Annotated in this window: 42 protein-coding genes and 1 pseudogene; 27 read left to right on the forward strand and 16 right to left on the reverse strand. The window is 65.2% G+C overall.

Going from position 1 to position 49994, the window contains the following annotated elements; translation table 11 throughout:
- Window positions 1–151: 151 nt before the first annotated feature.
- The 5 genes from prsR (at window position 152) to H7A13_11800 (ending at window position 5418) form a co-directional block, all read left to right on the forward strand.
- Window positions 152–1522, forward strand: a complete 1371-nt coding sequence (gene prsR / locus H7A13_11780) for a PEP-CTERM-box response regulator transcription factor (protein MCP5334015.1) — start codon at window positions 152–154, stop codon at window positions 1520–1522.
- Between the two features lie 84 nt (window positions 1523–1606).
- Window positions 1607–1996, forward strand: a complete 390-nt coding sequence (locus H7A13_11785) for a hypothetical protein (GenBank protein ID MCP5334016.1) — start codon at window positions 1607–1609, stop codon at window positions 1994–1996.
- Window positions 1993–2607, forward strand: coding sequence for an adenylyl-sulfate kinase (cysC, locus tag H7A13_11790; protein MCP5334017.1), 615 nt, complete (start codon window positions 1993–1995; stop codon window positions 2605–2607). The genes H7A13_11785 and cysC overlap by 4 nt, the downstream gene beginning before the upstream one ends.
- Before the next feature lie 42 nt (window positions 2608–2649).
- A complete protein-coding gene (locus H7A13_11795; protein ID MCP5334018.1) occupies window positions 2650–4080 on the forward strand; it encodes a mannose-1-phosphate guanylyltransferase/mannose-6-phosphate isomerase in 1431 nt (476 codons plus the stop codon).
- A 33-nt stretch (window positions 4081–4113) separates the two neighbouring features.
- Window positions 4114–5418, forward strand: coding sequence for a UDP-glucose/GDP-mannose dehydrogenase family protein (locus H7A13_11800; protein MCP5334019.1), 1305 nt, complete (start codon window positions 4114–4116; stop codon window positions 5416–5418).
- Window positions 5419–5472: 54 nt separating this feature from the next.
- On the opposite strand, the gene cysN is transcribed toward H7A13_11800, so the two are convergent.
- The 5 genes from cysN to metG all read right to left on the reverse strand — a co-directional run bounded on the left by cysN (window position 5473) and on the right by metG (window position 13938).
- Entirely contained in the window at window positions 5473–7128 is a 1656-nt protein-coding gene (cysN, locus tag H7A13_11805) for a sulfate adenylyltransferase subunit CysN (protein MCP5334020.1), read from the reverse strand.
- Window positions 7129–7175: 47 nt separating this feature from the next.
- The gene (gene cysD, locus H7A13_11810; protein MCP5334021.1) at window positions 7176–8084 is read right to left on the reverse strand and encodes a sulfate adenylyltransferase subunit CysD; all 909 of its coding nucleotides are present in this window, start codon (window positions 8082–8084) and stop codon (window positions 7176–7178) included.
- A 98-nt stretch (window positions 8085–8182) separates the two neighbouring features.
- Window positions 8183–11128, reverse strand: a complete 2946-nt coding sequence (locus H7A13_11815) for an insulinase family protein (protein ID MCP5334022.1) — start codon at window positions 11126–11128, stop codon at window positions 8183–8185.
- An 82-nt stretch (window positions 11129–11210) separates the two neighbouring features.
- Window positions 11211–11891, reverse strand: coding sequence for an electron transport complex subunit RsxB (gene rsxB / locus H7A13_11820; GenBank protein MCP5334023.1), 681 nt, complete (start codon window positions 11889–11891; stop codon window positions 11211–11213).
- A 10-nt stretch (window positions 11892–11901) separates the two neighbouring features.
- The gene (metG, locus tag H7A13_11825) at window positions 11902–13938 is read right to left on the reverse strand and encodes a methionine--tRNA ligase (GenBank protein MCP5334024.1); all 2037 of its coding nucleotides are present in this window, start codon (window positions 13936–13938) and stop codon (window positions 11902–11904) included.
- Between the two features lie 296 nt (window positions 13939–14234).
- On the opposite strand from metG, the gene H7A13_11830 reads away from it, so the two are divergent.
- Window positions 14235–15488 (forward strand): HD-GYP domain-containing protein, encoded by a 1254-nt coding sequence (locus H7A13_11830; protein ID MCP5334025.1) that lies wholly within the window; start codon window positions 14235–14237, stop codon window positions 15486–15488.
- A 255-nt stretch (window positions 15489–15743) separates the two neighbouring features.
- On the opposite strand, the gene H7A13_11835 is transcribed toward H7A13_11830, so the two are convergent.
- Window positions 15744–16049 carry a hypothetical protein gene (locus H7A13_11835; GenBank protein ID MCP5334026.1) on the reverse strand — a complete coding sequence of 102 codons (306 nt, stop codon included), beginning with the start codon at window positions 16047–16049 and terminating at the stop codon, window positions 15744–15746.
- A gap of 112 nt (window positions 16050–16161) precedes the next feature.
- Here H7A13_11835 and H7A13_11840 point away from each other — a divergent pair, with 112 nt between their 5' ends.
- Genes H7A13_11840 through H7A13_11850 form a run of 3 tightly spaced genes read left to right on the forward strand, consistent with a single transcriptional unit; the run spans window position 16162 to window position 17591 of the window.
- Entirely contained in the window at window positions 16162–16422 is a 261-nt protein-coding gene (locus tag H7A13_11840) for an energy transducer TonB (GenBank protein MCP5334027.1), read from the forward strand.
- 17 nt (window positions 16423–16439) lie between these two features.
- Entirely contained in the window at window positions 16440–17150 is a 711-nt protein-coding gene (locus H7A13_11845; protein MCP5334028.1) for a MotA/TolQ/ExbB proton channel family protein, read from the forward strand.
- A gap of 3 nt (window positions 17151–17153) precedes the next feature.
- Window positions 17154–17591, forward strand: a complete 438-nt coding sequence (locus H7A13_11850) for a biopolymer transporter ExbD (GenBank protein ID MCP5334029.1) — start codon at window positions 17154–17156, stop codon at window positions 17589–17591.
- 15 nt (window positions 17592–17606) lie between these two features.
- Here the strand turns inward: H7A13_11850 and H7A13_11855 are convergent, their stop codons facing one another.
- From H7A13_11855 to H7A13_11875, 5 genes are all read right to left on the reverse strand, one after another.
- Window positions 17607–18851 (reverse strand): hypothetical protein, encoded by a 1245-nt coding sequence (locus tag H7A13_11855; GenBank protein ID MCP5334030.1) that lies wholly within the window; start codon window positions 18849–18851, stop codon window positions 17607–17609.
- Entirely contained in the window at window positions 18833–20986 is a 2154-nt protein-coding gene (locus H7A13_11860) for a TonB-dependent receptor (protein ID MCP5334031.1), read from the reverse strand. Before H7A13_11860 ends, H7A13_11855 begins: the two co-directional genes overlap by 19 nt.
- Before the next feature lie 91 nt (window positions 20987–21077).
- Complete coding sequence (locus H7A13_11865; GenBank protein MCP5334032.1) at window positions 21078–23435, reverse strand: TonB-dependent receptor; 2358 nt, start codon at window positions 23433–23435, stop codon at window positions 21078–21080.
- A 296-nt stretch (window positions 23436–23731) separates the two neighbouring features.
- Window positions 23732–24769, reverse strand: coding sequence for an agmatine deiminase family protein (locus H7A13_11870; protein MCP5334033.1), 1038 nt, complete (start codon window positions 24767–24769; stop codon window positions 23732–23734).
- 42 nt (window positions 24770–24811) lie between these two features.
- A complete protein-coding gene (locus H7A13_11875; GenBank protein MCP5334034.1) occupies window positions 24812–25450 on the reverse strand; it encodes a PilZ domain-containing protein in 639 nt (212 codons plus the stop codon).
- A gap of 113 nt (window positions 25451–25563) precedes the next feature.
- Here H7A13_11875 and H7A13_11880 point away from each other — a divergent pair, with 113 nt between their 5' ends.
- Together H7A13_11880 and H7A13_11885 are read left to right on the forward strand one after the other, a co-directional pair.
- Window positions 25564–26808 (forward strand): lipoprotein-releasing ABC transporter permease subunit, encoded by a 1245-nt coding sequence (locus tag H7A13_11880; GenBank protein MCP5334035.1) that lies wholly within the window; start codon window positions 25564–25566, stop codon window positions 26806–26808.
- Window positions 26801–27496 (forward strand): ABC transporter ATP-binding protein, encoded by a 696-nt coding sequence (locus H7A13_11885; GenBank protein MCP5334036.1) that lies wholly within the window; start codon window positions 26801–26803, stop codon window positions 27494–27496. Before H7A13_11880 ends, H7A13_11885 begins: the two co-directional genes overlap by 8 nt.
- Here H7A13_11885 and H7A13_11890 read toward each other — a convergent pair.
- Complete coding sequence (locus H7A13_11890; GenBank protein ID MCP5334037.1) at window positions 27417–28013, reverse strand: DUF2062 domain-containing protein; 597 nt, start codon at window positions 28011–28013, stop codon at window positions 27417–27419. The two genes, H7A13_11885 and H7A13_11890, sit on opposite strands and share 80 nt — an antisense overlap.
- A 76-nt stretch (window positions 28014–28089) precedes the next feature.
- Here H7A13_11890 and H7A13_11895 point away from each other — a divergent pair, with 76 nt between their 5' ends.
- The 16 genes from H7A13_11895 (at window position 28090) to H7A13_11970 (ending at window position 46546) form a co-directional block, all read left to right on the forward strand.
- Window positions 28090–30507 carry a DNA internalization-related competence protein ComEC/Rec2 gene (locus tag H7A13_11895; protein MCP5334038.1) on the forward strand — a complete coding sequence of 806 codons (2418 nt, stop codon included), beginning with the start codon at window positions 28090–28092 and terminating at the stop codon, window positions 30505–30507.
- Window positions 30508–30510: 3 nt separating this feature from the next.
- Entirely contained in the window at window positions 30511–31125 is a 615-nt protein-coding gene (locus H7A13_11900) for a MotA/TolQ/ExbB proton channel family protein (protein ID MCP5334039.1), read from the forward strand.
- A 54-nt stretch (window positions 31126–31179) separates the two neighbouring features.
- Window positions 31180–31605, forward strand: a complete 426-nt coding sequence (locus H7A13_11905) for a biopolymer transporter ExbD (protein MCP5334040.1) — start codon at window positions 31180–31182, stop codon at window positions 31603–31605.
- Between the two features lie 78 nt (window positions 31606–31683).
- Window positions 31684–33468, forward strand: coding sequence for a lipid A export permease/ATP-binding protein MsbA (gene msbA, locus H7A13_11910; protein ID MCP5334041.1), 1785 nt, complete (start codon window positions 31684–31686; stop codon window positions 33466–33468).
- The gene (locus H7A13_11915; GenBank protein ID MCP5334042.1) at window positions 33465–34502 is read left to right on the forward strand and encodes a tetraacyldisaccharide 4'-kinase; all 1038 of its coding nucleotides are present in this window, start codon (window positions 33465–33467) and stop codon (window positions 34500–34502) included. The genes msbA and H7A13_11915 overlap by 4 nt, the downstream gene beginning before the upstream one ends.
- Before the next feature lie 3 nt (window positions 34503–34505).
- Window positions 34506–35273 carry a 3-deoxy-manno-octulosonate cytidylyltransferase gene (kdsB, locus tag H7A13_11920; GenBank protein ID MCP5334043.1) on the forward strand — a complete coding sequence of 256 codons (768 nt, stop codon included), beginning with the start codon at window positions 34506–34508 and terminating at the stop codon, window positions 35271–35273.
- A 131-nt stretch (window positions 35274–35404) separates the two neighbouring features.
- Window positions 35405–36907, forward strand: coding sequence for a sigma-54-dependent Fis family transcriptional regulator (locus H7A13_11925; protein MCP5334044.1), 1503 nt, complete (start codon window positions 35405–35407; stop codon window positions 36905–36907).
- A 151-nt stretch (window positions 36908–37058) separates the two neighbouring features.
- On the forward strand, window positions 37059–38243 hold the full coding sequence (locus H7A13_11930; protein MCP5334045.1) for a PAS domain-containing protein: 1185 nt from the start codon (window positions 37059–37061) through the stop codon (window positions 38241–38243).
- Window positions 38244–38287: 44 nt separating this feature from the next.
- The gene (locus H7A13_11935) at window positions 38288–39649 is read left to right on the forward strand and encodes a sigma-54-dependent Fis family transcriptional regulator (protein MCP5334046.1); all 1362 of its coding nucleotides are present in this window, start codon (window positions 38288–38290) and stop codon (window positions 39647–39649) included.
- Between the two features lie 299 nt (window positions 39650–39948).
- Window positions 39949–40311, forward strand: a complete 363-nt coding sequence (gene fliE, locus H7A13_11940; protein MCP5334047.1) for a flagellar hook-basal body complex protein FliE — start codon at window positions 39949–39951, stop codon at window positions 40309–40311.
- Window positions 40312–40417: 106 nt separating this feature from the next.
- Window positions 40418–42136 (forward strand): flagellar M-ring protein FliF, encoded by a 1719-nt coding sequence (gene fliF, locus H7A13_11945; protein MCP5334048.1) that lies wholly within the window; start codon window positions 40418–40420, stop codon window positions 42134–42136.
- A complete protein-coding gene (gene fliG, locus H7A13_11950) occupies window positions 42129–43142 on the forward strand; it encodes a flagellar motor switch protein FliG (GenBank protein MCP5334049.1) in 1014 nt (337 codons plus the stop codon). Before fliF ends, fliG begins: the two co-directional genes overlap by 8 nt.
- Window positions 43142–43825, forward strand: a complete 684-nt coding sequence (locus tag H7A13_11955) for a hypothetical protein (protein ID MCP5334050.1) — start codon at window positions 43142–43144, stop codon at window positions 43823–43825. Before fliG ends, H7A13_11955 begins: the two co-directional genes overlap by 1 nt.
- A complete protein-coding gene (fliI, locus tag H7A13_11960; protein MCP5334051.1) occupies window positions 43822–45171 on the forward strand; it encodes a flagellar protein export ATPase FliI in 1350 nt (449 codons plus the stop codon). The genes H7A13_11955 and fliI overlap by 4 nt, the downstream gene beginning before the upstream one ends.
- Window positions 45168–45617 (forward strand): flagellar export protein FliJ, encoded by a 450-nt coding sequence (gene fliJ / locus H7A13_11965; protein ID MCP5334052.1) that lies wholly within the window; start codon window positions 45168–45170, stop codon window positions 45615–45617. The genes fliI and fliJ overlap by 4 nt, the downstream gene beginning before the upstream one ends.
- A gap of 23 nt (window positions 45618–45640) precedes the next feature.
- A complete protein-coding gene (locus H7A13_11970) occupies window positions 45641–46546 on the forward strand; it encodes an alpha/beta hydrolase (GenBank protein MCP5334053.1) in 906 nt (301 codons plus the stop codon).
- Between the two features lie 42 nt (window positions 46547–46588).
- Here H7A13_11970 and H7A13_11975 read toward each other — a convergent pair whose 3' ends face one another.
- From H7A13_11975 to H7A13_11990, 4 genes and pseudogenes are all read right to left on the reverse strand, one after another.
- Complete coding sequence (locus tag H7A13_11975) at window positions 46589–48013, reverse strand: SAM-dependent DNA methyltransferase (GenBank protein MCP5334054.1); 1425 nt, start codon at window positions 48011–48013, stop codon at window positions 46589–46591.
- Window positions 48014–48180: 167 nt separating this feature from the next.
- Window positions 48181–48641: pseudogene (locus H7A13_11980) on the reverse strand (DNA-binding protein).
- Window positions 48638–49219, reverse strand: coding sequence for a MarR family transcriptional regulator (locus H7A13_11985; protein MCP5334055.1), 582 nt, complete (start codon window positions 49217–49219; stop codon window positions 48638–48640). The pseudogene H7A13_11980 and the gene H7A13_11985 overlap by 4 nt, the downstream one beginning before the upstream one ends.
- Before the next feature lie 217 nt (window positions 49220–49436).
- Window positions 49437–49973, reverse strand: a complete 537-nt coding sequence (locus H7A13_11990) for a transposase (protein ID MCP5334056.1) — start codon at window positions 49971–49973, stop codon at window positions 49437–49439.
- Window positions 49974–49994: the final 21 nt, after the last annotated feature.

A 49994-nucleotide genomic window follows, 5' to 3' on the forward strand; every position in this document is an offset into this window, starting at 1 on the left:
GGTGGGCGGGTCGAGGTGCAGAGTGAACCCGGCCTGGGCACCCGGTTCGTGCTGACGATGCCGTTGATGCATTGAGTCGTTTTGGCAAAGGGTGCTGTGTTGCAGCTCCTTAAAATTCAAAGAGATTGGTAAATCAGGCATGTCCAGTTCAATGGAACTGAAAAAAATATTGGTGGTCGAGGATGATCCGGGTCTGCAGAAGCAGCTCAAATGGTCGTTCGATGACTATGAGGTGGTGGTTGCGGGCGATCGGGAAGAGGCGATCGCCGCGCTGCGCCGCCATGAGCCGGCAGTGATCACGCTGGACCTCGGTCTGCCACCCGATCCGGCCAATGCCAGCGAGGGGCTGGCGACACTGGCCGAGATTCTGCAGCTGCTGCCCAGTGCCAAGGTGATCGTGGTGACCGGCAACGATGAGCGTGACAACGCGGTCAAGGCGATCGGCATGGGCGCCTATGACTACTACCAGAAGCCGATCGATCCGCAGGTGCTGGGGCTGATCATTCAGCGGGCCTTTCATCTGCATGCGCTGGAGGAGGAGAACCGGCGGCTGCAACGCGGGGGTGACCGGTCATTGACACCACTGGCCGGGGTGATTGCCACCAGTCCGCAGATGGTCAAACTCTGCCGCACGGTCGAAAAACTGGCGCCGACCGATGTCACGGCCCTGTTGCTGGGCGAGAGCGGCACCGGCAAGGAGGTGCTGGCGCGCGCCCTGCATACCCTCAGCCGGCGCCAGCGCAAACCCTTCGTGGCGGTCAACTGCGCCGCGATTCCGGAGAACCTGCTGGAGAGTGAGCTGTTCGGCTATGAGCGAGGCGCCTTCACCGGTGCGAACAAGCAGACCAAGGGCAAGATCGAATATGCCCAGGGCGGTACCTTTTTTCTCGATGAACTCGGTGACTTGCCGCAGTCGTTGCAGGCCAAGCTGCTGCGTTTCTTGCAAGAGAGAACCATCGAGCGCATCGGCGGACGCGAGCTGATTCCGGTGGATGTCCGGGTGGTCTGCGCCACCAACAAGGATCTCAAGCGACAGGTCGAAGCAGGACAATTCCGTGAAGATCTCTACTACCGGGTCAGTGAAGTGACCATTGACATTCCTCCGTTGCGTGAGCGTGAAGGTGATGCGGTGGTGATTGCGCGCCTGCTGCTCGACCGTTTTGCCGAACAGAACAGCCGCGCCCTGAAGGGCTTCACCGAGGAGGCATTGAGCGCCATTGCCGGTCACGACTGGCCAGGCAACATCCGCGAACTGGAGAACCGCATCAAGCGGGCGGTGATCATGGCCGATGGCAAATGGATCACCGCCGATGATCTGGAGCTGGAGAGCCAAAACCGCGAGCAACCGAAGTTGCTCAACCTGCGCGAGGCGCGTGAGCGGGCCGAGACCGAAGCCATCCGCCAGGCCCTCAATGCCGTCGAGGGCAATGTCAGCAGGGCGGCCGACACCCTGGGTGTGGCGCGTCCCACCCTCTATCACATGATGGAAAAGTATGGAATCACCGGAACTTTTGCCGAGTGAGACGCCTTTCGATCGGACTGCCAGCACCCCTTGGCAACCCGGTGGATGGCCGCCAGGACCATGAAACGCCTGCTTCAGAAGTGGCTGAAGCGCCGACAGCCACCGTCCGCACCCAGTGACCAGAGCGGGCGCGGCTGGATTGGTGTCGACCTCGATGGCACGCTGGCCCACTATGATGAGTGGCTGGGTCCGCACCACATCGGTGATCCGATCGAGCCGATGGTGGCGCGAATCCGCGCCTGGCAGGCCAGCGGTGTCGAGGTACGCATCTTCACCGCCCGCGCCAGCGATTACCGCCACCGGCGTTTTGTCGAGCTGTGGCTGGAGCGGCACGAGCTCTGCGGCCTCAAGGTCACCAACCAGAAGGATTACGGCATGATCGAGCTGTGGGACGATCGCTGCGTGCAGATTCGCACCAACAGTGGCGAGCCGGTGTCATCTTTTTTTCATCAGCAGGAGCAAACCTCGTCATGAGTGATTCCCCGGTCAGCAGCAACGTCGTTTGGCACAAGTCGGCGGTGACCCGCGACCTGCGTCAGCAGCAGAACCAGCACCGCAGCATGGTGCTGTGGTTCACCGGTCTTTCCGGCTCCGGCAAGTCGACGCTGTCGCATGCGGTGGAGCAGCGGCTGTACGAGCGCGGCTGTCGCACCTATGTACTCGATGGCGACAATGTGCGCCACGGGCTTTGCGGCGACCTCGGTTTCAATGAGGCCGATCGGGTCGAGAACATCCGGCGGGTCGGGGAGGTCTCCAAGCTCTTCCTCGAGGCCGGTGTGATCGTGCTGACTGCATTCATCTCGCCGTTTCGCAGCGACCGCCAGCGGGTGCGCAGCATCCTGCCGCATGGTGATTTCATCGAGATCTACTGTGCCTGTCCGCTGGAGATCTGCGAACAGCGCGATGTGAAGGGACTCTACCGGCGTGCCCGGGCTGGGGAGATCAAGGATTTCACCGGCATTTCCTCGCCCTACGAAGCGCCGGAAAAACCAGGGCTGGTGGTCGACACCGGCCACGTTTCGCTCGATGCGTGCGCACAGCAGGTCGTCGACTACATCCAACCGCGTCTGACCGCTGTGGTCTGACCCTCTTTTTCATCTCAAGAGCAGTCATCGATGACATCATCCATGCCGAAGGCGCCGGTGCTGGTGCCAGTGATTCTGTCGGGCGGGGCGGGCACACGACTGTGGCCGTTGTCGCGCGAACTCCATCCCAAACAGTTGCTGCCGGTGGTCAACGAGACCACGCTGCTGCAGGACACCGCGCAGCGGCTGCGTGGACTGGCCGGCAGCCATCCGCCGATCGTCATCTGCAATGACGAACACCGCTTCATGGTGGCGGAGCAGTTGCGCATGAGCGGTGTCGGCATCTCGGCCATCCTGCTCGAACCCTGTGGCCGCAACACCGCCCCGGCCGTGGCGATGGCTGCCTTCGAAGCGCTGCAGCAGTGGCCCAACGAAAATCCGCTGCTGCTGGTGCTGCCGGCCGACCATGTGGTCAGGCAGCCCGACCGTTTCGTGCAGGCCGTCGCCGACGGCATTGCGTTTGCGGCCAGTGAGCTGCTGGTCACCTTCGGCATCGTGCCCCATGCACCGGAGACCGGTTACGGTTACATCAAGGCCGGTGCCGACCTTGGCAGCGGCACGGCCTGCCGCATCGAGCGTTTCGTCGAGAAACCCGACCGCGAAACGGCGCTCGGCTACCTGGCCGAAGGCAGCTACTACTGGAACAGCGGCATGTTCCTGTTCTCGGCACGCAGTTTTCTGGAGGAGCTGGAACGGGCGGCACCGCTGATCTTTCAGAGCTGTGCCGCCGCGCATCAGGCGGTCGAGCGCGATCTCGACTTCAGCCGCATCGACCGCGACATCTTTGCCGCCTGCCCCAGTGATTCGATCGACTATGCGGTGATGGAGAAGACCGAGCGCGGTGTGGTGATCCCGCTCGATGCCGGCTGGAGTGATGTCGGCTCCTGGTCGTCACTGTGGGAGATCAGTGAGGGCGATGCCGACGGCAATGTGATTCTGGGTGATGTGCTGACCAGCGACACCCGCAACTGCTATCTGCGCTCCGAAGACCGGCTGATCGCCACCATTGGCCTGGAGGATTGCATCGTGGTCGACACCGCCGATGCGGTGCTGGTGGCGCACCGTGATCGGGTGCAGGAGGTCAAGGGCATCGTCAGCCGCATCAAGGCCGACAACCGCTCCGAGGCGCTGTTGCACCGGCAGGTGGTCCGTCCATGGGGCAGCTACGAGGGCATCGAGCAGTCCGAGCGTTATCAGGTCAAGCGCATCACGGTCAATCCGGGCGCGACCCTGTCGTTGCAGATGCACTATCACCGTGCCGAGCACTGGATCGTGGTCAAGGGCACTGCCGAGGTGACGCGGGGCGACGAGGTGTTCCTGCTCACCGAAAACCAGTCCACCTTCATTCCGCTGGGAGAGCGCCATCGGCTCGCCAACCCGGGCAAGGTGCCGCTCGAAATCATCGAGGTGCAGTCCGGGCCCTACCTGGGCGAGGATGACATCGTCCGCTTCAAGGACGTCTATGGCCGCTGAGCGCTCAGCCGCTTGCAGTAACAGGAGAAGAGCATGCATGTCGTGATGGTGGGTGCCGGCTATGTGGGGCTGGTATCAGGTGCCTGTTTTGCCGAGTTTGGCGCCAATGTGGTCTGCGTCGATGTCGATGCCCGGCGCGTCGAGGCGTTGCAGCAGGGCCGGATTCCGATCTATGAGCCGGGTCTGGATGAGCTGGTGGTGCGCAATGTCCAGGCCGGACGGCTCGGCTTCTCGACCGATCTGTCGCAGCATGTTCCGCAGGCCGATCTGGTTTTCATCGCGGTCGGCACGCCAAGCCGGCGCGGCGACGGCCATGCCGACCTCAGTTATGTGCATGCCGCAGCGCGGGAGATTGCCGGCGCGCTGGCGGGTTACACCGTGGTGGTGGACAAATCGACGGTGCCGGTCGGCACGGCGCGTCAGGTGGAGCGGATCATCCGCGAGGTCAATCCGCAGGCCGATTTCGATGTCGCTTCCAACCCGGAGTTTCTGCGCGAAGGGGCGGCGATCAAGGATTTCATGCACCCGGACCGGGTGGTGCTGGGCGTGGCCACGTCACGCGCAGAGGCACTGCTGCGCGAGCTCTATCGACCGCTCAACCTGATCGAAACGCCGATCCTGGTGACCGATTGGGAGAGCGCCGAGTTGATCAAATATGCCGCCAATGCCTTTCTGGCCACCAAGATCAGCTTCATCAACGAGATGTCGATGCTGTGCGAGAGTGTCGGGGCCGACGTCCATGCGGTGGCGAAGGGGATGGGGCTCGATGGCCGCATCGGCCGCAAATTCCTGCATCCGGGGCCGGGCTACGGCGGCTCCTGTTTTCCCAAGGACACGCTGGCGCTGATTCGCATCGCCCAGGAGCATGACACCCCCTGCCGCATCGTCGAGAGCGTGATCGAGGTGAACGCGGCGCAGAAGGCGCGCATGGTGAAGAAGATTCGCGATGCGCTGGGCGGGGAGCTGTCGGGCCGGCAGATTGCCGTGCTGGGGCTCACCTTCAAGCCCGAAACCGACGACATGCGTGATGCGCCGGCACTGTCGATTCTGCCGGCACTGCTCGACAAGGGCGCAGTGGTGCGGGCGCATGATCCGCAGGGGATGGAGGAGGCGAAGAAATATCTGCCCGACACGGTGCGTTACTACGACGACATCTATGAGATGAGCGAAGGGGTCGATGCCGTGGTGCTGCTGACCGAGTGGAACGAGTATCGCGGGATCGATCTGGAGCGGCTGCTGCAGCGGATGCGCGGACGGGTCTTTCTCGACCTGCGCAATGTCTATGAACCAACAGCGATGCGGGCACTCGGATTCGACTACACCGGCGTCGGCCGTTAGAAACTCCCGCCAAGGCGCCGGTTGCAGTGCGCAACCGGCGCTTTTTCGTTGGGGTTACTCCAGAATCTCCTGCTGCTTCAACGTTTCGAGCAGCTCGCCGAGCGAACCTTCGCTCAACAGCAGATCGGCCAGTGGCGCGGCTTCTGTCAGCGGCGTGATCAGCAGGTGGCCGGCCGCCTTGCCCCACGCCTTGAGCGCGGCCAGATGGCCGGTGGCGCCGGGGAAGTTGCTCTGATCGATCAGCAGCGGATTGTGGCCCAGCTCGCACAGTCGCCGTTCAAGCTGTTCCGCCAGCTGCTGGGCGTTGGCGGCAGTCAGTGCAACCAGTGCGGTGCGTTGCCGGAAACGGTTCTCGCGCTCGCTGCGGCCGAGCCGGGGCAGCTCCGCGTCACTGTCGCTGTCGCGCCGGGCGCCGACGATCATGCCGGCACCGACGGTGATGTTGGTCAGCCGGTCGATGAAGATGAAGGCGCCGGTACCGCGGTTGTTGTCGTAGGCGTCGAACACCAGCGGCGCATTGACACTGAGGTCGCACAGCGCGATCTCGTTGAGCGACAGCGTGTCTCCGCCCGGCAGCTGTTCGAGGCTGTTGACGTCGATGCGGTGATGGATCTGCGGCACCTGGCCGATCACCGTCTTGGTGCTCTGCTTGATGTAGTACTCGCGGCCGACCTTCAGCCCATCTTCATGCATCCACACCAGATGGGCGCTCAGGCGCTGGCTGACCTGGGGCAGCTGCTCTGGCCTCACCAGCATGTCGCCGCGGCTGATGTCGATCTCATCCTCCAGCGTCAGGGTGACCGCCATCGGTGTCCAGGCCGTGCCGAGTTCGCCATCGTAGGTGACGATGCTGGCGACCCGGCTGCTCTTGCCGGAGGGCAGGGCGATGAGGCGGTCGCCGCGGTTGATCACGCCGCTGGCGATGGTGCCGGAAAAGCCGCGGAAGTCGAGGTTGGGGCGGTTGACATACTGCACCGGCAGGCGGAACTGGTCGAAGTTGCGGTCTTCGCTGATCTCGATCTGCTCCAGCAACTCGAGCAGCGGCTTGCCGTGATACCAGGGGGTCTCGGTGGAGCGGTGCACCACGTTGTCGCCGTTGAGGGCCGAGATCGGGAGGAAGTGGATGTCGGGCAGGTTGAGCCGCCCGGCAAAGTCGAGGTAGTCCTGCCTGATCTGCTCGAACCGGCCCGGGTCGAAGCCGACCAGGTCCATCTTGTTGATGGCCACCACCACATGGCGGATGCCCAGCAGCGAGACGATGAAGCTGTGACGGCGGGTCTGGGTCAGCACCCCCTGGCGGGCGTCGATCAGAATGATGGCCAGGTCACAGGTCGAGGCGCCGGTGGCCATGTTGCGGGTGTACTGCTCGTGCCCTGGGGTGTCGGCGATGATGAACTTGCGCCGCGCGGTCGAGAAGTAGCGGTAGGCGACATCGATGGTGATGCCCTGCTCCCGCTCGGCCTGCAGACCATCGACCAGCAGGGCCAGATCGATGTCGCCACCGGTGGTGCCCGATTTGACGCTGTCGCTCTTGATGGCGGCCAGTTGATCCTCGTAGATCATGTGCGAGTCATGCAGCAGACGGCCGATCAGCGTGCTCTTGCCGTCGTCGACACTGCCGCAGGTGAGCAGCCGCAGCAGTTCTTTCTGCTCATGCTGCTGCAGGTAGGCTTCGATGTCGGTGGCGATCAGGTCGGATTGATGAGACATGGTGCAACGGATTCCTTGAGTTCGGTACGGATGGCGGGCAGCCGGGTTCAGAAGTAGCCTTCACGCTTTTTCTCTTCCATCGAGCCGGCCTGGTCGAAATCGATCACGCGCCCCTGTCGCTCCGAGCTCTTGGTCAGCAGCATCTCCTGGATGATCTCGGTCAGGCTGGCGGCGGTCGATTCGATGGCGCCGGTCAGTGGATAGCAGCCGAGGGTGCGGAAGCGCACCTGCTTCATCTGCGGTGTTTCACCCTCGGCCAGCGGCATCCGGTCGTCATCCACCATGATGTCGACGCCGTCGCGGGTGACCACCGGGCGCTCCTTGGCGAAGTAGAGCGGCACGATCGGGATGCTCTCCAGATAGATGTATTGCCAGATGTCCAGTTCGGTCCAGTTGGAGAGCGGGAAGACGCGGATGCTCTCGCCCTTGTCGATGCGGCCGTTGTAGAGGTTCCACAGCTCGGGCCGCTGGTTTTTCGGGTCCCAGCGGTGGTTCTTGTCGCGGAAGGAGTAGACCCGCTCCTTGGCGCGCGACTTCTCTTCGTCGCGGCGGGCCCCGCCAAAGGCGGCATCGAAGCCATATTTGTCGAGCGCCTGCTTGAGCCCCTGGGTCTTCATCACATCGGTGTGCTTCTTGCTGCCGTGGACGAAGGGGCTGATGTTCATCTTCAGCCCTTCCGGGTTGATGTGGACCAGCAGCTCCAGCCCCAGCTCGCGCGCCCGCTGGTCGCGGAACTCGATCATCTCGTGAAATTTCCAGGTGGTGTCGACATGCAGCAGCGGGAAGGGCGGTTTGCCCGGATAAAACGCCTTCATCGCCAGATGCAGCATCACGGCGGAATCCTTGCCGATCGAATAGAGCATCACCGGCTTGCGGAACTCGGCCGCGACCTCGCGCAGGATATGGATGCTTTCGGCTTCGAGCAGTTTGAGATGGGTCAGTCTGTGGTCTGGGATCATGGTGACTTCCGTTGCGGGCGTGAAAGGATCATCAACTCTTCTCATTCAACATCAAATCTGCATAGTGAGTTCGGGCAAAGTCTGATCCTGAAAAATTACAACTCTTCGACCTGGAGGCGCAGCGCGGCGGCCTGATCGCGGCGGCTGCTGTCGGTCAGGATGGCGGTGCTGGCCAGTTCCGGCTTCAGGTAGCGTTCGGTGACCCGCTGCAGATCGGTCAAGGTGACGCGCAGAATCTGCTGCCTGACCTGCTGCAGGTGGTCGGCATCGCGGCCATGCAGCTGGTTGAAGAAGGCGCGCTTGGCCTCGCCGGCAGGTGAGCCGGGCTTGTCGATGCTGCCGATGGCGCCGAGGATCGCCTCGTCGACCTGCCGCAGCTCATGCTGGCTGCCGAGCACCCAGTCGATGGCGCGGTCGAAATCGGCCAGCGTCTCGCTCAGTCGCGGATCGCGGTAGGAGTAGAAGCGGAATGCGGCGATGCCGGAATCCTGGCCGGCACCACCGCCATAGGCGCCGCCCTGTTCGCGGATGGCGCGGTGCAGGTAGCCGTTGCGCAGGAAGCCGCCGAGCACGGTGAGGGCCGCGGCATCGGCATGGCTGGCCGGCACGGTCGGGTAGGCGCGGGCGCAGAAGTTGACCTGGGTGTTGGTGAGCCACAGGGCATGGGTCGGCTCGCGCAGCGGCGGCAGGGCAAAGGGGGTGAACTCGCCCTGAGCAGCGGGGGGTTGCATGTGCGCCAGCCGTGCCAGCAGCTCGGCGGTCTGCTCGGGTTCGGCGATCAGCAGCTCCTGTTTGGGTGCCGCGACCAGCCGTTGATGGATCTGCTGCAGCCGTTCGGCCAGCCCGGCCAGTCGTTGCGGATCGTCGAGCGTGCGGTCGAGTGCCTTGAGCGCACGGATGCCGGCCAGTCCGCTCTGCCGGTGGCCGAGACGGGCCAGTGGACTCATGCCGGCGGTGGCGGCGCTCATCGCCAGGCTGTGGCCACTGCCGGTGATGCTGCGCTCGCGGCTGGTGCGGATCTGCGCGATCAGCTCGCGCAGCCGCGGCAGCTCGTCGAAGCGCGCCTCGGCCAGCGTGCGGTAGAGCAGCTCGACGAAGGGGGCATGGTTGCGCAGCAGCGCCTTGCCGGAGAGCACCAGATAACCGCGCAGCTGCTGCTCATCCTCGGCCTTGCCGCGCAGGGAGATCTGCGCCGAGTAGCCGCCGCTGATCTGGCTTTGCAGTTGCTGGATGCTGAGGTAGTCATCCGCTCCGAGCCCCAGATCGGTCAGGAAGCTGGCATAGAGGAACAGCTCCAGAAGTTGCGATTCGTCGAACTGCGGCAGATCGATCACCAGTTGCTGATAGAGCAGCCCGTTGGTGCCCTGGCCATAGCTGGTGACCGTGCGGCCGGCGAGCTGATCGCGGCGCTGCGGTTCGGCCAGTTGCAGGGTGGCGGGCACATCGGCCAGCGTCACCCGGGGCAGGATCGACTCATCGTCGACGCGGTTCTGCCGTGCCTTCAATGCGGCGGCCTGCTCGACGATCTGCCGGCTCTGCTCGGCATCGAGTCCGGCCTTGATGCGGGCGAGCTGTGCGGCCACTGCCTGTTCGCGGCGCTGCGCCAGTTCGGGGTCGGGCGCCAAGGTCAGGTGGACACGGTGGAAGTTGTCGAGCAGCAGACGGCGCACCAGTTGCTTGATGTAGTCGGGATCCTCGACATGGCGGCGCAGCTTGGCCAGCGCCGGATCGAGGTCGATCAACTGGGCGGGGTCGCCGCCATGCACCGCGGCGCCCAGCCCGGCCAGCAGCAGTTGCAGGCCGAAGGGATAGCCATCGCCGCTGATCTCGCGCTGGGTCAGCTCCAGCTGATGCAGCACGGCCTCGATCTGCGGCTGCGGCACCCCCTCGTCGGCGATCTTTTCGAGCAGTGCCATGATGTCGGCGGCCAACTGTTCGGCATGTTCGGGGCGACTGCCTTCGAGGCCGCAGACGAACAGCAGTTCGCGGTTGCCATCTTCCAGTCCGCACAGCGGTGACGGGGCGCTGCCGAGCGCAGAGGTTTCGAGCAGTTGCAGCAGCGGCGACGCACTGTTGTCGAGCAGCACCGCGCTCAGAAAACGCGCTTCGAGCAGCTCGTCGAGGTCGGTGCAGTGGCCGAGCAGCCAGCCGATCACCAGATGGGTGCGATCGACTTCGTCCGCTTCGGCTTCGGTCGGGTAGTACTCCAGCACCTTCACCGGCGCATGAAAGCGCTGCTCGTCATGCAGCGGCAGCATGATCTCGCGGCGGTCGAAGCGGTGCAGCGCCTGCTGCTCGAAACGCTGTTGCAACTCGGCCACTGGCAGGTTGCCGAAGGTCATGAAGATGGCGTTGCTCGGGTGATAGTGGTCGCGGTAGAAGTCGAGCAGTTGCGCATGGCTCAGCTGCGGGATGCAGTCGGGCTCGCCCCCGCTGTTGAAGTGGTAGGTGGTGGTCGGGTAGAGATGCCTGGTCAGGGTCTGCCACAGCAGGCTGGTGGGCGAGCTCATCGCGCCCTTCATCTCGTTGTAGACCACGCCACGGTAGCAGAGCGGCGTCGAAGGGTCGTCCGGCTGTTCGAATTCGAGCCGGTGGCCCTCCTGGGCGAAGTCGAGCGGGTCGAGCCGGGAGAAGAAGGTGGCGTCGAGGTAGACATCGAGCAGGTTGAAGAAATCCTTGCGGTTCTGGCTGGCGAACGGGTAGGCGGTCCAGTCGCTGCTGGTGAAGGCATTCATGAAGGTGTTGAGCGAGCGGCGAATCATCATGAAGAACGGGTCGCGCACCGGATAGCGTTCGCTGCCGCACAGCGAGGTGTGTTCGAGAATGTGGGCCACGCCGGTCGAGTCCATCGGCACCGTCGGGAAGGCGACCAGAAAGACATTTTCGTCATGGTCGGCGCTGATGTGGAAGTGACGGGCGCCGGTGCGGCCGTGGCGGTACTCATTGAGCAGCAGCTTGAGTGCCGGAATCGGATGCTGCCGCACGAGTTCGAAGCTGGGATGGGGCAGGGTGCCGGACGCCGTCGTTGAAGGGTTGGGCATGGTCTGGATCTTGTCCTGAGTGAAAGGGTGCAATGCTGCCATCAAGTGTAATCAACCGCCATGCCACTGTCAGGCGGTGGTGTCAGTCGCATTGGCGCGGATCGCTGCCTGGTGGTTGAGCCGCACGTCTGGCCCGGGCGCGCATCACCGCCGCCAGGATGTCCGCCTGTGTGGGTGAGCTGTGCGCAGTGGCGGCGACTGCTGGATTGCGTGTCTGCTGACGGCGCTCGGCCTGTTCGGCCGCGAGGCGCGCCAACCGTGCCGTGCGCGCCTGATGGCGGCGGCGGAACTGGTCGGCCTGTGCGCGCCGTTGTGGCCATGAGCGCTGCGTTTCATCCTCGATTCGAACCAGATCGATGCAGTCGACCGGGCAGGGTTCGATGCAGAGCTCACAGCCGCTGCACTCGCTGGCGATGACGCTGTGCATCCATTGCGCGGCGCCGACGATCGCATCGACCGGACAGGCCTGAATGCACTTGGTGCAGCCGATGCACTCCTCCTCGCGAATCAGCGCCACCTGGGGCGGCTGCTCAGTGCCGTGGCGTTCATCCAGCGGCAGTTTGGGGCGCTCGAGCAGGGTGGCCAGCAGGTCGATGGTGAGCTGTCCGCCCGGCGGGCAGCGATTGAAGGGCTCGCCACTGGCAATGGCCTCGGCATAGGGGCGACAGCCGGGATGGCCGCAGCGGCCACACTGGGTCTGCGGCAGCAGCGCATCGATGGCTTCGACCAGTGCCGGCACCGCATCGACTCCCGGTTGCGACATCGGCCCTTGCCTAGCGCACCCGCATGCCGGGCAGGGCGCCGCTGTCGGGACTCAGCAGCCAGATCTGCTCGCCACCGGGACCGGCGGCCAGCACCATCCCCTCGGAGAGGCCGAACCGCATCTTGCGCGGCGCCAGGTTGGCCACCATCACCGTCAGGCGGCCGATCAGGCGCTCGGCGGTGTAGGCGCTCTTGATGCCGGCAAAGACCGTGCGCTGCTCGCCGCCGAGGTCGAGGGTGAGGCGCAGCAGCTTGTCGGCCCCTTCGACCGGTTCGGCCGCGACGATGCGGGCGATGCGCAGGTCGACCTTGGCAAAGCTGTCGTAATCGATGGTGGCGGCGATCGCCTCGCCGCCCGGGGGTTCTGGTGCGCTGATCACGGGTGCAGTCTCGGTCGCGTTCTGCTGACTGGCGGCCAGCAGTGCCGTGATGGTGTCGGGCTCGATGCGGGTGAACAGCGGGGTGAACGGGGCAATGAGATGGTCGAGCAGCGGCGCGTTGCGTCGGGACCAGTTCGGCAGCGGCGTGGCCAGAAAGCCTTCGACCCGCTCGGCCAGGCGCGGCAGGATCGGTTGCAGATAGAGCACCAGCAGCCGGAACAGGTTGAGCCCGAAGCTGGCGATCTGCTGCACCTGTGGCTGCCGGGCCGGATCCTTGGCCAGCAGCCAGGGCTTCTGCTGATCGATGTACTGGTTGGCGCGGTCGGCCAGCGCCATCACCTCGCGCACCACCCGGGCGAACTCGCGGGCCTCGTAGTGTTCGGCGATCTGCTCGCCGGCGGCGACGAATTCATCCCACAGTGCCGGCTCGGGCAGTTGCGCAGCCAGTCGCCCGGCGTGCTGTTTGTGGATGAAACCGGCCGAGCGGCTGGCGATGTTCACCAGCTTGCCGACCAGGTCGGCATTGATGCGCTGCACGAAGTCGTCGAAGTTGAGGTCGAGGTCATCGATGCGCGCCGAGAGCTTGGCGGCGAAGTAGTAGCGCAGATATTCCGGCTCCAGATGGTCGAGAAAGGTGCGCGCCTTGATGAAGGTGCCGCGCGATTTCGACATCTTCTGCCCGTTGATGGTGACGAAACCGTGCACATGCACCGCCGTTGGCGTGCGGAACCGGGCGGCATGCAGCATCGCCGGCCAGAACAGCGAATGGAAGGTGATGATGTCCTTGCCGATGAAGTGGTAGAGCTCGCTGCTGCTGCCCGGGCGCCAGTAGTGGTCGAAATCGAGCCCGGGCGTGCGGTCGCAGAGGTTCTTGAAGCTCGCCATGTAGCCGATCGGCGCATCGAGCCAGACGTAGAAGTACTTGTCGTCGCTGCCGGGAATGCGAAAGCCGAAGTAGGGTGCATCGCGGCTGATGTCCCAGGACTCCAGCCCGCCCTCCAGCCACTCATCGAGCTTGTTGGCCACCTCCTCGGAGAGGGCGCCGCTGCGGGTCCACTGCTTCAGCAACTCGGTGAAGTCGGCCAGCCGGAAGAACTGATGCTCGCTGCTGCGCATCACCGGTGTGGCGCCGGAGATCGCACTGCGCGGCTCGATCAGCTGATCGGGGCTGTAGGTGGCGCCACAAGCCTCGCAGTTGTCGCCATACTGATCGGCCGCGCCACAGCGTGGGCAGCTGCCCTTGATGAAGCGGTCGGCCAGAAACAGCCCCTTGTCCGGGTCGTAGAACTGGCTGATGGTGCGGGTTTCGATGTGGCCTGCCTGCCGGCAGCGCTGGTAGATCAGCTCGGCGAAGTGGCGGTTCTCTTCGGAGTGGGTGGAGTGGTAGTTGTCGAAACTGATGCCGAAGTCGGCAAAATCGCGCTGATGCTCGGCGCTCACCTGTTCGATCAATGCCTCGGGCGTGATGCCCAGCTCCTCGGCCTTGAGCATGATGGCGGTGCCGTGGGCATCGTCGGCGCAGACGTAGAAACAGCGCTGTTGCTGCAACCGCTGAAAGCGCACCCAGATGTCGGTCTGGATGTACTCCAGCATGTGGCCGAGATGGATCGGTCCATTGGCATAGGGCAGCGCGCTGGTGACAAGAATCTGGCGAGATGAGGCGGTCATGAAACGGCACCGGTGGAGATCGCTGGGGGGTTCTGAAGCCTGGCGGTTGCTGAAGCCAGGTCTATACTTTTCGACAGGCGGAACCGGCCTGCAGCGGCGCTGGTGCTCCGAACTGGTGCGAACCAGCCGGCAGGATGTCACGCCTGAATTCCGTCCTTCGCAAAAGGTCGGCCATTATACCTTCAACCCTTCTGCCCGTCGGGGTCGTTCACTGCCGTGACTGCGCGCACCTCTGCCATGACAGGGTTCATCGTTCCCGAACCTTCGTATGACCGTCGCCAGGGAGATCGAGGCGGATGCTGAAGAAAATCACCACCGAGCAGGTTTGTCTCGGCATGTACATCCATGGGCTCGAAGGCAGTTGGCTGAGCCATCCGTTCTGGAAGAGCAAGTTCGTGCTCGATGACCCGACCGATCTGCGGGCACTGAAAAAAAGTGGCGTCTCGGCGGTGTGGATCGACTGCGACAAGGGCCGGGATGTGGCAGGACTGACGGACGCATCGGATGTGGCCGCAGAGCCGGCAGCAGAGCCGACCCCGGAACCGGCAGCGACCGAGACGGTGGCCGTTGCCGGCAAACAACCGGTCGCCCCGGCGATCCAGCTCAACGGAACGACCAGCGCCCAGGAGGAGCTGGGCCGGGCATCCGGGATCATCCACCACTCCAAGGAGGCGGTCGCCAGGCTGTTCACCGAAGCCCGGCTGGGCAAGGTGATCGAAGTGGAGCAGTGCCTGCCACTGGTCGAGGAGATCAGTGGCTCGGTGGCGAGAAACTCCACCGCCCTGATCAGCCTGGCGCGGCTGAAGAGCAAGGATGAGTACACCTACATGCACTCGGTGTCGGTCTGCGCGCTGATGATCGCGCTGGCCAGGCAAATGCAGCTGGATGAGCAGCAGACCCAGCAGGCGGGTGTGGCCGGTCTGCTGCACGACATCGGCAAGATGGCGATGCCGGAGAAGATACTGAACAAGCCGGGCGCATTGACTGCGGATGAATTCAGCGTCATCCGGCTGCATCCGGAGCGTGGCCACGCGATTCTGACCCGGAGTGGATTCACCGCGCCGAGCGCGCTCGATGTCTGCCTGCATCACCACGAAAAGATCGATGGCAGTGGCTATCCGTATGGGTTGAAGGGAGAGCAGATCAGCCAGTTGGCGCGGATGGGGGCGGTCTGCGATGTCTATGATGCCATCACCTCGAACCGGCCTTACAAGAACGGTTGGGATGCGGCGGATTCTCTGGCGCGCATGGCGAAGTGGGAGGGCCATTTCGACACTGCCATCTTCCATGCCTTCGTCAAGATGGTGGGCATCTATCCGCTCGGCAGCCTGGTCAGGCTGCACTCCGGCCGCCTTGGCGTGATCGTCGAGCAGAATCCGCAGAGCCTGACCCGCCCGCTGCTGAAGGTGTTCTTCTCGACCCGCACCAACATGCCGATACCGGTCCAATTGCTCGACCTGTCGAAGAGCGGGCAGACGGACACCATCGTCAACCGCGAAGATCCGCAGAAGTGGCAATTCAGCAACCTGAATGCACTGTGGCAGGGGTGAACGGCGTTCGGCATTGACGAGGCCGTGACCATCGAGCCGGAAGCGGTGCGACGATTTGTCGCATTCCCGTCACGGCCCGACTCAAGGATGATGGCCGTTTTGGCATTGGAGTGCGTGGATCTCGCTGCGTTGACGCATGTCGGGCATGACTCTGCCGAGGGTTGGCGGCACCTTGAACAGCCTTTTTCTCAGGATCGGTACCTGCGCACTCCAGCCATCCAATCGCTGGCGTGGTGAGCACCCTTCGCCACTGAGTCAACCTGCGCTGCATGGATTGGCATGGCTGATTGCAGTGGCACTCCATGGCGGCGTCGTCCTGCTGTTGTGGGAGCGCCCGGCGCCGCCAGCGTTGTCGATCCAGCCGGTGGCGATCCGGATGATCGAGCGCCCGACTCCGCCGCCGGCGCCACCGGTTGCACCCAGTCCGCCATCGGCGGCGATGCCGGAACCGACACCCGCACCGGCAAAGATCGCCAGTACAAAACCACCCAGACCCGACAGAAAGCCGCGCGAGCTGGCTCCGGTGGCGCTGCGGGACGAGCCCGCTCCGGCACCCGTCACACCGGTTGCCGAGCCTGCCGTGGCAGCGGTTGACCCGGCCCCGCCTTCGGTTGCGACGCCCCCGCCGGCAGCAGCCCCGCTTTCTGCCGATGCAGAACCGCCGGAACTGTCGGTGCACTGTCCGCGCCGTCCTCCGCCTCAATACCCGATGGCGGCACGGCGTCTGGGCGAAGAGGGGGTGGTCGAATTGCTGGTGGCACTCTCGGCCGATGGCAGTGTGCGACAGGTGAGTGTGAGCCGACCCTCGGGCTTCGGCCGGCTCGATCAGGCGGCTGTTGCGGCCGTGCGGCTGTGGCAGTGTGACCCGATCCGGGTCGCCGGCGCGCCAGCGGCGGCGACGGCGCGGCAACGCATCCACTTTTCATTGCGTTGAACCCTGCCGAGGTGATGATGATCGATTTTGGATTCGCGCACTTCGTTCAGCAGCTCGACCCGCTGGGCTGGAGCCTGCTGACCATTCTGGCGCTGCTGTCGCTGGCGAGCTGGACCTTCTTTCTGCTCTGGCTGCTGCGCAGCCTGCTGGAGGTTCGAAGCAGTCAGCGCTACATGCGCACGATCCTCGAAACTGCGGGGCTGGCACAGTCGCCACCAGAGCCCTTCGGCAGACCGTTCGAAGCCAGCCTGCTTGCGGTGGTTCGCGATGGCCGCCGACTCGCCGATGCCGGCGAGCAGTTCGATGAGGCCGGCGGACTGGCCGCCCACCTGACCCGTGGATTGCGCCAGCAGCTTGACCGTGCTGCGGTGCGTGGCGAGCGTGGCCTGGCACTGCTGTCGACCACCGCATCGACGGCCCCTTACCTTGGTCTGCTCGGCACCGTGTGGGGCATCTATCATGCGCTGCTGCGCATTGCCGCCACCGGCGAGGCGGGGCTGGCCGCGGTGGCCGGACCGATTGGCGAGGCGCTGGTGATGACCGCACTGGGTCTCGCCGTGGCGATTCCGGCGGTCTTTGCCCACAACACCCTGCAGCGCCGTCACCGTCTGTTGCAGGCGCAGCGGGAAGATTTCGCCACCACCCTGCTGCAACGCGCCACGCTGCCCGGCTCGCCTTCTGGCGCGATCAAAAGAGAGCGCGCAGCCATTCATCCGCTGCGGAGCTGAGCCATGGCGCTGGGAGACGGAGTTGCCTCCACGGCGCGCAGCAGCGCCGAGATCAACATCGTGCCGTTGGTGGATGTGATTCTGGTGCTGCTGGTGATCTTCATCGTCACGGCACCGCTGATCACCCAGGCGGTGAAGGTGAAGCTGCCGGAGGCGAAGAGCCAGCCGGTGCAGACGCCCAGCAAGCCGGTGGTGGTGGCCATTGCCGCCGATGGACAACTGCACTGGGACGGTCAGCCGCTGAGCCTGGCCGAGCTGGAGGAGCGCGCCCGTGCGCTGGCGGCACGGCCCGCTGCCGAGCTGCATGTCGAGGCCGACCGCGCGGTGCGCTACGATGCCGTGGCCCAGGTGCTGGCCGCCGCCACCCGCGCCGGCGTGCTGCACATCGGTTTCGTCACCGATCCGGGCCAGGCTCGACCGCAGGCCGCGCCGGTGCCCTGAGCGCGAGGGCCGGATTTACCGCAAGGCGCGCTGCGGAACGCGCAGCACCCGAACCCCGTGACCGGGGGCGGCATCGGTCCAGGCGACCAGCAGTTCGCCATCGACTGCCAGCAGTTGCGGCACACCGGAGTCGCGGTTGGCAGGCACCTGTATCAGCGTCAGGCTGCGCTCGATGCCGCGGTCGGAGAGCAGTGTGAGCCGCAGGTCGGCCAGCGCGCTGCTGGACGCGGCGATGTGCAGTGCCGCCACCCGCTCGCTGTCCAGCCAGGCGATGGCGGCGCGTCCCACCGGCGTGGCGACGTCGACATCGTGGATGCTTTCCAGGGCGTTCCCGCCATCGCGAATGAAGGCGACCCGCACCCGTGCCACCCCATCCGCCGCCGTGTACCAGGCCGCTGCCAGCCGTTCATCCTGTGCTGCCAGACTCACGCCGTTGGTCGGGCAGCCGGCGATGCGCCAACCTTCGCCGGCGAGCGCGATCGGTGCCGACCAGCCAGCGACAGTGCGGTAGCGCAGTTGAAAATCGCGGATCTCGTCGCTGGTGCGGCCACGATAGGCCACCCACAGCTGGTTCCGTGTGCGCGCCAGCGCCGGCCAGCAGCAGGAGCAGACGTCGCTGTCGATGATGGACTCGGCGGCGGCAGCACCGTCGCGCTCGATCTCCGTGGTGCGCAGCGCGAAGCTGTGGCGGGCATCGTTGGCGCGGCCGTCCAGCCAGACCATGGCGGCCCGGTCATCCAGCGCGGCGATGGCGGCAAAGCCGTGCTCGGCCGGTCCGACATCGGCGTGTGGCGCCGGCCGGGTCGTCCAGCGCCGGCCATCGTCGCTGGAACCGGCCATGGCGATGCCGTAGTGATAGGGGCTGTCGGCCCGCGGATGGCGCACCAGCCAGTGGGCCAGCCAGAAATCGGCGGCGATCGGCACCACGGAGGGGAAGTCGCCCCAGTTGACGAACCAGTCCCGACCACGTGCCACCTCCACCGGCGCTTCGAAACGCCTGTCCCGATAGCGCGCCGCACGCAGCAGATGGCCACCTTCTGGCGCCGGCTCGACCCAGGAGAGCACCGCGCCGCCGGCGGGATGGGCGGCGAGCCGCGGCAGGCGCGCACCCGCACCCGCCGGTGCTGAGATGGGTTGAACGCTGGCGGCGACCGAGGCGGCCGGGTAGCGCAGCCACCACAGGAGGGTGGCCACGGCGAGCAGCAGCGCCGCGGTGGTGGCGACGGCGCCGCCACGTCGGCTCAGAAGCTGCCGTGCCACGACAGCTCGACCGCGCGCGGCTCGCCCAGCAGGAATTGCGAACCGTTGTTGCCGTAGGAGCGATTGGCGTAGAGGGCGTCGGTGAGGTTGCGCAGCCGCAGCGTCAGCTCGCCACCTGCCAGTGCGTGGCTCACCGATGCGCCCAGCGTGGTGTAGCTCTGCATGGTGATCGAGTTGGCGTTGTTGGCCGCGCGTGGGCCGACATACTGGGCATTGGCGGCGAATCGCCAGTCGCGGTCCGGGTAGAAGCTGAGCCAGAGGTCGCCGACCTTCTCGGCCACGTCGGGTGGCAGGTTGCCGGCGCGTGACACGCCGACACCCGCAACACGCTCGTTGAACTCATCGAAGCGGGCATCGAGCAGTGACAGGCTGGCATCGATCGCCCATTGCGGATGTGGGCGCAGCGCCACGGCGAGTTCGATACCGTCGGAGGACTGTTCACCGATCTGCACCGTCAAAGTGGAGTTGAGTGGATCGCGGGTCAGGATGTTGCTGCGCGTGATGTCGAACCAGGCCAGCGTCACTTCCCCCAGCTTTCTCGGCAAATCGGCTTTTGCACCAACCTCCCACTGCCGCCCTTCGGTCAGATCGAAGTTGCGTTGCGCTTCGCTCAGCGTGACGATCTGCGCGGGGGCTTCCAACGCCTTCGACCACTGGCCGTAGAGGGTGACGCCCGGGCGCAGGTCATGCACCAGACCGGCGCGGTAAGAGTCACCGCTCCACTGCTGGTCGAACCCGGTCGCGGTACGCAGGTTGTCGGAAGTGAGGTCGATCCAGTCGCGCCGTGCCGCCAGCGACAGTTTTGAGGCTTTGGTCAGGCTCAGACAGTCCTCGACGAAGAGCGCCTGCTGCACCAGCCGGGTCTTGCGAAATGGCAAAAATGGCGAGTTGGTGGTGAACTGCCCGGCAACCGGATCGAACAGGTCGACACTGTTGGCAGCACTGGAAAAGGGTGAGTTGCTGTCGCGCTGGTGCAGGTTGCGCGACAGGTCGTAGCCCAGTACCAGCCGGTTGGGCAGACCGAACAGTGGCCCGGTCAATTTCAGTTGCAGCAGGTTGCCGAGCAGCTCCTGGTCATGGGCGATGTGCAGGAAGTCGCTGCGGCGTACCAGTGGCAACACGGGGTCCAGTTCATAGACCTCGGCGTTGTGCCAATAGCGGTTCTCCGTGTTGAAGTAGGTTTCATTGCTGAGCGCGGTCGAGTCATCAAAGCGCTGTTCGAGCTTCAGGCGCAGCCAGTGCATCTCCTTGGCGACCCGGTCATCATCGATGTTGTAATTGTGCTGTTCGCTGCCATCGATGATGCGGCCGGCGCGGTGCGGGGTGCCGAAGTACCACTCGCCCTGATCCTTGATCGACTCGGCCGCCAGCGTGGCGGTGAAACTGTCGGTGGCCGCCAGGCGCAGCTCGCCGCTGGCATGGTAATAGTCGTAACCGGTGCGATCGACGAAGCCCGACGAGCCATGCGGGCCGCCTGAATGGCTGAGGTCCATCCGGTAGGCCAACTGTTCGGTGGCGCTGCCGCCCACCCCGATGCCCACGGTTTTCTGGCTCCAACTGTCGAAACTGGTGAACAGCTCCTGCTCTTCCACCCCATCGGCCGCCTTGGTGACGAAATTGACCGCCCCGCCGATGCTGCCAAAGCCATTCAGCACCGAGGCCGGACCGCGGATCACCTCGATCCGTTCATGGTTGAAGGTGCCGCGCGGCGACATTGCGATCCCCGGATAGCGCAGGCCGTTGTAGAGGAACGGCAGGCTGAGCGTGCCAGAAAAGCCGCGGGTGGAGTAGCAGGTCAGACCGAAGCACTGTCCGGCCGTCACCCCCACCGCGCTGTCGAGCGCCTGCTGGGTGGTGGTGAGACCGCGGCTGCGCAGGGTGTCGCGGTCGATGATCTGCACGCTGGCTGGCGTCTCGCGCACGGTCAGGTCGAGCCGGCTGCCTGCGCTCGTCGGCGCATCGAGCGCAATCTGCGCGCCTTCGCGGCTGCGCTCATCGGTGACGGTGATCGCTTCGAATTCGGCGGCAGCAGGTGTCGCCGCAGTGGCCGGTGTGGCGGTCAATAATCCCGCCAGCATCGCGAGCGGCATGGTGGAGAGGCGGGGCAATGCGGTCGTGGTGCGTGGATTCTTCATCGGTCACTCTTCTTCTGTCGCAGGAATGGAGCAGCGGGTCAACACGCGACAAGGCAGCGTGCGCAGGCGCCGGGTTGCGCATGTCGGTCATTCAGAAGCTGTAGCTGATGCCGGCATAGATGGAGCGACCCATGCCGGGCACCGCGGTGCCCCACATGCTCTGCGTGCCGCTGAGTCCCATGCCGCTTCTGGCGACGTTGCCGGCCTCCTTGTTGAACGACATGGTCGCGCCCTCGCCGACGTAGGCACCGCCCAGGGGCAGGTAGTACATGCGGTCGAACAGGTTCTCGACGCCGACGTCGACGCGCAGTTTTTGCCAGGCATGGCCGCTGCGCAGGTTGACCAGGCCGTAACCCGGGGTCTTGATCTCGTTGCGCGCGTCGGAGACCTCCTTTTTCCCTTTCACTCCCACCCATTCGAGGGCGTTGTCCCAGCCACCGTATTGATGGGTCAGCGAGACCCGGGCATTGAGCGGCATGATGTTGTAGAGGTCGTCGTGGGTATCGGTATTTTCGCCGTCGGTGTAGTTGACCAAGCCGGTGAGACCGAAGGTGCCGATGGACGTCTTGCCGAGGGGCATCTTGCCCGACAGATCGACGCCGTAGAGCCGGGCCTGCTGGTTTTCGTATTTCATGACCACGAACTGTCCGGGCACCACGGGATTGGCCGGCAGGTTGGTGGAGGCGTTCCACTGCACGGCGTCGATGTAATCCTTGACGCGGGTGTAGTAGGGCGTGACGCGGGCCTGATATTCGCCATCGCTGCTGTGCCATTCGCCGGTGACGCTCAGGGTGTGCGCCACCTCCGGGTCCAGGTTCGGATTGCCGAGATAGCCGTTGCCGTCGCCGACAAAGTTGTTCATCTCCAGCGCCATCACGTTGCGCGACCAGGCGTAGCGCTCGTACAGGTTGGGCGACCGGGTCTGCTGCGCAAGGCCGAACTCGAAGGTGAGATTGGCATCGGGGGTGTAGCGGGCGATGGCCGACAGGTCGAGGTTGTGATCGGTGCGGCTGCGGTCCATGGCGTTGAAATCCGCGCGCGTGCCCACCGAGCTGGCTTCGTACATGTTTTTCATGAAACCCATCGACAGCGGCGTGGTGCTGGTGTTGTAGCCCACCACCGGGCCGGTATCGGTCTCGACCCGCTCGCTGCGGATGCCTACGAGCGACAGCCACTGCGGCGTCCAGCGCGCTTCCCACTCGGCGAACAGGCCCAGACGGTCGCGCTCGCCGTCGTTGATGTTCCAGAAGGTCAGCGGCGCCATGCCGCCGACACAGTTGCCGACGCCGCAGTTGGGGGCTGGCGGCCACCAGTCGTCGAGGCGGTATTGCTGCAGGTCGAGGCCGATGCGCAGCAGGTCGGGCGCGCCGAGATCGATGTCTCCGCGCAGCGAAACGCCATCGGTCTTGCCCTCGGTATACATCGGCATGCCGTTGACCAGATAGGTGGCGCCGGTGGTGTTGGGCGGCATCAGGGCGCCGTAGTTGTAGACCTTGTCCTGGCCGAAATCCATGAAGTGGTCGACCTCTTCATGGTAGGCGCGGGCGTCGAACGCACCCCAGTCGAACTGGCCGCGGTAGCGCAGGTTGAGCCGTTTCTGCTCGTTGTCGAGCATGTCCATGCGCTGGTTCGGGTAGAGCTGGTGGGGCAGGTCCTGGTAGCCGAACTTGGCTTCCGCCAGGTGGTTGGCGTGCCGGATCGCGACGCCCAGCGTATGGTTGCGCGTCTCGTAGGCGGTGGAGCCGACCTCGTCCGGCTCGACGTAGGGTGCGATGCCCGATATCACGAAGTTCTTGTAGTGGCCGCCGGCGTCGTAGTTGTCGGCCTCGGCGGTGGCGCCCGAGTAGCTCAGGCTGACGGCTTCGGTGGCATAGGTCGCGGCCAGGTTCGCGCCCCGGGCGTTGCCGTTGCTGCGATAGAAGGTGCTGACATCGGCGGCGGTGAGACTGCCCTCGCCCGGTGCGGCGAATTTCGGCTCCGCCGTTTCGGCGACGATGGCGCCGCCGATGCTGTCGCCGCCCACGCTGACCGGGGCGACGCCGGCATAGACGCGGATGCTGCCGACCTGGGTCGGGTCGATGTAGGAGAGCACCGGGTTCATGTGATTGGGACAGGCGGCGATCAGATCCATGCCGTCGAGCTTGATGCGCAGCCGGTCGTCGGCCAGCCCGTGGATCACCGGCAGGCTGGAGACGCCGCCGGCGCCGTAGAGGCTGACACCGGGCACATCCTTCAGCAGGGTGGCGCTGTCGCTGGAGATGGCGCGCCGCCAGCGCAGTTGGTCGCTGTTGATGGTGGTGCCATCGAAGGCCGCGCGCAGCGCGGACTCCTCCACGGCGATCGTCGGCAGCTCGTAGGAGGGTTCGGCGTTGCCGTGGGTGGCAGTCAGTGCCACTGGCAGTGTCAGAAACAGTGGTCGCAGTCGCAGGGGGGCGGTCGATCGTCTCATTCTCGGTCACCGGAAGGCAGGCTGGGGCGCGGATGGGTTCAATTCGCGATGCGCATCATTCGAATCAAGGGAGCCGACCCAATCGTGATCGACCTGGCAGGTTGCGGCAGGGATGTTACTCAGGCGAGCGGGCAGGAAAAATGTGACAAATTGTCGCAGGGCAGGGACGGCGCAATCTTCTCGTCACCGATCCATGCCTGCATGGCAGGCGTGTCGGGGCTTTGCCGATCTGGTGCAGCAGAGCGGTTTCGATCGGGGAGTGCGCTGTGGCTGAAGTGCCGGCTTCGTGTTGGTGCTTACCAGCGTGCGGCCGGCAGTTGCATGGTGACGCAGTGGATGCTGCCGCCATGTTCGACCAGTGGCAGCGCCATGATCGGCACGATCTCGCGGTCGGGGAAGCAGCGGGCCAGTTGCGCCAGGGCGATCCGGTCGGCCGGATCGCGGTAGACCGGGAGCAGCACCGCGCCATTGATGATCAGAAAGTTGGCGTAGCTGAGTGCCAGCGGTTCACCGCCGAGGCTCCGCTGAGCGGCGGGCAGTGGCAGCGGCACCAGCCGATAGGGGGTGCCGTCACGCTTTCTCAGGGCACGCAGCTCCGCGGCCATGGCGTCGAGTTCGGCGAAGTTGGGGTCATCCCGATCTTCGGTGCTGATGTGGCAGAGGGTGTCGGGGTCGGTGAAGCGGGCCAGCACGTCGATGTGGCCGTCGGTGTCGTCACCCTCGATGTGGCCATGGCTGATCCACAGCACGCGGTCGATGCCGAGCAGGCGGCGGAATTCGGCCTCGACCATCGCCTCGTTCAATCCCGGATTGCGGCTCGCCGTCAGCACGCTCTGCCGGTTCAGCAGCAGGGTGCCTGCGCCATCGCACTCCAGATTGCCGCCCTCGAAGACCCAGTCGATCGGCTCCAGGGCGGCGCTGCCGAATGCGCCGCGCCGATGCAGCTGGCTGCTGATCTGGTTGTCGAGTTCGGCCGGGTACTTGCCGCCCCAGCCGTTGAAGCGAAAGTCGAGCAGTCGCGGCTGGTCACCGCTCAGAACGGTGATCGGACCATGGTCGCGTGCCCAGAAATCATTGGCTGGCACCACCTGACCGATCAGCCGCTGCGCCGCAATGCCGGCCTGTCGCAGATGGTCGCGCAGGGCGTCGAGCTGTTGCGGCTGGGTGACGCTTACGATCAGTTGCTGGCGTTGGGCGATTGCGCTGGCCAAGGTCAGAAAGAGCGCCTCGACCTCGGCGAAGTTGCGCTGGCAGTCCATTCCGGCATGGGGCCAGGTGAGCATGACGGCCCACTGCGGTGCCCATTCGGCGGGCAGGTGGCGGGGGTGGTTCATCGATGATCTCTCGAAGGCGGCGGTGAAAACCGATGGGCAGGCTCAGCCATTCTCGGGTGAATCCGGTTTGCTGCGATTGCGCTGCTCGCGCCGCTGCTGCGCCTGCTTGCGCAGGATGTAGCGGGCCAGCAGCTCCCGTTCGCTCTCCTGGACATGGGTGAATTCGACACCGATGTTGAACAGCCGCGCCGTGGGTGCGGCCGAGCTCTGGTTGCCGGCGTCAGGCGGGGCGAGCGGAGTGCATTGTACCACCCGGCCGAACAGCAGCAGACCGAAGTAGGCGGGAAAGAGCACCAGCTTCAGCGCGAGATGGCTGTCGGGCGCGAGCGGCTGTTCATGGCGGAACGACAGTCCGCTCTCGCTCAGGGTGACATCGTGGGTCGGGGAGGGGGCCTCGCTGTTCGAGCTGGCGAACATCCCCATGGCGATCAGTTCGATCTTGCGGTTGAGGGTGCGCAGATAGCTGCCCAGATGGCGGTCTGCATCGCTGATCTGCCGCAGGGTGGCATGTGACTCATGGTCGAGTTCATGCAGCGCGTGCAGAACCTGAAAGCGTGGGTCCAGCGTGAATGGCATGACGGGTGTCTGTGCCAGCGCCTGCTCTTTGGGCACGCTCTGGAATTCCAGCGCCAGCGTGTCCTGAATGCGGTAATATTCGCGCCGCTCCTTGTGTTGGTTCATGTCGTGATCCAGCTTCTGGTCTTGCCTGCTCTGATTCCATGGATAAAAAAAGTCTAGCATGGGATTGGCAGCGCATTGGTGAGCCGAAAATTTCTCCCACAGGTTGATGCCGAATGTTCAGACCGCTGCCGCTCTTCATCGGGCTGCGTTATACCCGTGCCAAGCGCCGCAACCACTTCATCTCGTTCATCTCGCTGGTGTCGGCGATCGGCCTGACGCTGGGGGTGACGGTGATGATCGTGGTGCTGTCGGTGATGAATGGCTTTCATCGCGAACTGCGTGACCGCATTCTGGGCATGGTGCCGCACGCGACCGTCTTTCCCGAGCAGGGGGCGCTGGCCGACTGGCAGTCGCTGGGAGCGCAGTTGCAGAAGCATCCTGAGGTGGTCGGCTTTGCCCCTTACATCAATGGCGAGGGGATGCTGGCGGCCAACGGCCAGGTGCGCGGTGCCCTGGTGCAGGGCATTTTGCCGGAGCTGGAGCCCAGGGTGTCGATCCTGCCGCAGCACATGGTCGCCGGCACGCTGGAGGCGCTGAGGCCCGGCGAATATGGCATCGTCATGGGCGATCTGCTGGCGGCGATCCTGCGGGTGCGGGTCGGTGACAAGGTCACGCTGGTGATGCCGGAGGCGAATGTCTCGCCGGCCGGGATCTATCCACGGCTGAAACGCTTCACCGTGGTCGGGCTGTTCCGGTTGCGGGCCGAGCTGGATGCCTCGCTGGCGGTGATTCATCTGGAGGATGCCGGTACGCTGTTCCGCATTCCCGGCGAGGTGCATGGCCTGCGGCTGAAGCTGCAGGATCTGTTCATGGCGCCACGGGTGAGCTGGGAGGTGGCGCGCGATCTGCCCGGAACCTTTCGGGCCAGTGACTGGACCCACAGCCATGGCAACCTCTATCAGGCCACCCAGCTCGAAAAACGGATGCTGGGGCTGCTGCTGATGATGATCGTCGCGGTGGCGGTGTTCAACATCGTCTCCTCGCTGGTGATGCTGGTGGTCGACAAGCAGGGTGACATCGCCATTCTGCGCACGCTGGGCGCGACGCCGCGCACGATTCTCGGCATCTTCATGGTGCAGGGGTCGGTGATCGGTGTGGTGGGCACCTTGATGGGCACGCTGTTCGGCACCCTGCTGGCCTGGACCATCACCGACCTGGTCGAGTGGCTGGAGCGGTTGAGCGGCCACCGCATTCTCAGCTCCGATGTCTACTTCATCGACTACTTTCCCTCGCAACTGCTCTGGAGCGACGTCGCCATCGTCTGCGGTGCCACGCTGACGATGAGCTTTCTCGCCACCATCTATCCGGCGTTGCGGGCGGCCCGCATCGAACCGGCCGAGGTGCTGCGTTATGAGTAGCAGATCAGCGCAGCCGGTGCTGCAGGGCAGTGGTCTGATCAAGACCTACCACCAGGGGCCCGAAGAGGTGCAGGTGCTGCGCGGTGTCGATTTCGCGGCCTGGCGCGGCGAACGGGTGGCGGTGGTCGGCAGCTCCGGCTCCGGCAAGACCACCCTGCTCAATCTGCTGGGCGGCATTGACCATCCGACCGCCGGTCAGGTCAGACTGGCCGGCATCGATCTGAAGACGCTCGATGAGCGTGCGCTGTGCCGATTCCGCAACGAGCAGATCGGCTTCGTCTACCAGTTCCACCACCTGCTGCCGGAGTTCACGGCGCTGGAGAATGTCGCGCTGCCGCTGCTGCTCAACCGCCACGCCGTGGCGCTGGCGCGCGAGCAGGCGACGCAGATGTTGCAGCAGGTCGGGCTGGGCCACCGGTTGCAGCACAAGCCGAGCGAGCTCTCGGGTGGCGAACGTCAGCGGGTGGCGATTGCGCGGGCCCTGGTCAATGGTCCGGCATTGGTGCTGATGGATGAGCCGACCGGCAACCTCGACTCACGCACCTCGAACGAGATTCAGGAGCTGATGGCCCGCCTCAGCGAAGGCGGCGACACCTGTTTCGTCGTCATCACTCATGACCAGGCATTTGCCGAGCGGATGGATCGGGTATTGCGGCTGGAAGCGGGACGGCTGCTGCCACAGGATTGAGCGCGGGACGGGTCGGAGTCCGACGCTGCCACTTCCGGGTGATGTGCCAGCGCCAGACCATGCGGATCGCCAGATAGCTCGCCGCACCGAGCAGCAGGCCGACCACCACCGAGCCGACCCAGAGCGGCTCCCAGGCGCTCAGCGCGAACTCCTTGAGCCACTCGAACGAAGCCTCGATGTGATCGATCTGCGGCTCCTGCCCCAGCAGCCAGCAGCCGGTGCGGTAGGTCACATAGAGAATCGGCGGGGCGGTGATCGGGTTGGTGGCCCAGGCAAGTCCAGCGGCAATCGGAATGTTGCAGCGCAGCCAGAGCGCCAGCAGCGTGGCCAGCACCATCTGACCGGGCATCGGCAGGATCGCGCAGAAGATGCCGATGGCAAAGGCGGTCGCCACCGAGCGGCGGCTGAAGTGCCACAGCGCTGGATGGTGAATCGTTTCACCGAGAAAACGCAGTGCGCGCTGCTCCCTGATCTTGTGCGGATCGGGGGCGATCCGTTTAAAAATGCGTCTGGGCATGAATGGAAGCTAATCCGGTTTCGATGACAGCATGATGATCGGGGCACGCAACGGAGTTGGATCAAAAAGGGTGCCAATGGTTGCACGGTTGTTGGCACTGTGTGGCGGCATTGCGCTGGTCGCACTGCTGCCAGAACTGCCCGACCGGACTCTGCTGGCCAGTTGCGTCGTGCTTCTGGCGCTGCTTCGCTGCAAGTATAGGGCAGTGGCGCCGGCACTGGCATTTTTCATCGGTCTGTCGTGGGCGACCGGCTATGGTTGTCTTGGTCTCGCCAGCAAGCTGCCCGCCGAATTCGAGGGGGTCGATCTGCGGGTAGAAGGGGTGATCGGCAGCCTGCCGCAGTGGCGCACCGGCGCTGCGCAACGGCCGGAGGCGCTGTTTCTGTTCGATGTCGAGCGCTGGCTGCCCTCCGAACCCGACGGTGAGGTGCCGGCCGCATTGGAGCGGGTGGGACGGTTGCGGCTCAGTTGGCGTGATGCGCCGCCGGTCGCACCCGGAGAGAAGTGGCAGTTGCGGCTGCGGCTCAAGCGGCCGCATGGTTCGGTCAATCCGGGGGGGTTCGACTACGAAGCCTGGCTGTTCCGGCAGGGCATCGATGCCACCGGTTATGTGCGCAGTGGCGATGACAACCTGCGCAGTGCCCCGGCCGGCTGGCACGCTTGGGACAGCCAGTTGCGCGCCTGGGTTGATGGGCTGTTGGTGCCGCAGCTGCACGAGCGACGCCATGCCGGTCTGATGCGGGCGCTGATCATCGGTGAAAGTTCGCAGTTGACGCCGCAGGAGTGGCGGCTGTTCGGCGCCACCGGCACCATCCATCTGATGGTGATCTCCGGACTGCACATCGCGCTGGTGGCCTGGTGCTGTCATCAACTGGGCGGATGGGTTGGGCGCCATCTGCTGGCCCCGGGACTGCTCTGGTCGGCCAGCAGTGTCGCGGCCTGGAGCGCGCTGCTTGGTGCCGCCCTCTACACCGCACTGGCCGGTTTTGCCTTGGCGGCGACCCGTGCCCTGATCATGACCGCCATCTGGATGGTGGCGAAGCTGCTGCGGCGGCAGATCGACCCCTGGTTCGGGCTGGTACTGGCGCTCAGCCTGGTGCTGCTGAGCGACCCGCTGGCGCCGAGCAGCAGCGGTTTCTGGCTCTCCTTTGGTGCGGTGATGACGCTGATGCTGCTGTTTCAGGGCACGCAGCAGCAGGAGTGGAGCCGGCTGCGTCGCTTTGGACGGGAGTGGTGGCTGGCGCAGTGGGGACTGTTCTTTGCGATGTTGCCGATTCTGCTGTGGTGGAACTACAGCGCCAGCCTGGCTTCGCCGATCGCCAACCTGCTGGTGGTGCCGCTGTTCGACCTGCTGCTGGTGCCACTGTTGCTGCTGGCCACGCTGCTGACGCCACTGTCGTCGACCCTGGCCGATCTGCTCTTTGCTGGCGGTGACTGGCTGCTCGACCTGACCGATCGCTTTCTGCACTGGATGGCGGCCTCGCCGCTGGCCGCGGCCCGGGTGATTCAGCCGCCAGCGTGGCTGCTGTGGTTATTGCTGCCGGCGCTGCTGCTCTGGCTGTTGCCGCGCACCTTGCCGGGACGGCCCTGGGCGTTGCTGTTGTTGTTGCCGCTGTGGCTGATGCCGGTGCGGCACACCGACTCGGAGCCGTTGCGGCTGACGGTGCTGGATGTCGGGCAGGGGTTGGCGGTGGTGGTCGAGGTGGGTGAGCGGCTGCTGATCTATGACACCGGCCCCCATGCCAGTGAGCGGTTCGATGCCGGCAGTCAGATCATCGCCCCCTATCTGCGCTGGCGTGGCCGAACCGTGATCGACGCCCTGGTGGTGAGCCATGCCGACCGCGACCATGATGGCGGCGCGGCGGGGCTGCTGCGGGAGGTTCCGGTCGGCAGGGTCTATGTCAGCGGTGATTCGCTGTGGGGCCTGCAGCGCGACCAGATCGATCTGCATCCCTGCCGCAGTGGCGATGGCTGGCGCTGGCAGGAGGTGGAATTCCGTTTTCTGCATCCGGACCTGCCGCGGTTCGGCAGTGACAACAACAACTCCTGTGTGTTGCAGATCAAATCGGGTGACCAGTCGATCCTGCTCACTGGTGACATCGAGGCAGCTGCCGAGCGGCAACTGCTGCAACGCTGGGGGAGTGCGCTGCAGGCCACGCTGCTGGTGGCGCCGCACCATGGCAGCAATTCGTCGTCGACGCCGGACTTCATCGATGCAGTGGCCGCGAAACAGGTGATCTTCTCGGCCGGTTACCGCAACAGCTACCGCCATCCGCATCCGCAGGTGGTGCAGCGGTATGTCGAAACCGGCGCGACTCTCTACAATAGCGCCGCCACTGGCGCCGTCGGCTACGCTATACAAAGTGGGGGCGGGATGGCGCCGCCAAGTCTGGCACGGCAACAGGCACGGCGTTACTGGTACGATCGGCTGTCCGCGTCGGCTGCCGATGCGGCGCTGATGCCCCATGAATCGGATTCGCGCAAGGAGAAATGACAGGTGCTGGAGATCATTGTTGCCGGCGGCTGGGTGATGCTGCCGATTCTGCTCTGCTCGGTGATTGCACTGGCCATCGGCTTCGAGCGGGCGTGGACGCTGAATCGCCGTCGCATCCTGCCGGACAACCTGCTGATTCAGGTGTGGGGCTGGATCAAGAACAACCAGCTCGACAGCGACAAGCTGAAGAAGCTGAAGGAGGAGTCGCCGCTCGGGCGCATTCTGGCGGTGGGGCTGGCCAACTCCAAATACGGCCGCAACATCATGAAGGAGTGCATCGAGGAGGAGGCCGGCCATGTCATTCATGAGCTGGAGCGTTACCTCGACACGCTCGGCATCGTCGCAGCGATCTCACCGCTGCTGGGGCTGCTCGGCACCGTCTTCGGCATGATCAAGATCTTTGCGGTGATGATGGGGCAGGGCGCCACCAATGTCTCGTCGCTGGCCGGCGGCATCTCCGAGGCGCTGATCACCACCGCGGCCGGCCTCAGTGTCGCCATTCCGGCGCTGGTGCTGCACCGCTATTTTCTGCGCCGGGTCGACAATCTGGTGGTCGAACTGGAGCAGGAGGCACGCAAGCTGGTCGAGGTGCTGCACAGTGAACGTGATCTTGGTTGAGGTGCGCTGCATGACCCTCCATTCCCGTTTTGCGCCGGCCATGCAGGCGCGCCGATGAAGTTTCGCCGCCGCCGCGAGGATCCGATCGACACCGCGATCAACGTCACCTCGCTGATCGACGTGATGTTCGTGCTGCTGCTGTTCTTCATGGTCTCGACCACCTTCACCAAGCAGAGCAATCTCAAGGTCGACCTGCCCGAGGCCGGTGGCGCACAGACGCCGGTCGATGAGAAGCGGATCGAAATCACCATCAGCGCCAGCGGCGAGTACCGCCTCAACGCCCTGCCACTGCCCAATGCCAGCCTCGATGCTCTGAAGGCGGCGCTGATCGCCCAGGTCGGCAGTGACCGCAACCTGCCGTTCGTCATCACCGCCGACCGGCAGACCCCGCACCATGCGGTGGTGACGGCGATGGATGCCGCGGCCCAGCTCGGTTTTGCCCGGCTCAGCATCACCACCCAGCAGCCGGCCGGACAGTGACGGCGGTTTGGGTCTGCCGGTTGAATCGGGGATAATTGTCGACCGCCCGCCACCGGGCGCTGTCAATCACAGGTCGCAATGAATCGAACGCCCGATGCCACCGAAGTGGCTCGCACCGACTGGATGGTCTATCGCCGGCTGCTTGGCCATGCCTACCCCTACTGGAAGTTTCTGCTGCTGGCACTCTTCGGTTATCTGCTGATGTCGGGTGCCAGCATCGGCGCCGCCGAGCTGATGAAGACCATCATCGACTCCCTGAGCCAGAAACAGCCGGGCTATCGCGCCTTCATTCCGTTGGCGATGGTGGCCCTGATCGGCGGGCGCGGTCTGGGCAGTTTTGTCGGCAACTACTCGATGGCCTATGTCAGCAACGCGCTGGTGTTCGACCTGCGGCAACTGGTGTTCGGCAAGTTCATGACGCTGCCGGCGGTCTATTACGACACCCATGCGGGCGGGCATCTGATCTCGATGATCACCTTTCAGGTCACGCAGGTGACCGATGCCATCACCAAGGCCGGCAAGATCATGCTGGAGCATGGGCTGTTCCTGATCGGACTGGTGGCCTACCTGCTGTGGATGAACTGGAAGCTGTCACTGCTGCTGCTGGTGGTGGCGCCGCCGATCTTCTTCATCGTCCGCTATGCCGGGCGCCGCTTCAAACGCATCAGCCGGCGCATCCAGCACTCGATGGGTGATGTCACCCATGTCACCGGTGAGATGATCAATGGCTACCGCGAGGTGCGCATCTTCGGCGGCGAGGCGAGTGAACAGGCGCGATTCCAGCGGGTCAGCAACTTCAACCGTCAGCAGCTGATGAAGCTGACCGCGACCGAAGCGAGCAACGGACCGGCGGTGCAGCTGCTGGTGTCGCTGGCGATGGCGCTGCTGATGTGGCTGGCGCTCGATCCGACGCTGGTCGATCAGTTGAGTCCCGGTGGCTTCGTCGCCTACATCACCGCGGCCAGCCTGCTGGCACGTCCGGCGAAGATGCTGGCCGATGTGCAGTCGATCATCCAGCGCGGTCTGGCGGCGGCCGATGAGATCTTTCACATGCTCGATCAGCCGTCGGAACCGGACGGCGGCATGCTCAGCATCGAGCGGGCGCGCGGCGACATCGACTACCGCGATGTCAGCTTTGGTTACCACGGCGGTGAGTTGCCGGTGTTGAAGCAGATCTCCTTCTCGATTCCGGCTGGCAAGATGGTGGCACTGGTGGGGCGCTCCGGCAGCGGCAAGTCGACCATCGTCAGCCTGCTGCCGCGCTTCTATGACCACCAATCCGGCCAGATCACCCTCGACGGCATCGAGATCGGGCAGTTGCGACTGGCCAGCCTGCGCGCCCAGATCGCCTATGTCTCGCAGCAGATCACGCTGTTCAACGACTCGGTGCGCAACAACATCGCCTATGGCGCCACGGCCGGTCGCAGCGAGGTGCAGATTCGCGAAGCGGCACGGCGCGCCCATGCGCTGGAGTTCATCGAGAAGCTGCCCGACGGCTTCGACACACTGGTCGGAGACGATGGCGTCATGCTCTCCGGCGGTCAGCGCCAGCGCATCGCCATTGCCCGCGCCTTTCTGAAGGATGCGCCGATCCTGATTCTCGACGAGGCCACCTCGGCGCTCGACACCGAGTCGGAGCAGAAGATCCAGGCGGCGCTGGAGGAGGTGATGAAGAACCGTACCACGCTGGTGATCGCCCATCGCCTCTCGACCATCATCCACGCCGACCAGATTCTGGTGATCGAGGGAGGTGAACTGCTGGAGTCGGGCAGCCATGCCGAGCTGCTGGCGCGCAACGGTGCCTACACCGCACTGTATGAACGGCAGTTCGCCGACGAGGCGGCGCCCGTGGTCACGCCATGACGTTGCGCGGTCGGATCGAGGCGCGGCTGCTGCACGCATGGTATGCGGGAGGGCCGCCGCTGCCCGGCAGCAGGGTGCTGGCCTGGCTCTACGGACGGCTGCTGGCGCTGCGTGAATGGCTCTATCGGCACGGCATCCTCTCTGCACGGCAGGTGGGCTGTCCGGTGCTGGTGGTCGGCAACCTCACGGTCGGTGGCACCGGCAAGACCCCGCTGGTGATCGCATTGGCCGAGCAGCTGCAAGCCTGGGGCTATCGGCCGGGCATACTCAGCCGGGGCTATGGCGCGGCACCGTCCAGCCTGCCCCATCGGGTCGAATCAGAGGAGGATGCGACCCGGTGTGGTGATGAGCCGCTGCTGTTGGCGCGGCGCACGGGTCTGCCGGTGATGATCGACCCCGACCGGGTGCGTGCCGCGCGGGCATTGCTGGCCGCTGAAGAGGTTGACCTGCTGCTGTGCGATGATGGCCTGCAGCACCGCCGGCTGGCGCGCGAGATCGAAATCGTCGTGATCGATGGTCAGCGCCGCTTCGGCAATGGCCTGCTGCTGCCGGCCGGACCACTGCGCAGCCCGCTCGACCGGCTCGACAGTGTCGATTACCGGGTGGTCAACGGCGCTGCCGGCAGTGAGTCCGATGGCGCGGTGGCGATGCGGCTCAAGCCGCAGCATCTGGTCAATCTGGTGACCGGCGAAGAGATCGAAGTGACCGCCTGGCAGGGTGAGCGTCGGGTCCATGCGCTGGCCGGCATCGGCCATCCGCAGCGCTTTTTCGCCACGCTGCGCGAGTTGGGTTTCGACCCGATCGAACATCCGTTTGCCGATCACCACCGTTTTGCTGCGGCCGATCTGCCGGCCGACGGCCATCCGTTGATCATGACCGAGAAAGATGCCGTCAAATGTGCCGCCTTCGCCCGCCCGCACCACTGGTGGCTGCGGGTCGAGGCCGAACTGCCGGAGCGCTTCTGGCAGGCGTTGCATGTGCAATTGGCACAGTTGGCGCAGCCCTGCGGTGCCACACCCCCCAAGGAGCAGTGAGCAGTGGATTTCGTGGTGGTGATTCCGGCCCGCCATGCCTCATCCCGCTTGCCGGGCAAACCGCTGGCATTGGTGGGTGGCCTGCCGATGGTCCAGCGGGTCCATCAGCAGGCGCGGCGCAGTCAGGCACGGGAGGTGGTGATCGCCACCGACGATCTGCGTATCGCCGAGGTGGCGCGCGGTTTTGGCGCCGAAGTGGTGATGACCTCGACCGAACATGCCTCCGGCACCGACCGGCTGGAAGAGGTGGTGCGGCTGCGCCGCTACGCGCCGGAGCAGATCGTGGTCAACCTGCAGGGCGACGAGCCGCTGATTCCGCCGCAACTGCTCGACCAGGTGGCGGCGGCACTGCTGCATGGCACCGCACCGATGGCCACGCTCTGCGAGCCGATCGTCGAGCGGGAGGACTTCTTCAACCCCAATGTCGTCAAGGTGGTGCGTGACGAGCGCGGCCATGCGCTCTACTTCAGCCGCGCGCCGATTCCGTATCCACGTGGCATTGCGCTCGACAGCGATGTGGCCTGGCAGCAGGCGGGCGTGCCGGCGCTGCGCCACATCGGTCTCTATGCCTACCGTGCCGGGCTGCTGCATCGGTTCGTCCGCTGGCCGATCGGCACGCTGGAGCGGATCGAGGCACTGGAGCAGTTGCGGCTGCTGAGTCAGGGCATCGACATCCGGGTCGAGCTGGCGCAGGTCACGCCGCCACCGGGGGTCGACACCCCGGAAGATCTCGAACGGATCAACCGGCTCTGGCAGATGCGAATGCCGTGACGAAAAATTGCCGGCCAATCTCGGCGCGGCGTCAGAAAATGGTCTAGGCTCAAGGCAGGGCTGACAGTTGTTTGACTCCCAAACCGGTCTGACGGGATGCGGAGCAGTGGAAGCAGGAGGATCGAGCGTCGATGCGCAATGAGCAGTGGTTGCTGGTGATCGAAGATGAGCCGGCGCGGCAGGCCGAACTGAGGATCATCACCGATTTTCTGGGTGAAGCGGCTGTGGTGGTGGCCAGTCATGGCTGGCGGGAGCAACTGAAAGCCGCGCCGCAGGCCGAGGGCCCGCCGGTGGCAGTGCTGCTGGGCAGCCGCGCCGAGGGAGGTTCCCTGCCGGAGTTGCTGACCCAGCTTCACCAGTGGGATGGCTGTGTCGCCGTCATCGACATCAGTGGCCAAGCCGCGGATGAGAGCGTGCCGAACGAACTGAAACGCATGGTGATCGCCCGTGAAGCCTGGCCGCTCGGTTACAACCGGCTGATCGACCACCTGCATCGAGCACGGGTCTACCGTGATCAGCATGAGCGGGCGCGTGGTGAGAGCGCGCCGCGCCGGCGTGAGATCCACCTGTTCCGCAGTCTGGTCGGCACCAGCCGTGCGATCCAGAAGGTGCGGGAGATGATGAACCATGTCGCCGACCGCGATGCCACCGTGCTGATCACCGGTGAATCGGGCACCGGCAAGGAGGTGGTGGCGCGCAATCTCCACTACCACTCGCCGCGCCGCGACAAGCCCTTTGTACCGATCAACTGCGGTGCCATTCCGCCGGAGCTGCTCGAAAGCGAGCTGTTCGGCCACGAAAAGGGCGCCTTCACCGGCGCCATCACCGCGCGGGCCGGCCGCTTCGAGATGGCCCATGGCGGCACCATCCTGCTCGACGAGATCGGCGACATGCCGCTCAACATGCAGGTCAAGATTCTGCGGGTGTTGCAGGAGCGCACCATCGAGCGGGTCGGTGGCAGCCGGCCGATCGAGATCGATGTGCGGGTCATCGCCGCCACCCACAAGGATCTCGAAGCGATGATCGAGCGCGGCGAGTTCCGCGAAGATCTCTATTACCGGCTCAATGTCTTTCCGATCGAGATGCCGGCGCTGCGCGAGCGGCGTGAGGACATCAGCCTGCTGCTGCAGGAGCTGATCGCCCGCATCGAGCACGAAGAGCGTGGCGCGCCCCGCTTCAGCTCGGCGGCGATCATGTCGCTCTGTCGCCATGACTGGCCGGGCAATGTGCGCGAGCTGGCCAACCTGATCGAGCGGATGGCGATCATGCATCCCTATGGCGTGATCGGCGTGCATGACCTGCCGAAGAAGTACCGCTACGACGACAGCGAGGTCGAGACCTTCCTGCCCGAGGGTGAACCTCGGCCAATTCCTCAGGCGCTGCCCGTCATGGCGCAGCCGCTCTCCACACCGCCACAGCAGCAGGACGAAGCGCTGCCGCGCGAACTCAAGCTGCCGCTCAACGGTGTCGACCTGCGCGAGTACATCAGCCATCTGGAGACGACGCTGATCCAGCAGTCGCTCGACTACAACAACGGTGTGGTGGCGCGCGCCGCCGAGCAGTTGCACCTGCGCCGCACCACGCTGGTCGAGAAGATGCGCAAGTACGGCATGCAGCGCAAGGAGTGGGAGTAGCCGTCAACAATCCGGCTTGTGTTTTTATCTTGTTGAATAAAAAGAAAAATAAAATAGGCATGGCGGTTGCATTTTCAGGGAACAGTGCCGCAGCGCGACGAATTTCCGCCGCGCTGCCCTCCCTGAACTCACGGAATGGTGACCGATGCCCATGCTGCACCCTGTTCCCTTCGCGCCTCAGACAACGCTTCACTGGCCTGAAAGTGTCGGCCTGAGCGCACACCCGCCCGCTGCGTCCGGTGCCTATCGGGCACTGAGCGAACGGGTCAACCAACTGCGTGATGAGCTGGCCAGCGAGAGTGCCGAGCGACGGCATGAACTGGCACAGAAGGAACGGCTGGCCGACCGGCACGAGGCGCTGCTGCGGCTGTTGCCGGGTGGTGTGGTGGTGCTCGATGAGCGCGGCATCGTCACCGAGTGCAATCCGGCCGCGATCGAGCTGCTGGGCGAACCGTTGCTCGGAGCGCGCTGGTCGACAGTGATCGAGCGCTGTTTCGCACCGCAGGCCGGTGATGGCCATGAGGTCTCGCTGAAGGATGGCCGGCTGATCGCACTGGCCACCCGCTCGCTGGAGGGGGAGCATGGGCAGTTGATCCTGCTGACCGATCAGAGCGAAACCCGCGCACTACAGCGCCGTCTGCACCGCGATGAACGGCTGGTCAGTCTCGGCAGGATGATGGCGGCGCTGGCCCATCAACTGCGAACGCCGCTGGCGGCCGCGATGCTCTACAGCGACCAGTTGCGCAGCGAACGGCTGTCGGCCGAGCGGCGCGACCGTGCAGTGCAGCGGCTGACCGAGCGGTTGCAGCACATGGAGGAGCAGATTCGGCAGATGACGGTGTTCATCAAGGGTGAGGTGACCCTGACCGAGCAGATCACCCTGGCGCAGCTGCTGGAGCAGATCGAGCGCAGCGCCGAGGTGGCGGTCACGGCGGCCGGTGCCCGCATTGACTACCTGCTGGAGGCACCGCCGGCGCTGCTGCGCTGCAACCAGGCGGTGCTGGTCGGTGCGGTGGTCAATCTGATCAACAATGCGTTGCAGGCGGCCACTGCGCAGCCCCGGTTGCGGGTGGCTGTGACGCGGCTCGATGCCGAGCACATCGCCATCCGCGTCGATGACAACGGCCCTGGACTGCATGGCCGCGAGCAGGCGGCGCTCGGTGAGTTCTACACCACCAAGAGCAGCGGCACCGGCCTCGGTCTGCCGGTGGTGCTGGCGGTGGCGCGCGCCCACCATGGCGACTTTCTGCTCACCGACCTGCCGGGCCTGCAAGGGCGTGACCCGGGCGGTGCCCGTGCCGAGCTGCGGCTGCCGGTCGTGCAGTGGCTGACCTGAGCCATGCACCGCACCCTCCAACCCGCAATCCGGGAGCCGAACCCATGATGAACCGGACAACCATTCTGGTGATCGAGGATGACCTCGATCTGGCCGAGGCCTTGACCGAAACCCTGGAGCTGGCCGGTTTCGATGCCTGCAGCGTCAATTCGGGCGAGGCGGCGCTGGCGCGGCTCGAACAGATCGAGCCCGGCCTGCTGCTGTGTGACGTCAACATGCCCGGCATGGATGGCCATCAGCTGTTGCAACAGGTCAAGGGCAGCCGACCGATGTTGCCGGTGGTGCTGATGACCGCCTACGGCTCGATCGAAAAGGCGGTGCAGGCGATGCGGCAGGATGCGGCCGACTATCTGGTCAAACCCTTCAGCAGCGAGCGGCTGATCGAAACGGTGCGGCGCCATCTACCAGCGACCTCGATCGACGAGCATGATCCGCTGGCCGAGGCCGCCAGCAGTCGACGCCTGCTGGCGCTGGCGCAGCGGGTGGCACAGAGCGATTCGAATGTGCTGATCTGTGGCGAGAGCGGCACCGGCAAGGAGGAGCTGGCCCGTTTCATCCACCGCCACTCGCCCCGTGCCAGCCAGCCCTTCGTCGCGATCAACTGCGCCGCCATTCCCGAGAACATGCTCGAAGCGACGCTGTTCGGCCATGAGAAGGGCGCCTTCACCGGCGCCTACCAGAGCCAGCCAGGCAAATTCGAGCAGGCCAACGGTGGCACCCTGCTGCTCGATGAGATTTCCGAGATGGCGCTGCCGCTGCAGGCCAAGATTCTGCGCGTGCTGCAGGAGCGCGAGGTGGAGCGGATCGGTGGCCGGCGCACCCTGCAACTCGATCTGCGCATTCTGGCCACCACCAACCGTCTGCTGCATCAGGAGGTCGAGCAGGGGCGCTTTCGCGAGGATCTCTACTATCGCCTCAGCGTCTTTCCGCTGGAGTGGCTGCCGCTGCGCGAGCGGCACGAAGACATCCTGCCGCTGGCGCGGCGGCTGCTGGCCCGCCATGCCCAGCGTGCCCAACGCCCGGCGCCGCTGCTGACGCCGGCTGCCGAGCGCGCGCTGCTGGCCCATCCGTGGCCGGGCAATGTGCGCGAACTCGACAACGTGTTGCAGCGGGCGCTGATTCTGCAGGAGGGGTGTGAGATCGATCTCTCGCAGCTCCACCTCGGCCCCCTGACCGGAACCGCTTCCCATTCTGTCAGAGTCGCCATCTCGCACAGCGAGCCAGTCACCGCCGCCACCGACCTTGGCAGCGATGTGAAGTCGCATGAGCATCGCCTGATCATGGAGACACTGCGCCGCTGCCAGGGCAGTCGCCGTGACAGCGCCCAGCAGCTCGGCATCAGCGAGCGGACCCTGCGTTACAAGCTGGCACAGATGCGCGAGGCCGGTTTGGCGCTGGAGGTCTGAGCTGGCACAGCGAACGCCGGTCTGCATCACGACATCCCGTTCTCGACGCGGTCACTCCAGCAGTGGCCGCTGTCGTTTCAGCCCTTCCCGAATTCCTGTCGCTGGCCCGCGCGTGGCGGCCATGACCCCGCAGAGTTGGCCTGATCCCTGCTATCTACTGATCGAACCGCTGCAGAACCGGGTCAGCAGGGCGGTTTCGTCAAGGAACTGACGCCGAACTGCCCCGGAACATGTTTGAAGAACAAAAAACGTCGAAAGTCCGTCCATGTCGATGACAGGAGAGAACCATGGTGAACCGCATCAACGACCGCAGCGACATTCAGCAGCTGCTGCAGCAGATGCGCTCGATCAAGGCCGAGATGAACAGCCAGCGTTCCGATGTGGGCAGCGTGCCCGGCATGGAGATGGCCGGGATCGGTGCTCCAGCGGTCACCTCCAGCAGCGGATTCGGCGACCTGTTGCGGCAGGCGGTCGACGGGGTCAACGACATGCAGAGCAAATCGGCGCAGTTGGCGCAGGCCTATGAGCTGGGGCAGCCCGGGGTCGACATCACCCAGGTGATGGTGGCGATGCAGAAGTCGAGCCTCTCATTCCAGGCGCTGACCCAGGTGCGCAACAAGGTGGTCGATGCCTATCAGACCATCATGAACATGCCGATCTGATCAAAGAATGATTTTTCATATCAATACAGTACATTCACAACGCAGGCAGGGTTGAAAGAATATGGAGACGCTTCCGGCAGCTTCGCAAGCTCAGAACAGCGGTGGCATGGGCCTGCTCTCCGGCATGGTCAATCTGCCACTGCTGCGCCAATTCGGCCTGCTGGTCGGGCTGGCCGCCAGTGTCGCCATCGGTGTGGCCGTTGCGCTCTGGTCGCGCGAGGAGCCCTACATGCCGCTCGACGCCGCGCTGGGTGGCGCCGATGCCGCGCGGGTGGTGAGCCTGCTCGATGCGCAGAAGATTCCCTATCACATCGATCCCAGGAGCGGGGCGCTGCTGGTGCCTGCCGACAAGATGCAGATCGTCAAGATGAAGATGGCCGGCGCCGGCCTGGGTGGCGAACGCGCGCAGGGCTACGAACTGCTCGACCATGAATCGCCATTCGGCAGCAGCCAGTTCATGGAGGCGACCCGCCTGCAGCGCAGCCTCGAAGGAGAACTGGCCCGCACCATCACCGGCATGTACGCGGTGCGCAGTGCCCGGGTGCATCTGGCGCTGCCCAAGTCGACCACCTTCGTGCGTGGCGGCAACAAGCCGCGCGCCTCGATTTTCGTCGAGTTGCAGTCGGGCAATGCGCTGACGCCGGATCAGGTGAGCGCGATGGTCAATCTGGTCACTTCCAGCGTGGCCGATCTGGATGCCAAGGATGTCTCGGTGGTCGACCAGAAGGGACGACTGCTGTCGCGCAACGAGGAGGAGGGTGCGCTGGCCGATGCCGGAAAGCAGCTCGAACATGTCCGCCGCATCGAGGAGTCGCTGATCGGCCGGGTGCGGCGCGTGGTTGAGCCGCTGGTGGGCTATGACCACTTCACCGCCGAGATCTCGGCCGATGTCGACTTCACCGAACAGGAGCAGACCAGCGAGCAGTACCAGCCCGACCCGCCGGCGCTGCGCAGCGAGCAGACGCTGGTCGAGCGGATGATGGGGGGTGCCGGAGATCGGGGCGGGGTGCCGGGTGCGCTCTCCAACCAGCCACCCGGTGCCGTCAGCGTGCCGGAGGTGGCCGCCAGGCCGACGACTCCGCCGCTGCCGGCCGAGGCCGCAGCGGGTGCAGCGGCTTCCAGCAGTGCCGAAACCGGCCGCAGCCGCAATCAGGCCACCCGCAACTACGAGCTCGACCGCACGCTGAGCCACACCCGGCAACAGGTGGGCAAGGTGCGCCGGCTGTCGATCGCAGTGGTGGTCGACGATCTGCCCGACCTCGCCCCGCCGAAGAAAGGCAGTGCCAAAAAGGGTGCGGCAGAGGGCAAGGAGGCGGCCAACGCCGTGCCGCGACGTGCCTGGAGCGACGAGGAGCTGCGCAAGCTCACCGAACTGGTCAAGGGTGCGACCGGCTATGACGCCGCGCGCGGCGACACCCTGAGCGTGGTCAACTCTTCCTTTGTGAAACGGGAAATCGAACCGGCTGGTGAGCCGGTGGCTTTCTGGAGCGAGCCCTGGTTCTGGAGTCTGGCCAAACAGCTGCTGGGTGGGCTCTTTGTCGTGCTGATCGCCATTGCCATCCTGCGGCCGGTGATGAAGAACATCTCTGCCTTTTCGGGCACGCGCCCTGCCACGCTGGTGGCCTACCCGGCCGGCACGGTGGTGATGGGAGAGGGCGGCGAGATGATGCAGACGGCGGCGCCGATCACCGAACCGGGCCGGATGATCTCGTTCGATGGCAGCAAGAGCTATGAGCAGCAACTGGATGCGGTCAAGGGACTGGTGCAGCAGGATCCGGGGCGGGTGGCGCAGGTGGTCAAGAAGTGGGTGAACGACGGTGAGTGAGCGCGGCAACTCTTCGCTGCGGCCGATCCAGCGTGCCGCCATCCTGCTGATGACCATCGGTGAGGAGAACGCCGCTGCCGTGCTGAAAAACATGGGGCCGAAGGAGGTGCAGCGGGTCGGTGCGGCAATGGCCGAGCTGAACAACATCTCGCGCAGCGATGTCGAGCAGGCGGTCTATGGTTTTGTCGATGAGGCCGGTGACCTGACTGGCCTCGGGGTGGGCAACGACCAGTACATCCGCAAGATGCTGGTCTCGGCGCTGGGTGAGGACAAGGCCAAGAGTCTGGCCGACCGCATCCTGATCGGCGGCAACACCAGCGGCCTCGACACCCTCAAGTGGATGGATGCCCGTTCGGTGGCCGGGATGATCCGCTACGAACATCCGCAGATTCAGGCCATCGTCATTGCCTACCTCGACGGTGACCATGCCGCCGAGGTGCTGGTCAACTTTCCGCCACAGGTGCGGCTCGACATCATGATGCGCGTCGCCCGGCTCGACACCGTGCAGCCCGAGGCGCTGCAGGAGCTGAACCGGATCTTCGAGCGCCAGTTCTCCGGCGGGGCCGGTACCCAGAGCGCAACGCTGGGTGGCGTCAAGACTGCGGCCGAGATCATCAACAACCTTGACAGCTCGATTGCCGCGCAGGTGATGGAGGGCATTCGCGAAGAGAACGAAGAGATGAGCAACAACATCCAGGATCGGATGTTCGTCTTCGACAACCTGATCGGCATTGCCGACAGCGGCATTCAGGTGCTGCTGCGCGAGATCTCCTCCGAGAACCTGATTCTGGCGCTGAAGGGCGCCGACGAGGCGCTGAAGCAGAAGATCTTCGGCAACATGTCCAAGCGTGCCGGTGACATGCTGCGCGATGACCTCGAAGCCAAGGGGCCGGTGCGGGTCAGCGAGGTCGAGGCCGCGCAGAAAGAGATTCTTGCCGTGGCGCGGCGTCTGGCCGATGCCGGGACGATCATTCTCAGTGCCGGCGGCGGTGAGGAGATGCTCTGATGACGAAGAGTCTGCTGCTGGATGTCGAGAGCGTGCGCAAGCTCTACCGCTGGGCGCCGCCGCAGATCAGTTCAAGTGGCGAGGTGATTCGCTCGCCCGATGCCGCGCGGCAGGCCGAGGTCGAAGAGCAGGTGGCGCTGCGCGTCGCGGCGCTGAAGGCGGCCGCCCAGGCCGAGGGCCATGCGGCCGGCTACGCGCTGGGGCGCGAGGAGGGCGAGCGGGCCGGACGCGAAATCTGGCAGAACGAGGCAGCACGCCTGACCCGGCTGCTGGCCCATCTGGCCGATCCGCTGGCCGAGCGCGAAGCCGAGATCGAGACCGCGCTGCTGAATCTGGTCATCGAGATCAGCCGCGCCTTGCTCGAACATGAACTGAAGAGCTCGGGCGAGACGGTACTGAGCGTGGTGCGCCAGGCCATTGCCGCACTGCCGAAGGGCGCGGAGCAGGTCAGCCTGCTGCTGCATCCCGACGAGCAGGCGCTGCTGCTGAAGCTGCCGCAGAAACTGCCGCTGACCATCGAGGCCGATCCCGGCGTCAGCCGTGGCGGCTGCCGGATCGAAAGCCGCGACAGCTGCATCGATTTCACCACTGAGTACCGCTTTCGTGAACTGGTCAGAAACCTGCTGGGCCGCGAGCTGAGCGCGGCGCAGCGCTTCATCGATCCGGCGGTGGATTCGACATGACCAGGCCGCAGCTGCTGGAGCGGATCGCGCGCTATCCGCTCGACACCGCTTCGCCACCGCGTCCGCTGGTGTCGGGTCGGCTGGTGCGCTCGGTGGGGTTGACGCTCGAAGTGGTCGGCCTCGGTGCTGCGCTGGGGGAGTGCTGTCTGATCGAAAGTGCCAACGGACAGCATATCGAAGCCGAGGTGGTCGGTTTCGACGAGGGCAAACTGTTTCTGATGCCGATGCGCCGCATCGGCGGACTCAAACCGGGCGCCCGCGTGCTGCCCGGTGGCGATGAGGCACGCATCGAGGTGGGCGACGCGCTGCTCGGGCGGGTGATCGACGGACTGGGTCTCCCGCTCGACGGCCTGCCACCGCCGCAATGCAGCCACACCATCCCCTTTGCCGGACCGATGATCAACCCGCTGCGGCGATTGCCGGTGCGCGAGCCACTCGATGTCGGCATCCGCGCCATCAACGGCCTGCTGACCGTCGGCCGCGGTCAGCGCATGGGGCTGTTTGCCGGCAGCGGCGTCGGCAAGAGCGTCCTGCTCGGCATGATGACCCGCTTCACCACCGCGCAGATCGTCGTCGTGGGGCTGGTGGGCGAGCGCGGCCGTGAAGTGCGGGAGTTCATCGAACACAACCTCGGCGCCGAAGGGCTGGCACGCGCGGTGGTGGTGGCCGCACCGGCCGACGAATCACCGGTGATGCGGCTGCGGGCCGCCCGGCTGGCCACCCGCATCGCCGAACACTTTCGTGACCAGGGCCACGACGTGCTGCTGCTGCTCGACTCGCTGACCCGCTTCGCCCAGGCGCAGCGCGAAGTGGCGCTGGCCATCGGTGAACCGCCGGCCACCCGTGGTTATCCGCCCTCGGTCTTTGCCCAACTGCCCGAGCTGGTCGAACGTGCCGGCAATGGCGATCAGGGCGGTGGCTCCATCACCGCCTTCTACACCGTGCTGATGGAGGGCGATGATGACCAGGATCCGGTGGCCGACTCGGCGCGGGCGATTCTCGATGGCCACGTGCTGCTGGCCCGCCGGCTGGCCGAAGAGGGCCACTATCCCGCCATCGACATCGAAGCCTCGATCAGCCGGGTGCAGCCGCAGGTGGTGTCGGCCGGGCAACTGGCCCAGGCGCAACGCTTCAAGCAGCTCTACTCGGCCTATCAGCGCAGCCGTGAACTGATCCAGATCGGCGCCTACCAGCGCGGCGCCGATGCCGACACCGATCTGGCCATCCAGCTGATTCCGCAACTGCGCGGCTACCTGCGTCAGGGATTGAACGAAAGCTTCTCGCTGGCCAGCAGCAGTGGTGAACTGGAACAGCTGTTCAACACCGCTGAAACCGCCGGCCGATGATCAACAGCAAGGCGATCTGGCCAGTGGTGAAGCTGGCCGAAGAGCGCGAACAGACGGCGCTGCTGGCACTCAATCAGGCTGCCGGTCAGTTGCGCGAGGAGCAGCAGCGGTTCGACCAGTTGCGCGGCTACCTCGACGACTACCTGTCATCCACGCCCGGCGACTACCCGCTGCCCGGAGCGGCCTTCATGCTGCAGAATCGCCAGGGTTTCGTCGATCGGCTCAAGGTCGCCATCGGCCAGCAGGAGCGCCGACTGCTGATCGTCCGCAACGACCATGCGGCGCTCGAGGCCGGCTGGCGCGAACTGAGACTGCGCCGCCTGGGGCTGCAACAACTGGCCGAGGAGGCCGACCGCCAGGCCCGGCTGCGGGCGAACAAAAAAGAGCAGCACCGACTCGACGAAATGGCCACCCAGCGGGTGATCGCCAACCGGGTGCAGCGCTGACCCCAGTCCGGGAGTTGAAGAAGATGCGCAAGAAGCTCACGTTTTCGATCGCACTCCTGCTCCTTCTGGCCGTCACCGCGGCCGATGCCCGTCTGCATGACGGAGCGAGCGACTCCCATACACCTCCTGACCGGCACGGCGAACCCGCCTCCCGGAGCATCGCCTATGGCCGCGACGCGCTGCAACGGCTCGATGTCTGGACGACGCAGGAGCGCAGCCATCCCGCCCCGCTGGTGATGTTCGTGCACGGCGGCGGCTGGCAGCGCGGCAGCAAGGACAACGCCTCGAGCAGATGGCTGCCGGCGCATCTGACGCAACAGGGTTACGCCTATGCCTCGATCGACTACCGGCTGGTGCCGGCCGTCGCGGTCGAGCAGCAGGCCGAGGATGTCGCCCACGCACTGCGGGCGCTGCTCGACCGTGCGGCGGAACTGGGCATCGATCGCCGCCGGGTGGTGCTGATTGGCCACAGCGCCGGCGCGCATCTGGTTGCCCTGGTCGGCACGGACGAGCGCCATCTGAAGTCGGCCGGGCTCGGCTTTGCCGACCTCCGCGGTGTGATCGCCAACGACGGTGCAGCTTACGACGTGCCGGCGCAGTTGCAGGAAGATGCGCCGATGATGCATCAGACCTATCTCGAAGTGTTCGGCAGCGATCCGGCGCGTCAGTGGGCGCTTTCGCCCACTCACCAGGCCGCCGCGCCCAATGCGCCGGCCTTTTTGCTGCTGCACGTGCAGCGTCCCGACGCCGTGCGGCAAACCGAGGCACTGGGCCGCGCGCTCGCCGCCGCGGGCAGCGCGGTCGACTACGGCAGTTTTGCCGGCACTGGCTTGCGTGGCCACATGGAGATCAACCGCCGGCTCGGCGATCCCGATTACCCCGCCACGGCGCTGGTCGATGGCTGGCTGCGGAAGAACCTTGCTGAATGAAGCAGCGCCGGAGTGCACTCCAATCCGGCGCGCAGAGGCGTTTTAGCCCTCCTCCCCCGCCAGCTCCAGGCTCACGCTGCGGAACTGCGTGAGCGCCGCCTCCAGGTTCTCCACGATCTCCGCCGCCAGCACGTCCGGCTCGGGCAGGCTGTCGTCCTTCAGCCAGAAGATGTCGAGATTCAGCTTGTCGCGCTGGGCGAGTTCCGCGTAGCCGAAGCGGCGGAAGCGCTCGGTCTCCTGGCGCGCGTGGAAGCAGCGGATGAAGTCGTCGAAATCGCCCCGCTCCAGGCGCTTGGTCTTCAGCGTCTTGTGCACGTTGGTGCGGTAGTCGTAGACCCACAGCTCGCGCGTCTGCGCCTCGCGCGAGGCCGGGCGCTTGTCGAAGAACAGCACGTTCGCCTTCACCCCGGGGCTGTACCAGATGCCGGTCGGCAGGCGCAGCAGGGTGTGGAAGTTGAAGCCCTCCAGCAGCCGGCGGCGGATGCCCTCGCCGGCACGGCCGGCCTCGAACAGCACGTTGTCCGGCAGCACCACGCCGGCGCGGCCGTGGGTGTCGAGGATGGTCATGATGTGCTGCAAAAAGTTGAACTGCTTGTTGGACGTGGTGAACTTGAAGTCCTCGCGCTCGTAGTGCTCGCGCTCGGTGGTCACCGCGCCGTCCTCGCCCACCACCGTGTAGCTCGATTTCTTGCCGAACGGCGGATTGGTCAGCACCACGTCGAAGCGCCGGCCATCATCGCCGGCCAGGGCATCGCCCTGCACCACCGGGCTGCCGCCGTTGCCGATGCCGTGCAGGTAGAGGTTCATCGCGCACAGGCGCACCACCTCATCCACGATGTCCACGCCCTTGAAGGCCGTGTGGCGCAGCGCGTGCAGCCGCTGCCGGTCCTGGGTCTGCGTCTTCATGTGGTCGTAGGCGGCGAGCAGAGAGCCGCCGGTGCCGCAGGCCGGATCGCAGACGGTCTCGCCCACCGTCGGATTCACGCAGCGCACGATGGCCTCGATCACCGGCCGCGGCGTGAAGTACTGCCCGGCGCCGGACTTCACCTCGGCGGCGTTCTTCTCCAGCAGGCCCTCGTAGATCTCGCCCTTCACGTCCACGCCGAGGCCGATCCACGGCCCTTCGCGGTCGATCAGGCTGACAAGCCGCTTGAGCTTGGCCGGGTCGGAGAGCTTGTTCTGCGCCTTGCGGAAGATGGTGCCGATCAGCCCGTCCTCGCGGCCCAGCGCCTCCAGCGTGTGGCGGTACTGCAACTCCAGCGCGTCGCCATCGGCAGCGGCGATCTGCGCCCAGCGCCACTGCGGCGGAATGGCCGAGGCCTCGCCCAGCAGGTCCTCGCGCTCGGCGTCCATCTTCAGGAACAGCAGATAGGTGATCTGCTCCACGTAGTCGCCGTAGGAGATGCCCTGGTCGCGCAGCACGTGCGCGTAGTTCCACACCTTGGAGACGAGTTGTTCGTTGGTCATTGCGGGGGTGTTTCCTGTCGCGAAATTCGATTGTTCACGTGGGCACGCTGCGCTTTGCCCACCCTACGAGAGCGAAGCTGCCGACGATGTGGATGTAGTAGATGTAGGGTGGGCAAAGGCCGAAGGCCGTGCCCACGCGGAGCGTCGAGCTTGCGGTCCGTCCGCCATCATCTGCCGCTGCGTTGCCACTCGTTCAGCAGCGCCGGCTGATGGCGCTTCAGCCAGGCGCGCACTTCATCACGCAGATCGCGCGCGCTGGCGATGCACTGCTCCACGGCGCTTTCCGGCACCACATCGCCCGCGTAATCGGCCACGTTGCGCTGCTTGGCAAGGCGTCGAGCGTGATGATGCGGTCCGGGTCCAGCCCGATGGTGCGGCCCGGCGTCTGGATCATGGTCATGTGGTGTCCGGGGCGGCTGGTCAGGGTGCGGTAGCCGTTGGCCTGCAAGGCGGCATTGGCGAGCTGCATGATCGCCTTGTAGGCGGCGTCGAAGCGGTTTTCGGCGCTGATGCGGTCCACGCCCGCATCGGCCAGATTGCGCTCGGCGGCGCGCAGCAGTCGCGCAATCGCAGCCGGGTCCGGCTCGATGCGCTCCAGCGTTCGGCCGACCAGATTGTCCAGCGTCATGCGGCCTCCCCGATCAGCTCGATGCGCGGCCTGCCCAGCAGCTCGCGCACAAAAGCGTCTTCACTCGCCACCCGTTGCGCCCACTCGTCCGGCCGGTAGAGCTTTGGGTTGATTTCGCGCGTCAGCGCTTCCTGTAGGGGGTAAAGCGCACGTACCAACTCCGCCAGCGAAACATCGCCGATCACCAGCAGGTCGATGTCGCTGCCCGGCCGGTCCTTCCCGGCGGCGAAGGAGCCGAAGATGAACGCGCGCGCAATGCGATCGGTCAACGGCCCCAGCGCCGCGCGGATGGCGCTGGGAGCGCCGAGCGTCTTGCGCACGATGGCGGCCAGCTCGTCATGGATCGGGCAGGCCGGATTCGCCTGATAGTGGTGCTGGTTGCCGATCACGGTGCGGGTGAGCAAACCGGCCTCGACCATCCGGTCCAGCTCGCGCTTGACGGTCGCCACGCCCAGGCCGGTCTTGCGCAACAACTCCTTGAGGTAAAAGCTGCGCCTCGGCTCGCCATACAGCAGCGCCAGCAGACGCTGCTGGGTGGTGGTGAACAGCGCTTCGGCCAGAGCCGGCGCGTGTTCGATGGGCAGGGCGCTTGCGTTCATCATTGGTGAACTATAGTTCCCAATAAATGAACCATCAAGGTTTGGCGCGAGGCACACAGCGCCGACGGGTCGTAGGGTGGGCAAAGGCCACCAGGCCGTGCCCACGCGGGGCATTGCAGACACTGCGTGGTCCTGCACGAACCGCTGTTTTCCACCCCGTAGGGTGGGCAAAGCCCAGCGTGCCCACACAAAAGGCTCAATCGGGTTCACCAAACTGCCCGGCGGCGTCCGGTTTCACTCCGGCCCAATCGGCGGGCAAATCCCCGTTCGCCACATGCCGGTGAAACGACGAATAGGGCCAATCCGCCACCCGCGCCACCAGAGCGTGCTTGACCGGGTTGAAGTGGATGTAATCCACATGCCGCTTCAGATCCGTTTCATCGCGAATCTGATGCTCCCAGAAGCGCCGCTGCCAGATGCCCTTTTCGCGTTTGGCCTGCTTGCTTGCCGAGCGATCAGCCGCGGCATCGAGCCCCGTCGAAAACAGCCGCTTGATGGCCCCCCAGCGCCCACCGAAATCGGCGTCGCCCTCCGGCAGGCGCCAGATGGCATGCAGGTGATCCGGCAATACGCAAATCGCGACTGTGTGGAACGGATGGCGGGATTGAGTGATGCCGTAAGCGCGCCGCAACCGGCCGATGTGTTCCACCAGCGCACGGCTGCGGCGGTCGGCCAAGGTTACCGTGAAGAAAAAGGTGCCGCCGCTGACGAGGCTACGCCGGTAATGAGACACGGGACGCCTCCGGAATGACCG

The sequence above is a fragment of the Pseudomonadales bacterium genome (genome assembly GCA_024234215.1).
Taxonomy (GTDB): domain Bacteria; phylum Pseudomonadota; class Gammaproteobacteria; order Pseudomonadales; family UBA5862; genus JACKOQ01.

Coding starts and splice junctions, on each gene's coding strand:
- prsR (MCP5334015.1), top strand. CDS start 152: ATGGAACTGAAAAAAATATTGGTGGTCGAGGATGATCCGGGTCTGCAG.
- cysC (MCP5334017.1), top strand. CDS start 1,993: ATGAGTGATTCCCCGGTCAGCAGCAACGTCGTTTGGCACAAGTCGGCG.
- H7A13_11795 (MCP5334018.1), top strand. CDS start 2,650: ATGCCGAAGGCGCCGGTGCTGGTGCCAGTGATTCTGTCGGGCGGGGCG.
- H7A13_11800 (MCP5334019.1), top strand. CDS start 4,114: ATGCATGTCGTGATGGTGGGTGCCGGCTATGTGGGGCTGGTATCAGGT.
- cysN (MCP5334020.1), bottom strand. CDS start 7,128: ATGTCTCATCAATCCGACCTGATCGCCACCGACATCGAAGCCTACCTG.
- H7A13_11815 (MCP5334022.1), bottom strand. CDS start 11,128: ATGCCCAACCCTTCAACGACGGCGTCCGGCACCCTGCCCCATCCCAGC.
- rsxB (MCP5334023.1), bottom strand. CDS start 11,891: ATGTCGCAACCGGGAGTCGATGCGGTGCCGGCACTGGTCGAAGCCATC.
- metG (MCP5334024.1), bottom strand. CDS start 13,938: ATGACCGCCTCATCTCGCCAGATTCTTGTCACCAGCGCGCTGCCCTAT.
- H7A13_11830 (MCP5334025.1), top strand. CDS start 14,235: ATGCTGAAGAAAATCACCACCGAGCAGGTTTGTCTCGGCATGTACATC.
- H7A13_11845 (MCP5334028.1), top strand. CDS start 16,440: ATGATCGATTTTGGATTCGCGCACTTCGTTCAGCAGCTCGACCCGCTG.
- H7A13_11850 (MCP5334029.1), top strand. CDS start 17,154: ATGGCGCTGGGAGACGGAGTTGCCTCCACGGCGCGCAGCAGCGCCGAG.
- H7A13_11860 (MCP5334031.1), bottom strand. CDS start 20,986: ATGAAGAATCCACGCACCACGACCGCATTGCCCCGCCTCTCCACCATG.
- H7A13_11865 (MCP5334032.1), bottom strand. CDS start 23,435: ATGAGACGATCGACCGCCCCCCTGCGACTGCGACCACTGTTTCTGACA.
- H7A13_11870 (MCP5334033.1), bottom strand. CDS start 24,769: ATGAACCACCCCCGCCACCTGCCCGCCGAATGGGCACCGCAGTGGGCC.
- H7A13_11875 (MCP5334034.1), bottom strand. CDS start 25,450: ATGAACCAACACAAGGAGCGGCGCGAATATTACCGCATTCAGGACACG.
- H7A13_11880 (MCP5334035.1), top strand. CDS start 25,564: ATGTTCAGACCGCTGCCGCTCTTCATCGGGCTGCGTTATACCCGTGCC.
- H7A13_11885 (MCP5334036.1), top strand. CDS start 26,801: ATGAGTAGCAGATCAGCGCAGCCGGTGCTGCAGGGCAGTGGTCTGATC.
- H7A13_11890 (MCP5334037.1), bottom strand. CDS start 28,013: ATGCCCAGACGCATTTTTAAACGGATCGCCCCCGATCCGCACAAGATC.
- H7A13_11895 (MCP5334038.1), top strand. CDS start 28,090: ATGGTTGCACGGTTGTTGGCACTGTGTGGCGGCATTGCGCTGGTCGCA.
- H7A13_11905 (MCP5334040.1), top strand. CDS start 31,180: ATGAAGTTTCGCCGCCGCCGCGAGGATCCGATCGACACCGCGATCAAC.
- msbA (MCP5334041.1), top strand. CDS start 31,684: ATGAATCGAACGCCCGATGCCACCGAAGTGGCTCGCACCGACTGGATG.
- H7A13_11915 (MCP5334042.1), top strand. CDS start 33,465: ATGACGTTGCGCGGTCGGATCGAGGCGCGGCTGCTGCACGCATGGTAT.
- H7A13_11925 (MCP5334044.1), top strand. CDS start 35,405: ATGCGCAATGAGCAGTGGTTGCTGGTGATCGAAGATGAGCCGGCGCGG.
- H7A13_11930 (MCP5334045.1), top strand. CDS start 37,059: ATGCTGCACCCTGTTCCCTTCGCGCCTCAGACAACGCTTCACTGGCCT.
- H7A13_11935 (MCP5334046.1), top strand. CDS start 38,288: ATGATGAACCGGACAACCATTCTGGTGATCGAGGATGACCTCGATCTG.
- fliF (MCP5334048.1), top strand. CDS start 40,418: ATGGGCCTGCTCTCCGGCATGGTCAATCTGCCACTGCTGCGCCAATTC.
- H7A13_11955 (MCP5334050.1), top strand. CDS start 43,142: ATGACGAAGAGTCTGCTGCTGGATGTCGAGAGCGTGCGCAAGCTCTAC.
- fliI (MCP5334051.1), top strand. CDS start 43,822: ATGACCAGGCCGCAGCTGCTGGAGCGGATCGCGCGCTATCCGCTCGAC.
- fliJ (MCP5334052.1), top strand. CDS start 45,168: ATGATCAACAGCAAGGCGATCTGGCCAGTGGTGAAGCTGGCCGAAGAG.
- H7A13_11970 (MCP5334053.1), top strand. CDS start 45,641: ATGCGCAAGAAGCTCACGTTTTCGATCGCACTCCTGCTCCTTCTGGCC.
- H7A13_11975 (MCP5334054.1), bottom strand. CDS start 48,013: ATGACCAACGAACAACTCGTCTCCAAGGTGTGGAACTACGCGCACGTG.